Origin of the sequence: Massilia scottii (genome assembly GCF_030846495.1) — a bacterium.
GTDB lineage: Bacteria > Pseudomonadota > Gammaproteobacteria > Burkholderiales > Burkholderiaceae_D > Telluria_A > Telluria_A violaceinigra.
In genome coordinates this window covers 1-57,671 of record NZ_JAVCWM010000019.1, presented here as the reverse complement: position 1 = coordinate 57,671, position 57,671 = coordinate 1, and the positions used below count along the sequence as shown (strand labels likewise).

The following is a 57,671-nucleotide window of genomic DNA, read 5'->3' as shown; positions in this document are numbered from 1 at the left end:
CCAATTGGTCAGATCCTGCGGCAAAAATTGATATTAGATTTATGTTTGATGAGCACGGCAAAATGAGAAATTTAACTCTGGAAATTATTGATGCTACTCTATACAAAATAATCAGGGGGTAAAAGCGAATAAATCTAAGCTTGCGACGCGGTCATTAGTCTTCTAATTCGGCGATCCCCGTCAGGCATATTTTTTTGGTTTTGGAAGAACATCTGGGTCTATTGTGGCAGAAAGGGATGTTTGAATTTCGTAGTTTATCAACTAAGTGTACAAACTTGACTGCAGGGCTTGGTCATGAAATCGGCTGTCGGCTGTCGGTTGTCGTTGGTGAGTAGTGTAGGTAAAGCGTGGCTGAGCGAGGTTTTTTGATTGAAGAAATTTCGCTCGCCGTCCTTTGGTAATCTTGCAAACCAAGCAGCAGCTTTATGGTGAAAGCCTTCCGCCGTATTTTGAAGGGGGAAGCGGCAAATCAAAGTCTGAATATGGATATTGGTAAATTGGTAAATTGGGAACGTGGAAATATTTGCAAATAATGTTTTTGCAAAATTTTAAATAATAGAATTGGGAGTTGAATTTTAATGAGATGTAATTTGTTAACACTATTTTTCTTGCTTCCACCATTGTTAATTTTTGCAGGCTGCGTAACAGAATATGCGCCCAAAAAGACACATCCTAATCTTGATACTGCGGTCTCTATTTTTAAGGATCGTTGTCGACTGGCCGGAGAGAAAATATATAAAACCGTTGATGACGTCGAGGGTGTGTTTATTCTTAAGATCCGCCCTGTGAAGACGGATTTATCCGATCAATTTGAGCTGCACGATCCTTATGGGCGAGATTTTCGCGGAGATTTTTATGTGCGAAGTTTTCTTCATGGCGCGTATGCTGTTGAAAACAACCGGCTGGAGAAATTGCCTGCGGATTTTCCGCCCCATATTGCGTACGCATTTGCTGAGGCCATCGATGCAGTGGATGGAAAGCGATATCGATATACTGGAAAGGTTGAAGAGCCATGGCTTACAGATAAGAGCTATTTAAAAGGCCATAAGCGCTTCGTGTTTGAACGGTCCTTGGCTACGGGGCCTGCGCCGCGATATGGCGTTACATATGACGACATTTCGACACGGTTTGAGCGTGAACATTGGATAGCGGGAAGTTCACTCAAGGTAATTGATTTGCATACAAATGAGGTGATAGCAGAGAGGATTGGTTACTTATTTGATTCTGGACAAGGTTCTAAAATTGGTGGCCGGGTTCCATGGCTTTGGGCGGCAAATAATTCTTGTCCAAGTTTCGGGTCCGAACATGCTTTTACAGCCCAATTGGACCAAGCTGCGATTTTTGTTGAAAAAGTTCTTCGCCCCCATCGATGAACGTGGAATTTTTCGCGGTGGGGCAGAGCGCGAAAGTAATAGAGCCATTTTTTAATAGTGAAAACTATACCACTGACAATGAAGATATGTCGAAAGGCTATTCACGTACAGAGCGGATATTGCATTTATTGGTATATAAAGTGACATGATTTGTGTGAATAATTTAATGGAAATCGAAATGAAAAATAATGCTTTAAGATTGATTGTCTCGCTGTTTATTCCCACGTTTTTCGCAGGTTGCGCTTCAGAGCAGTCTTTGAAGAAAGATCGATTGGATCCGGCAACTGTTAGATTTGAGGCGCGATGCAAAACGGCTGGAGAGTTTATCCATAGGACTGTAGAAAATGTAGAAGGAGTCTACCTTCTCAAAGTGCGTCCTGAAAAAATTAACCGCTCTGAACAATATACGTATGACGACCCCTATGGGCGAGATCACGGGGGCGAGACCTATATTCGCAGTTTTCTTCGCGGTGCCTACACGACCGAAGTAACGCTTCCGAAAGTTCTTCCGCCTGATTTTCCTCCGCACATTGCATATGCATTTGTCGATGCGGTAGATGGAACAGACGGGAAACGTTACCGCTATACTGGGCGAATTGAAGAGCCAGCGTTAACAAAAAAAGGGTTTTTGCCAGGGCACAAAATTTTCGTCCATTCTAAGTCATTGGCGAATAGTCCTGCACCTCGTTACGGGGTTACTTATGATGATATATCTACTAAAGAGGATCGTGATTATTGGATTGCGGGGAGTTCGTTGAAGGTTATCGATCTGGAAAAGAACGAGGTAATAGCGGAGCGAATTGGTTATTTTTACGATTCTGCTCAGGGAGATACATCAGGTGGGCGCGCTCCTTGGCTGTGGGCAACTAGTAACGCATGTCCTAGTTTTGGTAGTGCGCCGGCATTTGGGAGTCAGCCAAATCAAACAGCGGTTTTTGTTGAAAAAGTTCTTCGTCCACACGTAGCGAAATAATGAAAAATTTAAAAATTAATGAGTATTTGAAATACGCGGAACTGCAAATGGCAGCGGAAGCATTTATCGCTGATCGAGTAACGGGGGCCCTCAGTGGGTCTGGTGGCGAGTTAATTTCGGTCTTAAAGGTAGGCAATGGCCGTAATAGTGTATTTTCTGAGGCGCAAGCAAAACAGTTCGCTAAGCACTGGAAAGCATTAGACCAAATTAAGAATACAGGGACTGGCTTTTCTGGAACCCTCTTTGTTTGCGTTGCAGATGATGTCGCCACGGGAGCAAAAGCGGGTGAACAGGTTATTTCGTTACGAAGTACGGAATTTGTCGATGACGCGGTCCGCGACAGTGTTTCCACCAATACAATGGAAATCCAGGAGACTGGCTGGGCTTGGGGACAAATTGCGGACATGGAAGCATGGTACGCAAAGTTAAAAAAAGATGGTACATTATCTGGTCCATTAGCAATTACTGGCTACAGCCTCGGTGGTCATCTTGCCACGGCTTTCAACATGTTACACGGTGGAGATGCCAAAGAAGTTGTAACTTTCAACGGTGCCGGAGTTGGAAAAATCGTACAAGGAGATCTCGCTGGTGCGTTGACGTTGTTTACAGAATTACGTCAAAGTCCCGTTGTCGTAGGAGAGCGATTGCAGGCGTTTAAGGTCTCGGCGGAGTACATCACGTTACACGATCAATTAAAGGCCAAGACACTTACTGTTGGTGCGGCCATTTCCAAATTAAATGCTTCCATCGTTGCGGCAACCGGGGGGGGCAACCAAGAACTACCTCCTGGGGAAAATTTGGAGGGTCTCAAGCTAATGATGGTGGCGCTTCAGCAAATACAGCGTCTCCAGACCGAAGTTGATCGGACAGGTAAACTGGAATCCGGTGGTAAGGGGAAAAAGCCGTGGGAGGTTCCTAACGAATTAGTCGCTGCCGAAGATTTTAACTACCGCATGGCCATGCTACTTACATCAAAGCTAAGCAAAGCAGCGTCGCTTCTAGATGGATTTAATCAGGCCTCCGGGCAAAAGGCATTGCTGACATCTGCCGATCTACATGGCGTAGCGCCAAGTCCTCAGTATGACCTCGTCGGCGATACCAAATGGTCTGCTGTGTCCAATAGTCAGTGGCATCTTGGGAAGCATGTACCAGTTTTCATCGAAGATCAGCCAGAATTTCGCGGCGGTTTTCCGTGGGATGCATTCAAGGCCTCGTTTCTAGATGGCTACTTACAGCTGCTGCAGAGTAACTACGACACGCAATCGTTCGGTGACACGCACAGCCTCGTACTGTTGGTAGACTCGCTAAACGTGCAGTCCTCATTGCTCAACTTGGTGACAACGGCTGATGGTACTCGCGATAAAGCGGCCCTACTAGTGCGTGATATATTGATTGCAGCCTCCAATCTATCGGTGGCAGCCGGGGGCGCTATCGGTAGTGGCCAAGGAGCGGCGGAAGGCGATGTACTGGAAAACGTTGTAAATGCGCTCGCCGGCATGTTCCTCGGAAAGGACAAGTACCGACAGCTCGTGGGCAGCCCAAGCGGCGGTACATGGGCCTTGCTGGATTTCGCCGACAAAGACAACGAAGGAGGATATACCGGGCGCACAAAGTTTTATGAGGTCCTTACCGCCGTTACGGATAGTGCCGCTTACAAAGGATTGCTGGGCAAGATGCAGCTTTCCGGAGCGGAAACGACAGGTTCGGACGCCAGGAAGGATTTCGGCGCTTTGCTCAGCGTGGTGTATTTGACTCCGTTTGCCTTGTCCATCGGCGCCGACATGGCATTAGCACAACTGCAAGCGGTTAATCCCGAGCTTGCGGAAAAGTTTAACAAGGATCTTCAGCTCGGAAGCAAAGATTTTCTTCATGGCGATGCCAACTTGAGCAACGAGTATCTCAACACGCGTGCTGATCTGGCTAAAAGAAAGCTGTATTACAGTATCAAAAATGGGCGCTACGATTTAACCGTTGGTGCAGAAAATGCTGCTGATAAGTCGGCAACCAGTTACGACAGCGACGATATAGTCTGGACCGACCGAGCAAGCAAATTGATCATCAGGCGCGAGGAAGATATCACTTCCGCCAAATTAGTTGTATTCGGCAGCGATCAGGGTGAATCGGATATCAAGGGCGGCAGTCGAAACGACAGCCTGTTCGGCGGCGGCGGGGCCGACATTGTCGACGGCGGCGCGGGTGACGACCATCTCGAAGGCAATGACGGCGCGGACGCCCTCACCGGTGGTGCCGGCAAGGACAAGCTACTGGGCGGCAGCGGTGACGATAAACTCGACGGTGGCGTCGGCAACGACCTGTTAAACGCCGGCGAAGGTAACGATACCTACGTCTTCAGCGGCGACTACGGCAACGACACCATCTACGATCTCGGCGGCATGGGCCGTGTGCAGATCGATGGCGTCACCATCGGCAAAGGCACCGGCAATGGCAAGCGCGACCAATGGCGCTTCGACATGGGCGGCGGCGCGTCGGCCACCCTGTCGTTACTGGACGACCCGGAAAGCAGCACAGGCAAGAAGCTGGTCATCGCCAAGGGCGATGATGGCAAGAACAGCGTTACCATCGGCAATTTCGATTTCGCCAGGGCGCAGGCCGGCGGCTATCTGGGCATTCAGCTCGATGGCACGGTCAAGGCAGCAATCAAGGTCGGTGGTGGCACTAACCTCTGGAGCCAACCCGGATTCGATCCGGGCAGCTTATCCGGTGCCAGCGTCAATGTGGTGGAAGGCACCGGGCGCACCTTCACCGTCTACCTCAACCACGCAGCCAAGGCAGGGCAGAGCGTCACCTTGAATATCGGGGGCGCGGGTGGAACCTTGAAAGCCATTCTCGGCGACATTACGGTTCCCGCCAGCGGTGCGGTCATCCCGTTGGTGGACGGACAAACCCAGGTTTCGTTTGCACTGGTCCAGGATGGTCCGTTGAGTGCCAGCGCCAGCGCGACTGTGGCGGCTACGGTTTCCGGTAAGGATGGCGCTGCAACGACGAATACTTTTACCCTTGCCTTGAAAGACGTTGGCGAAATCACGCGTCTCTACAAGGGCGATCAAAGCCCGGCGCTGAGCAATCCAGACGCTCGGTATAACTGGGCGACTTCCCAGTGGCAGGCCGACGGCTCGCTGACCAATGCGGTCGCGCAGGCAAACTTTTTCGATGTAATTTACGGCAGCATCGTGAACGACAAACTATTCGGCTTTGGCGGTAACGACGCGCTTAGCGGCGACATGGGGGCCGACTACATCGATGGGGGCGATGGGGACGACATGATCGGTGGCGGTGAGGGTAGTGACTACATTCTGGGAGGGAAAGGAAACGACTACATATATAGCTCATCAATCTTGAGCGTGCCTGTAAGGAGGGATGCGAAAGACAGCTACACGCCGCGTGCGGGTGAGCAACTCCTGACCACTGGCGCCAATTGGGGCGTCACGATTAAGACTTTTGGGGAGGGTGACACCAGCCTCATGACCTATGGTGCTAACCCGCCTTACGGTGACGATCCGGATTACATCGACGGTGGCGAGGGTAATGACCGACTCACTGGTGGCAATGGCGCGGATCATATTCTTGGTGGCAAGGGTGTCGATGGCATTGGTGGCCTTGGCGGCGACGACGTACTCGAAGGTAACGAGGGCGACGACAACATTGAGGGGGATGGTAATACCTCTCAGGATAATTACAACTTCGTGCCCGCAGCCCTGCAAGGTAACGATTTTATCGATGGCGGTGCCGGTAACGACATGTTGGAGGGCGACGGCGGGTCTGATGCTCTTTTTGGCGGCGCGGACAACGATCGTTTGGTGGGGGACTCAAGCGGAAAAACCCATGGCAAAGACAACGACAATCTTGAATATCACGGCGAAGACTACCTCGACGGCGAAGATGGCGACGACTATCTCGAGGGCGGTGGCAAGAACGACACGCTGTACGGCGGCTCTGGCGCTGACAATTTAATGGGCGATACCAGCGCAGACAACCTCAGCTCACCTGCGGACAATGCCCTGATGTGGGGCGACGACTACCTCGATGGGGAGGAAGGCAATGATTTCCTGACCGGTGGCGGCGGCGATGACGCCTTGTTCGGCGGCATTGGCAACGATAACCTGTATGGCGACTCTTACGGCGCCACCGCCGCTGCGAGCCACGTCAAGGTCGAGTTCCAAGGTAGCGACTATCTTGACGGCGAGGATGGCGACGACAATCTGATTGGCGGTGCAAGGAGCGATACTTTGTATGGTGGCTCAGGCAACGACAACCTGATCGGCGATATTCTCGCCGCTGACGTGGGAGGTGGCGAAGGCACGGTCGTATGGGGAAATGATTATCTAGTCGGCGAAGATGGCGACGACTATGGCCAAGGCGGCGGCGGAGATGACACGCTAAGCGGCGGCAGTGGCAAAGACGTTCTGTTCGGTGACGAGCGAAGCGCGGTTCTCGAAGGCAGCTTTCAGGGCGATGACATGATCGACGGCGGCGACGGCGACGATCAGCTGATCGGTGGCGGCGGCAAGGATAATCTGATTGGCGGCGCCGGTGATGACCTTTTGCTCGGCGACGATGACGCCGCCACACTGGCGGTCGAATTCCATGGCAATGATTTCCTTGACGGCGGCGACGGTAACGATCAGCTCAGCGGCGGGGGCGGTGACGATGTGCTGCAGGGCGGTGCCGGAAATGACACGCTCGATGGCGGTACCGGTGCCGACGTGCTCGACGGCGGCGACGGTGACGATGTGTACAACGTCGACAACGAGGGCGATATCATCCGCGAAACAGCGCCGTCGGCAACAGGCGCTGCTGGCAAAAAATCGTCATCGGGCAGCGGCTTTGATCCCATCGGCGGTACATTGATGATGGCGAGTGGCCCGTCTGCAGCAGTTGTAGCCGGTACGAGTGTGGACAATGTCAATAGCAGCGTCAGCTACCAACTTGGTGACAATCTCGAAAACCTGACGCTGATCGGCGATGGCAACATTGATGGCACTGGAAATGAGCTTGCCAATGCCATTTTCGGCAATGATAAAGACAATAAGCTCGATGGCGGCATCGGGGTCGACTTCCTGAGTGCCGGTGGCGGTGCGGACCAACTAACTGGTGGCATCGGTGATGATATGCTCATGGGTGGTGCCGGCAACGATGTCTATCTGTTTAAGCGTGGCGACGGTAGAGACACCATCGACAATGTCGATCTGCTGCGCAATACCGGCAATCTGGCGATCCCCCAGGCAGTGGACGTCCTGCGTTTTAGTGCAGACATTACGGACACGGATATCATCGTTTCACGTAACGGGGATCATCTGGCCTTGATGATCAAGGACAGTAATGAGCAAGTCTTCCTAAACAATTATTTCGCTGCCGATACGGTGGCGGGAACAATCGTGTCCGACAGCAAGGTCGACCGCATCGAATTCGCGAACGGCGTGGTTTGGACCCCGGAGAAAATCGCGGCAATCGTTCATCGGCAGGAAAATAATCAATCTCCGGTTGCCGGTCCTGGCGTGCCGCTTCTGAAAGCGCGCGCGGGCGATTCGTTCAGCTACACCCTCGCTTCGGCGAACCTGACCGATCCGGATGCAGACGACACGCTCCACTACTCAGTTACGCTGCAAGACGGCTCGCCCGCACCCGCATGGGTCAAATTCGATGCCGCGACACGCACACTGTCCGGCGTGCCCGACGGCGCCAGCGTCGGACAGTTGGTGCTGATGGTGCTGGCGACCGACAATTACGGCGCAGGTGCCGGGATCGGCATTGCCGTGGACATCGGTGCGGCCAACCGCAAGCCGGTGTTGAGTGCTGCCCCGGCCGATGCCAAGGCCCTGCGCGGTACGCAGTTCAGCTACACCGTGCCGGCCGCCTTGTTTGCCGACCCCGACAAGGATGCGCTGACCTACAGCGTGACCCTGGACAAGGGCGCAAGCCTGCCATCGTGGTTGAACTTTAATGCCAAGACAGGTGTACTGAGCGGTACCCCGAGTGCACTCGAACGCCTCGTGCTGGCCATTACGGCCACCGACGCGCACGGCCTGAGCGCCCAAACGCTGATGAAACTCGATGTTGAAAACCGCGTGCCAACGTTCGGTTCGTGGTCTCAGGTGCCAGGCGGGGCGGCGAACGATCCGTGGAAATTTACCGTGCCCCAAGGGAGTTTTACGGACGGGGATGTGGGCGACGTGCTGACGTACACCGCCACCGCGGCCGATGGCAGCGCGTTGCCGGCGTGGCTGAAGTTCGACACGACCACCCGCACGTTTTCCGGTACGCCGCCAGCAGCGGGCGAGTACAAGGTGCTGGTCAAGGCAAGTGACGTCAACGGCGGAGTTGGTTCTGCCTTACTCCCGATCATGATCGATCCGAACCAGATGGTCACCGGCACGGAGGCAGCCGATGCGAAAGAAGGCGGCTGGGGCCACGATACCCTCAAGGGTCTCGGCGGCAACGACACCCTGCTCGGCTCCTTCGGCAACGACCGCCTCGACGGCGGCGCCGGCAACGATGTCCTCAAGGGCGGTGGCGGTGCCGACACCTATGTCTTCGGCAAAGGCTACGGCAACGACACCATCGACAACCAGGACCTGCCGTCGCAAGCAGGCATCGACACCATCGAGTTCCTGCCGGGCGTCGCGGTGGGCGACGTCAAGCCGACCCGCTTCGACAACGATCTGATACTGAGTCTGCCGGCGACAGGCGACAGCTTGCGCGTGTTGAACTACTTCAAGGCGGACGAGCTCGCGCTGTCGCAGGTCGAGTTCATCAAATTTGCCGACGGAACAAGTTGGACCCTGGCCCAGATCCTGCCATATTTGCTGGTTGGCTCTGCCGGTAACGACAAGCTGTACGGCACCGATGCGAACGACCTGCTCGACGGCGGCGCCGGCAACGACCGGCTCGACGCCGGTGCCGGCAACGATACCCTCGCAGGCGGGACCGGCAGCGATGACCTTATCGGCGGCGCCGGCGCGGACACTTACCGCTTCAACAAGGGCGACGGTAAAGATACGATCTCGGACGTCAGCCCGGCCGTCACCATGCCGGACGTGGACCGGCTCGAATTTGGTGCCGGTCTCGCCCCGGGCGATGTCGAGGCCGTACGCGACGGTCCCACCTTGCGCCTCAATTTCGGCAACAGCGGTGACGGGGTCACCATCTGGAGCTATTTCAGCGGAAGGACCGACCTGAATCTGGCGGTCGAGCAGATCGCCTTTGCCGATGGCACCTTGTGGACTCCGTCTCTGGTCCAGCAGGCGGTGTTCAGAGGCACCGACCTGGACGACAAGATCGACGGCTCCGCGGGCAACGATGTCATCAGCGGCCGCAAAGGCCAGGATACGCTGCTCGGTCTGCAGGGCAACGACACCTTGTCCGGTGGCGCAGGCAACGACACGCTCGACGGCGGCGCCGGCGACGACGTGCTCGACGGTGGTGCAGGGCGCGACCGCATGGTGGGCGGCGCGGGTAACGATATCTTCCTGTTCGGCCATGGCGACGGCCCGGATGCCATCGTCACCGGCGACACGGCGGCCGGCAAGGTCGACATCATCCGCTTCGCGGAAGACGTGGTGGCCAGCGATGTGCTGGTCGAGCGCTGGGAAAACAAGCTGGTGCTGACCATCCGCAGTTCCAAGGACACCTTGTTTGTAGAGGACTATTTCCTGGAAACCAACGGTGTACGCACTGGCAAGATCGAACAGGTGCAATTTGCCGAGGGCGTCAGCTGGAGTACGGCGGCCATCGATCAGATGGCGGTTCCCCACAAAAACACGAAACCGTTTATATCCGACTGGGCATTCGACATGAACGGCAACGTCAACAGTACGTTCAGCGTTGTGCTGCCTACTGACCGCATCATCGACCCGGATTATTATGACGTATTGTCGTTTGCTGTCGGCGTATTGCCCGGCTACCCTGCGGTGCCTGCGTGGCTGAAATTCGATCCCCTCACGATGAAGTTGTGGGGTACTCCGGGCGCCAATGACCAGGGCCAGGTGGCGTTCCACCTCTTCGGCACGGATTTGTACGGCCAAACCACCGCGCGTCAGTTTTTTATTAACATTGGTCCGGTGAGCATCGCCCCCACGGTCCAGTTGGCCATACCCGACCTCGTCACGTCGCAAGGAACAGCATTCCAGTTCACCCTGGGCGACGTGTTCAACGACGTCGACAAAGGCGACGTGGTTGCGTACAGCGCTACCCTGAGCACAGGCGGCGTCTTGCCGGCATGGCTGACCTTCGATCCGGTCACGCGTCAGTTCAGCGGCTTGTCCAACGCTGCGGGGACCGTGAGCGTGAAAGTCACCGGCACTGATCTGGGCGGCAAAACGGCATCGGATGTGTTCGATATTGTCGTCAGCGCCAACAACACCGTGACTGGCACTGCCGGCAACGATACCCTGAAGGGCGGGGCTGGCAACGACCTGATCAAGGGACTCGGTGGCAACGATGAACTCGAAAGCGGATCCGGACGCGATACCCTGGAAGGCGGCACGGGCGACGATACCTACCTGATTAATGACGCCGACGATAGCGTGATCGAAAACCTCAACGAGGGCATCGACACGGTGCGGACAGCGCTGCCTAACTACACGCTGCCGGCCAATGTCGAGAACCTCGTATTCAGCGGTGCGGGAAGCGGGGACGTGCTCACTGGTAATAACCTCAATAATCAGATCAGCGCGGGGCCGGGCGACCAGACGCTCGATGGCGGCTTGGGCGCCGACACCATGTCCGGCGGTGCCGGCAATGACGCTTACGTGGTCGACAGCGCGCTCGATAGCGTCGTCGAACTGCCTGGCGGCGGGCACGACAGGATCACTTCCAGCGCGAGCGTTACCTTGCCCGCCAATGTGGAATCGTTGGAATTGCTGGGAACGGCAAACATGGATGCCACTGGCAATGCGACAGGCAATACGATCCAGGGAAATGCGGGCAATAATCGCCTCGACGGCGGGGGCGGCAACGATTATTTCTACGGCCTCGGTGGTGACGATACCTACGTCATCGACAGCATCGACGACATGGTTTTCGAGGAAAGCGGTAACGATACGGTTGAAACAAGTATCAGCTCCCAATACGCTCTGTACGACGGCATCGAGAACCTGACGCTGACCGGCGCCGCCCTCTCACGTTTCGGCAACGCGCTGGACAATGTCATCAAGGGCAATGCAATGAAAAACACCCTGTCCGGCCTTGCAGGCAACGATCAGCTGCTCGGCGCTGCCGGCGACGATACCCTGTCCGGCGGCGCGGGCAACGATGTGTATGTCGTCGAACGTGGCGATGGCAAGGATGCGATCATCAACGACGATGTGCTCGGTGCCGTCGATACGCTGCGCTTCGGCAAAGACATCGCCGAAACAGACGTCATTGCGCAACGCAGTGGCGACAATCTGCTTCTGCTCATCAAGGGCACCACGGATCAAGTGACCTTCTCCAAGTACTTCATCGCCGACGTGAGCAAGGATGGCGCGATCGTTAACAACAAGATCGAGCGCGTCGAGTTCGTCAGCGGTGCCGTATGGGATCAGGCCAAGATACAGAGCCTGGTGGATATCTCCACCGCCAACAAGGTGCCTGTACGCGGCCCGGTGACCGTAGCGCCGTTCAAGGCGGAGGTGGGCAAGCTGCTCACCTTCACTCTCGCAGCCAATACCCTGGTCGATCCGGACCCCCTGGATACCTTCGCCTACAGCGCCTCGTTGGCCAACGATGTGCCATTGCCGGCATGGCTGAAGTTCGACGCAGCCTCGCGTACCTTCACCGGCACGCCCACCGCCACCGACGTGGGATCGGTTCCGGTCAAGCTGTGGGGAACGGACAACCATGGCGGCCGAGGGTATATCGACCTGCCGCTGGTTGTCAGCCCGGCGAACCGCACGCCGGTCCTGGCGGCCGCGCTTGCCGACCAGGCCAATGCCCTGGGCACGGCATTCAGTTATGTGGTGCCGGCTGGCGCATTCACCGATCCGGATGCGGGAACGGTACTCAGCTACAGCGCCACCATGGCCGACGGCACGCCTTTGCCTGGCTGGCTCTCGTTCAACGCCACTACCCGGGCGTTTGGCGGCACCCCGCCGGCTGCCGGAACGTTTAGTGTGAAAGTGACCGCCCGGGATACCGGCAATTTGAGCGCAAGCGATGTCTTCGATCTCGTCGTCAGTGTCAAGAACCTGACATTGACGGGCACTGCCGCTGCCGATCAGCTCAATGGTGGCGCAGGTAACGATATCCTCAATGGCCTGGACGGCAACGACAAGCTCAATGGCGGTGCCGGCAACGATACCATGGACGGTGGCCTCGGTGCCGACACCATGACCGGCGGCGCGGGCGACGATGTGTATGTGTTCGATCAGGCATCGGACCTGGCAGTGGAAGCCGCAGACGAAGGCAACGATACGCTCAAGTCGGGCGTGAGCGCTGTCCTGGGCAACTACATCGAGGCGCTGACCCTGACCGGCACGGCGCCGATCAACGCCACCGGCAACGCCTTGAACAATGTCCTGACCGGTAACTCAGGCGACAACACGCTCGACGGTGGTAGCGGGGCCGATATCCTCAACGGCGGCTCCGGCAACGATCTCTACATTGTGGACAATGCTGGCGATATCGTGAACGAAGGCAACTACGTTGGTGTCGACACCGTGCAGACGGGCTTGAGTTACGACCTGGGCGCCTACCTCGACAACCTGACCCTGACCGGTAGCCTGGCGGTCGATGGCAAGGGCAATGCCGGCAACAACGTACTCAAGGGAAATTCCAACAACAACGTGCTCGATGGTGGCGCCGGCTTGGATGCACTCACCGGTGGTGCAGGTAACGACACCTATGTCGTCGATAATGCCGGCGATACCGTGGTCGAGCTGGCTAACGAAGGCATCGATACCGTCAAATCCGGCGTGAGCATCACATTGAGCGCGAATATCGAAGCGCTGTTCCTGACAGGCGCGAACCCGATTGGCGGCACCGGTAACGCAATCAACAACCTGCTCGTCGGAAATGGTGCCAACAACGTGCTGAACGGCGACGCGGGCAACGACCTGCTTCAGGGCGGTGCCGGCATCGACGCGCTCACGGATACCTTGGGCAATAATCTGCTCGATGGTGGGGCCGGTAACGACACGCTCACCGGTGGTGTTGGCAAGGAGATGTTCATCGGCGGTGCCGGCAACGACCTGATCGTCACTGGCAACGGGGCCGACATCATCGCCTTCAACCGCGGAGACGGGCAGGATGTGGTCCATGCCAGCGCCGGCAAGGACGATACCGTCTCATTGGGCAAGGGCGTGCTGTACGCGGATTTGCTGTTCAAGAAAACCGCGAACGACCTGGTGCTGGTGACCGGCGTGGCCGAACAGATCACCTTCAAGGACTGGTACGCGGCGCCTGCCAATCGCAGCGTTGCCAATCTGCAGATGATCATCGAAGGCGGCAGTGACTACAACGCTGCGTCGGCCAACAAGCTGAACAACAAGAAAGTAGAGCAGTTCAACTTCGACGGTCTGGTCGGGGCTTTTGATGCTGCCCGGACTGCGAATCCGGCATTGACGAGTTGGGCACTGTCGTCCTCCTTGCTCAATTTTTACCTGAGCGGCAGCGATACGGCGGCGATGGGCGGCGACCTTTCCTATCAATACGCCAGGAACGGCAACCTGTCTTCGATGTCGCTGGTGCCAGCCGGCGCTCTGTTGTCGAGTCCGGCGTTCGGTGTCACTGCGCAGCCCTTGCAGGCGGGTTCGGCATTACGGGACCTGTCGCCGCAGCTTGTGTAATTAACTGCTCCGGAGTGGTGGAGCACCCGCTCTGACTTTTCGCAAGCCGCCCGGGTCACATCGGGCGGCTTTTTGCTTGCGCAGGGCAATTCATTCGTGTCGCATCGCGTTGAAAAACTCGGTCCGGTCTTGAGAAGACAACCGCGGCGGAACATGCCCAGGCTAGAGTGCACCTTGCGCGTTTGCCAAGGCGAGCCTCAGCTCGGCAAGCGATTTCGCGAACATTAGCACCGCCTGAGCAGTGACCATATTGTAATCATGGTAGAGGTGGTTTCTTAGTGCGACGACCTCGTCCCATGAAAAACTTCTGGGTGCGTTTTTGGCGAAGACGGTTGGCGCAAATGTCTTTGCATAGCTGATCGCTTCCCCGATCACGCCAATCCGGTATGCGCATGCGTCAAGCAGAATGCTCTCGCCAGCTAATGTAGATTGGGATACATTTTTCAATCGCTGTTCGACCAAATCCACCGCGTTGAGAGCGTCCGCGATCCGTGATTTCGCTTTGAGCACGGGGCTGCTCACAACAAGAATCCTTCACGCATTGCAGCGTTGAGAATCTCCGGCCGGGCCATGATGTTCGTGACCGCGTCAATGGCAACACCAGGAAATCTGCGTTGCGCTTCCAGAATGAATCCCATCGCAGGAAACAAAGTACCAGCTGCATCGACCGTTAACAGAAGGTCAAGATCGCTATCTTCCCGGTCCTCGCCTCTCGCGGTTGAACCGAACACGCGCACCTCCACCAAGCCTCGCTCCAGCGCAAGGGCGCGAAGGTCTTCGCGGTAAAGACAGAGAGCCTGGGAAGGTTTCATGGGTCGATACTAGCATGGACATGCCGGCACACGCGACCAACCGCGCCCTCAACGACGGGGAAAATACGATTTCCACCCGTTCACTGGCCCCTGCCAAACAAAATTCCCAATGACCCTCATTAATACAAACAATGAGGTGCTCAGCCCATCTTGTCGTATCATAATAACCAATGAGAGCTTCTCATTCGATAGTTTTTCTTAACCCACAAAATTCACGCACGAGGATACCCATGTCGCTGATCAATACGCAAATTCCGGTTTTCAAAACCCAAGCTTTCCACAACGGCAAATTTGTTGAAGTCTCGAACGAGTCGATGAAGGGCAAGTGGTCGGTCGTGATTTTCATGCCTGCCGCGTTCACCTTCAACTGCCCAACCGAAGTCGAAGATGCGGCCCAGAACTACGCCGAATTCCAGAAAGCTAACTCGGAAGTGTACATCGTCACCACCGACACCCACTTCTCGCACAAAGTCTGGCACGAAACCTCGCCTGCCGTCGGCCAGGCCAAGTTCCCGCTGGTTGGCGATCCAACCCACACGCTGACCCGCGCGTTCGGCGTGCACATCGAAGAAGAAGGCCTGGCGTTGCGCGGCACCTTCATCATCAATCCGGAAGGCGTCATCAAGACCCTGGAAATCCATGACAACGCCATCGCCCGCGATGTCAAGGAAACCCTGCGCAAGCTCAAGGCTGCCCAGTTCGTTGCCGCCAACCCAGGCCAGGTGTGCCCGGCCAAGTGGAACGAAGGCGCGAAGACCCTGACCCCATCGCTGGACCTGGTCGGCAAGATCTAAGTTGTTGTAAACAGGGAAGGAGCGGCGCCTTGCGCTTCCTTCCCTGCACCGGGAACCAGCCCGACGGTTCCCGGATTTAATTCAAGGCACTTTCTTACGGATATCAACATGCTTGACGCCACCCTCAAAACTCAGTTGCAAGGCTATTTGCACAACCTGCGCGCGCCGATTCGTCTCATCGCAACGCTCGATCACAGCGAAAAAAGTGCCGAGCTGCGTGAACTGCTGGCCGAGATCAGCAGCCTGTCCGATAAAGTCAGTGTCGACGAGTCGGGCACCGATAGCCGCAAGCCCTCGTTTGTGATCGCCCGCGAAGGCGAGACCCACGGCGTGCGCTTCGCCGCCATTCCGCTCGGCCATGAATTCACCTCGCTGGTGCTGGCCCTGCTGTGGACCGGCGGCCATCCGCCGAAAGTCGAACCCGAAGTGATCGAGGCCATCAAGGCGCTCGACGAAGCCATGGATTTCGACGTCTATATGTCCCTGTCCTGCCACAATTGCCCCGACGTGGTGCAGGCAGCGACGCTGATGGCGGTCTTCAATCCGAAGATCCGCACCGTGATCATCGACGGTGGTTTGTTCCCGTCGGAAGTCGAGACGCGCCAGGTGATGGCGGTCCCGATGGTCTTCAAGAATGACAGCATGTTTACTTCCGGTCATATGACCGTGGAAGAACTCGTCGCCAGGCTCGACGTGAACTCGGCTGAACGCGAAGCCAAAAAGCTCAATCAAAAATCCGCCTTCGACATGCTGATCGTCGGCGGCGGCCCGGCCGGCGCGGCGGCAGCGGTGTACGCGGCACGCAAAGGCATCCGTGTCGGCGTGGCGGCGGAGCGCTTCGGCGGCCAGGTCAACGACACCATGGCCATCGAAAACTATATCTCGGTGCTGGAAACGGACGGCCCCACATTCGCCGCCGCCCTCGAGGCGCAGGTCCGGCACTATGAAGTCGACATCATGAACCTGCAGCGGGCCGAGCGCATCGTTCCCGCCGCCACGCCGGGTGGCCTGGTCGAAGTGCACATGCAAAACGGCGGCGTGCTCAAGGCCCGCAGCGTGATCGTCTCGACCGGCGCGCGCTGGCGCAATGTGAACGTGCCCGGCGAAGCCGAGTACAAGAACAAGGGCGTGGCGTACTGCCCGCATTGCGACGGCCCCTTGTTCAAAGGCAAGCGCGTGGCGGTGATTGGCGGCGGCAACTCGGGCGTGGAAGCGGCCATCGACCTGGCCGGCATCGTCCAGCACGTGACCCTGGTCGAGTTTGCCGATGCGCTCAAGGCTGACGCGGTCCTGGTCAACAAGCTCAAGAGCCTCTCCAACGTCACCATCCACGTGAATGCCCAGACCACCGAGATTACCGGTGACGGCCAAAAGGTCAATGGCCTGGGCTACAAGGACCGTGCCACCGATACGGCGCATCACGTGGCGCTGGAAGGCGTGTTCGTGCAAATCGGCCTGGTGCCGAATACCGAATTCCTGAAAGGGACTTTGGAGCTGAGCAAGTACGGCGAGATCGTCGTCGATGCCAAATGCCACACCAGTGTGCCGGGCGTGTTTGCCGCCGGCGATGTGACCACGGTGCCGTACAAGCAAATTGTCGTCGCCGCCGGCGAAGGATCGAAAGCCGCGCTCAGTGCGTTCGACTACCTGATTCGCCAACCGGTGGTGAGCAGTGTTGCCAATGAAGAGGAAGTAGCGCTGGCAGCCTGATCTCAGTCGCGCCTCGCTTCCCCTAAAAACCGCCCGGCTTGAAACCGGGCGGTTTTTTTGCGCCTGCGAACGGGGCCGTCCCTCGCCAATGAACTTTTGCTCAGGAAATGCAACTGCCCGCCGTACCGGTTTTTCCGCAAGCGAGACGGCATGTTCGTGCCGCCGCTGCGTGACGTGGCGCAGACGCGCGTGCATTCACCGGCCTATTCTTGAAGCGGGCCATGCGCACGCCACTTTGCGATCGCCCGGGCCGGGTTCGTGGTCATCGAACCCATCCGATTTCCGTCAAGGAGTCTTCCATGTTCATCCCCTGGCATTGCTTCAGACTGGTCCTGATCGCCGCCCTCACGCTGCCGCTGGCAGCCCCGGCAGCCCCGGCGGCGCCGCGCTACAGCGTCACCACGGTCGGCGTCGCCGGCAGCAGCGCGCGCGACATCAACCTGAGCGGTCACGTGCTCGGCGCCTATACCGACAGCAGCGGTGCCATGCGTGGCTTCCTCAACACCGGCGGCGCACCGCTCGATCTGGGTTCCCTCGGGGGCGATACCTTCGCCAGCGCCCTCAGCGACAGCGCCATGGTGGTGGGTTTCTCGGCCAACCGCGCCGGCGAGGATCGCGCGTTCAGCTACGCCAATGGCGCCATGCGCGATCTCGGTACGCTGGGCGGCATGTACAGCAGAGGCTACGGCGTCAATAACCAGGGCGATATCGTCGGCAGCGCCAGCACCGGCAATCCGGACGAATGGAACCTGGAGCGGGCATTCGTGATGTCCGGCGGCGTGATGCGCAACATCGGCACCTTGCCCAACGGCGATATGAGCCGCGCGCGGGACATCAACAATGCCGGCCAGGTCACCGGGCTGTCCTCGGTCAGCACCGATGGCGGTCCCGAACATCCCTACCACGCCATTCTGTACAGCGGCGGGAAGATGACCGATCTGGGAACCCTGGGTGGGCTGTACAGCGAGGGTCATGCTATCAACGACCACGGCGCAGTCGTGGGCGGCGCCGGCAGCATGGAGGAGTATCCATCCGGCCACGCGATCCGGCATGCCTTCCTGTATGTCAACGGTGTGATGACCGACCTCGGCACCCTGGGCGGCAAGGAAGCCGGCAGCACGGCTTTCGACATCAATAACCTTGGCCAGATCGTTGGCGAAGGCAACAGCGACAGCGTGCAGCGCGCTTTTCTGTACGAAAACGGCGCCCTGCGCGACCTGAACACGCTGATCGATCCCGCCGCCGGCTGGGTGTTGCAGGAGGCGCGCGCCATCAACGACCTGCAGCAGATCGCCGCCACCGGCTGCAAGGATGGCCAGTGCTACGCCTTGCGGCTCGATCCGACCAGCGCCGTGCCCGAGCCCGACACCTATGCGGTGCTGCTCCTTGGCCTGTGCATGGTCGGCTTTGCCGCGCACCGCGCCACTGGCGTGGGCGCCAACCGCACGGTGTCGAGCAGCGGGCCGCACGGCACGGCCGCACTGCCGTTTGCCCGGTAAGCAATGCCCGTCACGGCGGCCAGGCCGCGCGCAAGGGCAGCGCAGAAGCTTGTTACACGCCGCAGTAAGCGGTCTTGACCGTGGTAAAGAACTCGGCCGCGTAAGTGCCCTGTTCGCGCGAGCCGTAGCTCGACCCTTTGCGTCCGCCGAACGGCACGTGGTAGTCGACGCCGGCGGTCGGCACGTTGACCATCACCATGCCCGCTTCGGCGTGGCGCTTGAAGTGGGTTGCGTACTTGAGCGAGGTGGTGACGATGCCGCTGGCCAGGCCGAACTCGGTATCGTTGGCCATCGCCAGCGCGTGCTCGTAGCTGTCGGCCGGAATCACCATGCCGACCGGGCCAAAGATTTCTTCGCGGCTGATGCGCATGTCGTTGCTGCAGTCGGTAAACAGGGCAGGGCGCAGGAAGAAGCCCGGCGTCGCGCATTCCACGCGCTCGCCGCCGAAGGCCAGGGTCGCGCCTTCCTCGCGGCCGATGCCGATGTATTCCATGTCCTGGTCGAGCTGGCTCTGGTCGACCACCGGGCCGATGTCGACGCCGGCGCCGAGCGCGTCGCCCACCGTCAACGTGGCCAGCTTCTCGCGCATGGCGGCCACGAAGGCCGGGTAGATGCCTTTTTCGACGATCAGGCGGCTCGACGCCGTGCAGCGCTGGCCGGTCGAGAAGAACGAGCCCTGCACCGCGCAGTTGACGGCGGTGGCCAGGTCGGCGTCGTTGAGGACGATCAGCGGATTCTTGCCGCCCATTTCGATCTGCACCTTGGCCATGCGGCCGATGGCGGCGGATGCCACCTTGGCGCCGGTTGCGGCCGAGCCGGTGAAGCTGATGGCGTTGACCCTGCGGTCATGCAGGAAAGCCTGGCCGACCACGCTGCCGCGGCCCATCACCAGGTTGAACACGCCCGGCGGCAGGCCGGCGCGGCTGATGATGTCGGTCAGGGCCCAGACGCTGGCCGGCACCAGTTCGGCCGGCTTGATCAGCACGCAGTTGCCGTAGGCCAGCGCCGGTGCGATTTTCCAGGACGGGATGGCGATCGGGAAGTTCCACGGCGCGATGATCCCGACCACGCCGACCGGCTCGCGCGTGACTTCCACATCGAGGTTCGGGCGCACGGACGGCAGCTTGTCGCCGCGCAGGCGCAGGCATTCCTGGGCGAAGAATTTGAAGATGGCGCCGGCGCGGGCGACTTCGCCGATGCCTTCCGGACGGGTCTTGCCTTCTTCGCGCGAGAGCAGGGTGCCGAGCTCTTCTTTGCGGGCCAGGATTTCGCTGCCGATCTTGTCGAGCGCATCGGCGCGTATCTGGATGTTGGACAGTGCCCAGCCGGGCGCGGCGGCAGCGGCGGCGGCGATCGCCAGCTCGGCCTGCTGCGCGTCGGCCTGGGCGTAGTGGCCGATGATGTCGTTCGTGTTCGAGGGATTGATGTTGGCGGACGACGAAGCGCCGTCGACCCAGGCGCCGTTGATATAGTTCTGTTTCATGGAAGCTTTCTGCGTGGCTCGCAAGGGACCGCGATGCGTGTTTATCAAAAAACAAGAGCTTACCATTGCGGGAGGAATGCTGCCCGAGGGAGCCGCTGGATGATAGGGGATTGTGCCGATTGCGGCGTGGTTGGTGGCTGCCAAAACCCATCAAACCGTCGTTCCCGCGCCAAGGCGGGAACGACGGGGGAGCAAAGCTTAGTACTTGTAATGCAGCGCCAAGCCCACCGCCCGGTCGTAACGGCGTGTATCGCGCACCAGGCCCGGGTCCTTGTTGAAGTAATCGTGATACGGCTGGTCCAGCAGATTATTCCCATCCAGCGTCACGGTCAGCTGCTTGCTGATCCGGTACGACAGCGACCCGTCGAGCGAGCGCAGCGGCGCCACATACAAGTCCAGCTTGTCGTTGCCCCGATAGCGTTCCTCGGCCGTAAACTTCGAGCGCCAGTTGTACGCCAGGCGCGCCGACCACGCCTCCTTCTCATACAGCCCCACCAGGTTATACGAGGTCTTCGACATCCCCAGGAAGGCCGACTCGCGCCCGTCCGGATTGGTCTGCTTGCCGGTGATGTAAGTGAAGTTCGCCTCCAGCCCCAGTCCGCCCAGCATCCCCGGCAGGAAGTCGTAGAACTGCCGGTAACTCATCTCGGCGCCTTCCAGGTTGGCCTTGGCCAGGTTGTAGCGGCGCGTCACATCGTACTCGCGGCCGTTGACGATTTCGCGCGCCGCCTTTTCCACCGAACGGTCGGTGAACTTGTGCTGGAAAATCGTTCCGGTCAAGGAACCGGTTGGCGCGAAGTACCACTCCAGCGCCACGTCGATATTGTCCGACCTGGTCGGCCGCAGATTCGGATTGCCCGCCACGCCGGTGCCGACGATGCCCGACGTGGTCGGCGTCGCCGCCACCCCTTCGGTCAGCCGCAGCGCCGGATTGTAATCGACAAACGCCGGCCGCTCGACCGCGCGGCCGCTGATCAGGCGCGCCACCAGGGTTGGCGTCAGATCCGCGCGCAGCGCCAGGCTCGGCAGCACATCGGTGCGGCTGGTATCGACCGACACCGGCGCGATCACGCCGACGATGGACGAATTGCCCTTGAGCGTCTGCTCGGTGCGCACCACGCGTGCACCCACCACGCCGCTGATCGGCACGCCCATATGGAAACCGAACTTGGCCTTCGCGTACAAGGCCGAGGTACGCTCCACGTCGCTGTAGTACGACAGCGGATTGTCTTCCAGCTGCGTGGGCGAGCCGGTCAGGATGGTGCGCACGACGTCGGTGTTGTCGAGGATGTAGTTATGGTCGGCCACCACGTAGCGGTTCACGCCATAATTGCCGCCGGTCGGCGCCGACAGCGTCCACAGGCCCGGAAAGCGGCTCGCCGCCACCCCGTTTTGCGGACTGTTGGCGTACCACATGTCGCGGATGCCGCGCGACGACGCCTTGCGCTCGGCCAGGCGCACGCCGCCGGACAGTTCCTTCACAAAACCGAGCACGCCGTTCTCGCTGGCGTCGTAGACCACATCGCCGCGCCAGTCGTTCGACGTGCCCTGGCGCGCGTTGGCGATGTCGGTGCCGCCGCGCACACGGAATTTCGCGTCGTCCGGGTCTTCCATGTTCGTGCCCGGGAAGTCCAGGTAGCCGCCGCCCGAGCGCACCGCGCCCACGAAGCCGCGCGCCGTGTAATCGAAGTCGAAAATCACGCGCCGCTCCTTGAAGTAGCTGGCGGTGCGCGCCACTTCCGTGGTCAAGCGCAGATTGGGCGTGGCATCCCAGCGCGCACCGACGGCCACCTGTTCGTTCGTTACATCGTGCTGGTAAGCCTGGGTCGACGAGAAGCCCGGCGCATCCTGGTTCAGGCGCGTGATGGTGTCGAGATTGTTCGTGCCCGGCTTGGTCGTGATGGTCGCGCCGGCGAAGTGCGGCGGGAAGCCGATCATGAAATTGTTCTGGAAGCGGTGGTCGATATTCGTGCGAAAGCCTTCGGCAAACACTTCCACGGCCGGGCCCGGACGCCATTGCAGTGCGAAGTTACCCGCTTCGCGCTTGCGGTCGCCGTTGCCCATGAAGCGGCCGAAGTTTTCGGCGCCGGTCACGCCATTGTCGATCGGGATCGGAAAGCCGGCGAATGCCACTTCATCGTGGTAGCGCCCGCGCTGGTACGACAAGCCAAGCAGCGCACCGACTTCGCCGATGCCGGTTTTCCAGCGGTCGCTGAGCATCGCGCTCACGTCGGGATTATTGGTCCTGGCCTTGTCGCGGTTCTCCACGCGCGCGTTCAGGTTGACCTGCCGACCCTTGAAGTCGAAAGGGCGGTTGGTGCGCACGTCGATCACGCCGGCGGTGCCGCCTTCGGGCAGGTCGCCACCCTGGGTCTTGTAGACATCGATCCGCTGCAGCATGGAGGCCGGCACATCGGACAGGTACAGGCTGCGGCTGGTGTCGGAGAAAAATTCGCGGCCGTTGAGGAGGGCGACCACGCCGCCCAGGCCGCGGATGATCACCGTGCCGGCTTCGCCGCCGCCGCGCGTGACCTGCACGCCGGGGACGCGCTGCAGGATTTCGGCCACGTTCTTGTCGGGGAACTTGCCGATATCGTCGGCGACGATGGAATCGACTACCTGGTCGGCGTTCTTCTTGATCGTTTGCGCGCTTTGAGCGGCCTTGCGCACGCCGCTGACGGTGACGACGGCGGTATCGGCGGCAACGGGCAGGGCTTCTTGGGCGGCGACCGAGACGTGACTGAGCATGCCGGCACCAAGCAGGGACGCGACCAGGGATTTGAGGACGATTGGACGGGCCGTGCGGGCACGGCCGCTGGCGGGGGCGGGATTATTCATGGGTCTCCGATGATTGTTATTGAGCTAAATGCTCTTATTTGCCCGAATCATAGGGGACACGCAGAAATTGCTCCAATCATGTTTTTGCGGTGGCCGATACCGATCTTGGTATCGGCGGGTTTTTTCGGCGCATGTGTTTCCTAACCGGGGTCAGACCTCCGATTCGAAACAAAAAACATTTCTAGTCGGAGGTCTGACCCCGGTTAGGCATTATTTGCCCGAATCATAGGGGACACGCAGAAATTGCTCCAATCATGTTTTTGCCGTGGCCGATACCGATCTTGGTATCGGCGGGGTTTTTCGGCGCATGTGTTTCCTAACCGGGGTCAGACCTCCGATTCGAAACAAAAAACATTTCTAGTCGGAGGTCTGACCCCGGTTAGGCAACACTGCCAGCCGGCTCAGTCGTCGTTTTGCCAGAACGCCCCATTCTCCACGAACACCACCGTCGTGCGTGGCGGGATGCTGAAGGTGCCGCTGGTGCGCTCGTACGTTGCCGTCCTGGCGAGCCGGTCGTTGTCGGACTTGCGCTGCACCTTGTGCACTGCCAGCCTGCGCCCCTTGAGTTCATCGATCGTGATGGTCTTCGCGACCTTGTCGACGTTAAAGAAGGTCACCACGCTGCCGTATTTGGCGCCCGGATAACGGCGCCCGTCGATGCTCATCGCGATCAAGCCGGCACTCTGCTGCGGCCCCACGTTGTGGAACCTGAGCCGCTCGCTCACATCCCTGGCGCTGCGCAGGCGGAACAGGGTAGTGTCGTTGCGTATCTCCAGCAGGTCGAGGAAGGTGTCGCGCGCCGATACTATCGCCGCCGTATCGGGCTTGATCAGCGCATTGGCCAGGATCGGGGACATCAGTTCCCAGTTGGCCTTGTTCACGCCCGCCATCGGCAAACCGACGCCGAAGTTATTCGACTGGTATGAAAAGTCGAGGCGGTTGAACCAGTCGCCCGCGTTGTAGCTGTCGCGGTCGAGCGACTTCGACCTCAGGATTTCCTGCCCCGCGTGGAAGAAGGGCACGCCCTGCGACAGCATGTTGATCGCCGCGCCCAGGTTCTGCACGCGCACCCGCTCGGCCAGGGTGGTCGCCTGCGGCAGCTTGAAGGCGTTCAGGTCGAACAGGGTCTGGTTGTCGTGCGCTTCGACGTAGTTGATGGTCTCGGCCGGGCTGGCCGCAAACCCCGCCTTCTGCCCGAAATAATCGATGTCCGCATTCTTGCGCACGACACCCGTGCGGTCGGTAAAGCTGTAGTCGCGCAGGGTGCCCGACAAGCCCACCTTGATCAAGTCGCCCAGGCGCAGCAGGTCGTCCCTGGTTTGGGTGCTGGTCGCATTCGGGTCATAAAAGGCGCCATTGATGAAGCCTTGCTGGCTGATCAGATCGGCCCCGCCATCGCAGCAGCCGCCGCCACGCACGGCATCGCGCAGGCGGTCGTTGAACGAGCCGATGCCGCTGCCGAACATATTGGCCTGGCGCGCCTGCACGAAGCGCGCGTCGTTGCCGACCACGCCGAAGTTCCAGGCTTCGCCGTACAGGTAGATCTCGCGCTTGGCGGCGCGGTCGACCGTCGCCTTCAGCTTCGTGAGGACCGACAGCGGCGCCATGCCCATGATATCGAAGCGGAAGCTGTCGACCTTGTAGTCGGTGGCCCAGGTGACGACCGAATCGATCATCAGCTTGGCCATCATCGCGTTTTCGGCGGCGGTGTCGGCGCAGCAGCTGTCGTTGATGATGCCGCCGCTCGGGTTGAGGCGGTAGTAGTACGCCGGCACGATCTTGTCGAGCACCGACAGCGGGCCTTGCTGCGAGCCGCTGGTGTGGTTGTAGACCACGTCCATCGTCACGCGCAAGCCTTGTTCGTGGAGCGACTTGACCATCGCGCGGAACTCGCGCACGCGCACCGCGCCGTCGTTGGCATCGGTCGCGAAGCTGCCATCGGGCGCGCTGTAATGGACCGGATCGTAGCCCCAGTTGAAGCAGTCGCTGTCGCCGGCGGCCGCCACCGCGGCCTGCTGCGCCTCGGCGTTGGCGGCGGCGTTGGGAATGGCCGGCGTGGCGCAGCCGGTTTCGTTGACGCTGGCGATGTCGAAACTTGGCAGCAGGTGGATGTGGCTCATGCCGGCGCGCTGCAGCGCGCGCAGGTGGCGCATGCCGTTCGAGTGCACGTCGGTGAAGGCGAGGAATTTGCCGCGATGGTGGGCCGGCACCGTCATGTCGCTGGCGCTGAAATCGCGCACCTGCAGTTCGTACAGGGAGATATCGGTCGGATGCTCCAGGCGCGGAATCGGATGATAATCCCAGCCGAACGGTTTGAGCGCGGCGCTGTCGAGGTTTGCGATGAAGCTGCGCTGGCCGTTGGCGTTCAGGCTCAGTGAGTACGGATCGGTGACCACGTTGCTCACCACCGTGTTATTGGCCCAGCGCGACAGCACATTGACCGTGTAGGTGTAGTAAGCGCGGTTGGTCCAGGCGGCGTTGGGGGCGGTGTAGTGCCACACGCCGCTGGCGCCGTCGCGCGTCATCGGCACGGTCGTTGCGCTGGCCGTGCCGGCGTTCGCGTACACATTGAGCGCGACCGATTTGGCGGTCGGCGCCCACACGCGGAAGGTCGGCACGCCGGCCCGGCTGAATGTGGCGCCGAGCGCGCTGTTGGCGGCGGCCGGGGCGAACAGGGCGTCGAGCAGGCCGCTCGTTTGCAGGGACGTGACCTGTACCAGCTTGCCCGCCGCGTCGAACTGGGCGATGGCGAACTGGCCGCTGACCTTGGCGGGCAGGCCGGCCACGTCGGCGCTCGATACCGTCAGCGCGGTGGACGCGGCCAGGTGCGGATACTTCGCTTGCAGCGCCGGCGTCAGGGCGCCGGCCACGCGCAGGTCGATGCTGCCATCGGCGCCGGTAACGCCGCCTGGTGCGGAACCGAGGCCGCCGTTGGCCGCGTAGAACAGCTTGTAGCTGCCCCCGGCGGGCGTGCCCGGCCACACCAAAGTATCGGGCGAGAGCCAGTGCGCGGCGGCGCTGGCCAGGTTGCCGAAGCTGATTGCCGGAGCGCTGCTGTAGACCTTGCAGTCGCCTTCGAGCAGCCAGGCTTCCTGGCCGCGGGCGGCGATGTCCGGCGCGAAATCGCCGGCCTGGTCGCTGGCGCAGTTCTTGTTGCCGCTGCCGTCGGTGAGCAGGAAGTCGATTCTGGTTTTGGTGGCGTCGACCGCGATGTCGACATAGCCGCCGTAGCTGTCGCTGGCGGCCAGCATGAAGCGGTCCTTGATCCATTCCACGCTGGGCTTGGCCGGGCCGGACCAGGAATACACGCCCCACTGCGCTTCGTCGCGCTGGGCGCGCCGGTAGTGCATGCGGATGGTGCCGGGTGCCACGGCCGCCACCGAGACCGAGGCACGCTGGACCGACTCGGTCGTCATTGCCGGGGTTGCGGGGGCGCTGGTGGTGTCGGAACCGCCGCAGGCGGCCAGCAGGCTGGCGCACAAACTGGCGCCGAGCAGGCGCTGATAAGGCGATGTGAGGCGTGAAGTAATACTACCTAGAGAATGCATGTGCAACTCCTGAAGAGGGGGATGTGCGGCGGCGCCCTTGTCCTGGATACGTCGTTTTTGTGACGCCGCTGTCGATGGGCTGAGAGCCGATGTAATATTACTACACATCTTTTCAGAAATTATAAGAAAATCAAGGCGAACGCCGGCCTCCGCCGGCGAGGGCGGGACGGGGATGGACGGCGCAGGAAAATAAAGGCGGGGACGTACTTGGGCTACGGGCTGGGGTTAGCCTTGGGCGATGCGGCCGGCGATGTGGGCCAGCGCTTCGTCGACCTGGTCGATCAGGATCAGGCACAGGTCGCCTTCCCCGAGACGCGCCAGCGCCGTGTCGATCGCCACGAACTCGCCGTTGATTTCGTCCACGTGCGTGGTGCGCACGGCGCCCGTCAGGCCCTGGCGCAGCAGCGCAACGACTTCGCCGTCGGCCCGCCCGCGCTGGCACTGGTCCTGGTACAGCAGCACGTCGTCGAACGCGGCGCCCAGAATCTCGGTCTGCTGGCGGATGTCTTCGTCGCGCCGGTCGCCCGCGCCGCTGATCACCACCGAACGCCGCTTGGCCGGCATGCTTTCCACCGCACCGACCAGCGCCAGGATGGCGTCCGGGTTGTGGCCGTAGTCGGCAATCACGGTCGCGCCGCGGTAGCTGAAGACGTTGAAGCGCCCCGGCGCGTTGTCGCTCTCGTTGGCGAACGATGTGAGTCCGGCGCGGATGTCGTCCCACGCCGTGCCGACCGCCCATGCCGCGGCGACCGAGGCCATGACGTTATCGACCTGGAAGCCGATGCTGCCGCCACGCGTGATCGGCACGTCGGCCAGCGCGATGCGGTGTTCAATCTTGCCTTGCGCGGCGACCAGCATGCCGCCGTCCACGTAGACCACGCGCTGACCCTGGGCGCGGTGGGTCGACATGACCGGATGCCCGGCGTCGGCGGTGAAGAAGGTGACGCTGCCGCGGCAGTTGTTGGCCATGCCGACCACCACCGGGTCGTTGGCGTTCAACACCGCCACGCCGCTGTCGGCGACGTTCTGCACGATCACGCGCTTGAGTACCGCCAGGTCTTCGACCGTGGTGATGTAGTTCAGGCCCAGGTGGTCGCCCGCGCCGATGTTGGTGACCACGGCCACCTGGCAGCGGTCGAACGCGAGTCCTTCGCGCAGCATGCCGCCACGCGCGGTCTCGAACACGGCGGCGTCGACGTCGGGATGGAGCAGCACGTTGCGCGCGCTGCGCGGGCCGCTGCAGTCGCCGCTGTCGATGCGCCGGCCTTCGATGTAGACGCCGTCGGTGTTGGTCATGCCGGTGCGCAGGCCGCCGGCGGTGAGCAGGTGGGCGATCAGGCGCACCGTGGTGGTCTTGCCGTTGGTGCCGGTGACGGCCACCACGGGAATGCGGCCGTCGTCGCCGTCGGCGAACAGGGAGGAGATGATCGCTTCGCCCACCGCACGGCCCTTGCCGAACGATGGCGAGAGGTGCATGCGCAAGCCCGGGGCGGCGTTGACTTCGACGATGCCGCCGTTCTGCTCTTCGATCGGTTTGAGCACGCTGTCGCACACCAGGTCGACGCCGCAGATGTCCAGCCCCACCATGTGGGCGGCGGCAATCGCGCGCGCGGCCACTTCGGGATGGACGTCGTCGGTGACGTCGCTGGCGGCGCCCCCGGTCGAGAGGTTGGCGTTATTGCGCAGGATGACGCGCTGGCCCTTGGGTGCGACCGATTCGGCCACCAGTCCTTGCTTGGCCAGGCTGGCCAGCGCGATGTCGTCGAAGCGGATCTTGGTCAGCGAGGTCGAATGTCCATTGCCGCGGCGCGGGTCGAGGTTGACCTGGTCGACCAGTTCGCGCACGGTGTGCTTGCCGTCGCCGACGACAATCGGCGGGTCGCGCCGCGCGGCGGCAATCAGTTTGTTGCCGATGACGAGCAGGCGGAAGTCGTGGCCGGGCAGGTAGCGCTCGACCAGGATATCGTCGCGAAATTCGGCGGCGGCGTGGTAGCCGGCCACCAGCTGCTCGCGCGTGGTGACGTTGACCGTCACGCCCTTGCCCTGGTTGCCGTCCTTCGGTTTGATCACGACCGGCAGGCCGATTTCCAGCGCGGCGGCCCAGGCGTCGTCCGGGTCGGCGGCCACGCGGCCGAGCGGCACCGGCACGCCGGCCGCGTGCAGCAGTTTCTTGGTCAGTTCCTTGTCTTGCGCGATCGATTCGGCAATCGCGCCGGTGCTGTCGATTTCAGCGGCCTGGATCTTGCGCTGGCGGCTGCCCCAGCCGAACATGACCAGGCTGCCGTCGGTCAGGCGCCGGAACGGGATGTTGCGCGCCACGGCGGCCTGCACGATGGCGCCGGTGCTCGGGCCCAGGCGCACGTCTTCATCGAGGTCGCGCAGTTGCCCGAGGGCGGCGCCGAGGTCGAACGCGGTATCGTCGGCGGCGGCGGCGCACAGCTGCGCGGCCAGGTCCATGGCCAGGCGGCCGACCGCTTCTTCGGAGTACTCGACCACGACCTGGTAGATGCCCTTTTCGGGCGTGGCGGTGGTGCGGCTGAAGGTGACCGGGCAGCCGGCTTGCGCCTGCAGCGACAGCGCCGCCAGTTCCAGCACCTGGGCCATGGCGATGGGGTCGTAGTGGCCGAGCGTTTGCAGGGAGCTCATTTGCGGGAACAGCGCGCGCAGGCGCTTTTCGAAGCCGGGCAGGGCGTCGATATCCTGTTCGGCAATGGTGCAGGCAACGATCGCTTCGACCGAGGTGTGGTGGCTCCAGAGGTTGGGACCACGCAGGGCCCGTACGCGAGATACTTCCATAAACCGTTTCATCCTAAGTGTTGCGCTGGTGCGTCGCTGCGCCCTCGGGCGTTGACACTGCCGGCAGCCCGGCCGTTTCCGGCCGGGCGCTGTGTTGTTAAAGTTTGCCTTTGGTGGCTTTGTCCGCAGCCGTGTCGAAGGTGCGCAAGCCGGCGCCGATCAGGGCCGCCGGTACGTCGAGCGCCCATGCCGCCGCCACCGCCGCCAGCACCGTTTCGGGATACCTGGCGGTGCCCGGCTTGAGCGTGGACATCTGGAACAGCACCGTTTCCTGCGCGCCGTCGCCGAGCACCACGTCCTGGCCGCGCATGAAGACCGCGCGTTCGCCGGCGCCGCGGTGCGCCACGATCACCGGCAGTGCGGGGTCGAGCGCGTAGAAGATCACGCGGCCGTCGCACAGCTCGGCCAGCGCCGCGACACGTTCGTCGGCGCCGTTGAGCACCGCCGCGCCGTGGGGCAGGATCACGTCGACCTGGGTGCGCATCACGTTGGCCATGCTGTCGGCATCCATGATGTGGAAGTCGGCCAGCGCTTCGTGGCCATCCATGTCGGTCACCACGCCCACCGTGCATTTGTCGTAGGCCAGGCCTTCGGACAGGATCGTGCGTGCGTTGCTTTCAAAAACAGCCGCTTCGACGGTGCGGTTGATCAGCAGGCGCTGGCCGGCCTCGAACGTCATGGCGTTGTCGCCGGTGACCTGGCGCTGGTCGAGGAACAGGCCCTGGCCGCTGGCCACGCCGGTGTGCTTGCCGGTCAGGTGCACCAGGCAGCCGATCAGGCGCGCAATCAGGCTGGTGCCCCTGGTGCCGGTCACGCCGACCACCGGAATGCGCCCGCTTTCGCCCGCGGCGAACAGGTGCTCGATGATGGCCGTGCCGACCGGGCGCGCTTGGCCCTGGCCGGGTTTGAGGTGGGCCAGCAGGCCGGGACTGGCGTTGACTTCGATGATGGCGCCGCGCTGGGTGTCGAGCGGGCGGGTGATGTCTTCGGCCACCAGGTCGATCCCGGCGATGTCCAGGCCGACGATGCGCGCGGCCAGTGCGGCGGCGTGGGCGATCGATGGGTGCACCTTATCGGTGACGTCGATGGCGACGTTGCCGTTCGGCTGGATCAGCACTTTTTGCCCGGCCAGCGGGACCGAGCGCGCGCTCATGCCCTGGCGTTCGAGTTCGAGGATGATTTCGGCGGAGACGTCCGGCGCCACGAGGTTGAGCGGCGATTCTTCGCCGACGCCGCGGCGCGGGTCGGTGTTGATCTGGCTGTCGACCAGGGCGACGATGTCACCCACGCCGTCGCCGGTGACCCAGAGCGACTCGCCCTTGGCGGCGGCGACCATGCGCGTGCCCACCACCAGCAGGCGGTGTTCGTCGCCGGGGATGAAGCGCTCGACGATGACGCTGGCGCTCTCGCCCTTGCGCGCGGCCAGGCGGTAGGCTTTTTCAACGTCGGCCTGGGTCATCAGGTTGAGCGAGACGCCGCGCCCGTGGTTGCCGTCGTAGGGCTTGACGACCACCGGCAGTCCGATGTCCTGCGCTTCTTCCCAGGCTTGCTCGGCGCTGCGTACCAGGCTGCCCTCGGGCACCGGCACGCCGCACGATTTGAGCAGGGTCTTGGTCAGGTCCTTGTCGCTGGCGATGCTTTCGGCAATCGCGCTGGTGCGGTCGGTTTCGGCGGTCCAGATGCGGCGCTGGGCGGCGCCATGGCCAAGCTGCACCAGGTTGCCGTCGGTGAGGCGGATGAACGGGATCTTGCGCTCGGTGGCCGCTTCGACGATGTGGGCCGTGCTCGGGCCCAGGCACTGGCGGTCGACGATATCCTTGAGCGTGGCGACGGCGGCGTCCAGGTCGAACGCGGTGTCGTCGATGGCGGCCATCAGCAGGGCACGCCCGGTGTCGAGCGCGGCCAGGCCAACTTCTTCCTGGCGCGTGCGGAAGGCCATCTTGTAGACCCCCAGCTGGCCGGTGGAGCGGGTCTTGCCGAAGCCGGTGCGCATGCCGGCCAGGTTTTGCAGTTCGAGAACGACATGTTCGAGGATGTGGCCGGACCAGGTGCCTTCGCGCAGGCGCTCCAGGAAGCCGCCGCGCTCGCCCACGCCGCAGCGGTGTTCGATCAGGCCGGGCAGCCAGGCGGTCAGGCGTTCGTACAGGCCGGGCAGCAGGTTCGAGGGAAAATCTTCGAGTGCGCCGATATCCAGCCACGCCTCGATCACCGGGCGATAGGTCCAGATGTTGGGTCCGCGCAGGTGACTTACCCGCAGAACGCTGATTTCTTTCTTCTTTGTCATGTCGTTATTTCTTGATAACAGGCCTGGCGACGTTCACGCCCCAAGACCTCGTAAGGCTTTTCAAAGCGCATCATGTTGTATACTTGCTAGAGACGAAGCTTACCGTGCTGAACCGATTTCTGCCAGTCTGGATTCCCGAACGCGTCGCGCGGGCATGCCCTGCGGCACGCTGGTACTGCATCCCAGGGAGCCCCTGCCGACGGCGCCCACGTTGAACAATTTCCGCCCGTAAATTCGTGGCCCAGAGCCGGAACCGCACTACGATGACTATAGATCCATCTGTTTCTCCTATGACGACGCCCAACGGGCCGCTTTCCCTGCCTGAACACTGGCAGGCTGACGTCGCCAATAAACTTGCACCTGGGGAAAACGTTTTAAGTGGCGTCGAGGTTGACCTCGATGCCAGATTGCGCTTCAAAAAAGGCCTGGTGCTGGTCACCAGCCGCCGCCTGCTGGCGCGCGCGCCGGGCGAAACCGAGTGGCGCGAGTGGGCTTTCCGTCCCGGATTGTCGCTCACGCACCACGATCACGCCGGTGTCGGCCATCTGCAATTGTTCGACGAGCAAGGTTTGCTGAGCTCCTGGCGCTTCACCCTGGGGCAGAACCTGCACGCGATCCGCGTGCTCGACCATTTCAGCGAACAGCGCGACAGTTTTGTCAGCGGCTTGCCGGTGCAACTGTCCGAGCAGAACGTGTGCCCGAGTTGCAAGGCGCCGCTCGAACCGGGCCAGGACGAGTGCCCGATCTGCACCAAGGTGCTGTACACGCCGCCGTCGACCTGGACCCTGTTCCGCCTGTGGCGCTTCGCCAAGCCGTACAGCGGGCAGCTCGGGCTGGGCTTTTTCCTGATGCTGGCCAGCACCGCGGCGCATATGATACCGCCGTATCTGACCATGCCGCTGATGGATAACGTGCTGATCCCGTTCCAGAACGGGCAGCCGGTCGACCAGAACCTGGTGTGGCTGTACATGGCCGGCCTGTTCGGTTCGGCCGTGCTGGCGTGGCTGCTGGGCTGGGGCAAGACCTATGTGCTGGCGCTGGTGTCGGAACGGATGGGCGCCGACCTGCGCTCGGCCACCTATGAACATTTGATGAAGCTGTCGCTCGAGTATTTCGGCGGCAAGCGCACGGGCGACCTGATGTCGCGCATTGGCAGCGGCAGCGACCGCATCTGCGTGTTTTTATCCCTGCACCTGCTCGACTTCGCGTCCGATGTGCTGATGATTATCATGACCGGCGTGATCCTGTGCTCGATCAATCCGATGCTTGCCGTGATTACCCTGGTGCCGCTGCCGTTTATCGCATGGATGATCCATATCGTGCGCGACCGCCTGCGCACCGGCTTCGAGAAAATCGACCGGGTCTGGGGCGAAGTGACCAATGTGCTGGCCGATACCATTCCGGGCGTGCGCGTGGTGAAAGCCTTTGCCCAGGAACAGCGCGAAGCGACCCGGTTCCGCGATGCGAATAAACATAACCTGGCCGTCAACGATAAACTCAACCGGGTCTGGTCGCTGTTTTCGCCGACCGTCTCGTTCCTGACCGAACTCGGTTTGCTGGTGGTGTGGGTATTCGGCATCTGGCTGGTATCGAACAAAAATATCACGGTCGGCGTGCTGACCCTGTTCATTACCTACAGCAGCCGGTTTTACGGCCGTCTCGATTCGATGAGCCGGATCGTGTCGGTAACCCAGAAATCGGCATCGGCCGCCAAGCGGATTTTCGATATCCTGGACCATGTATCGAGCGTTCCGGAACCGGCCAATCCCGTCAAGCTCGACAAGATCGAAGGGCGCATCGATTTGCGCGAAGTGGGTTTCCGTTACGGCAACCGGGCGGTCAACCGCGGCATTTCGCTGAATATCAAGGCGGGCGAATTCGTCGGGCTGGTGGGGCATAGCGGATCGGGCAAGAGTACCCTGGTCAATCTGATCTGCCGCTTCTACGATGTGTCGGAAGGGGCAATTTTGCTCGATGGCGTCGATATCCGTTCGTTCGCGGTATCCGACTACCGGCAAAACATCGGGCTGGTGCTGCAGGAGCCGTTCCTGTTTTTCGGCACCATCGCCGAAAATATCGCGTACGGCAAGCCGCACGCGACGCGCGAGGAAATCATCGCCTCGGCGCGCGCGGCGCACGCGCACGAATTCATCCTGCGCCTGCCGCAGGGCTACGATTCGATGGTCGGCGAGCGCGGGCAGGGCTTGTCGGGCGGCGAACGCCAGCGCATTTCGATCGCGCGCGCGCTGCTGATCGATCCGCGCATCCTGATCATGGATGAAGCGACCTCCTCGGTCGATTCGGAAACCGAAAAGGAAATCCAGAAAGCGCTCGATAACCTGGTGCAGGGCCGCACCACGATCGCCATCGCGCACCGCCTGTCGACCTTGCACCGGGCCGACCGCCTGGTGGTGCTGGACCGCGGCGTGGTGATGGAAGAGGGTAGCCACGACGAACTGATGGCGCGCGAAGGCGCCTATTTCCGGCTGTACGAAGCGCAGGCGCGCAACGTCGATACGGATATGGACGACAAGGACGGGGATTAAGACATGGCAAGCGCAGCAAGCTCGGTATTTACATTAAGCCGCGACAGTTTCGGCAAGCTGACACTGACGGCGGAAGACGGCGAAGTCCATTATGGCGTCTCGCCGGTGCGGGCGTTCCCGATTCAGGCGCCGGACCAGGGTATTTCGATGGTGCTGACCAATGGCAAGGAAGTCGGCTGGATCGACAATCTGGGGGCACTGCCAGCGGCAATCCGCGAATTGGTGCAAGATGAGCTCGATGGACGCGAATTCATGCCGGTGATTCACCATATTGTCAGTGTCAGCAGTTTTGCCACGCCATGCACATGGGAAGTCAAGACCGACCGGGGCGATACCGCGTTTACGCTCAAGGGCGAAGAGGATATTCGCCGGATCGGCGATGCGTCGCTGCTGGTGGCCGATAACCACGGCATCCAGTTCCTGATCCGCGATATGTTCACCATCGACAAGCACAGCCGGAAGATTCTTGACCGGTTTTTATGATGGCGTTTTGACGGAGATTGCATGCACTATTTGTTGTGTTACGACCTGGCCCCGGATTATCTCGAACGTCGCGGCCAGTACCGCAATGAGCACCTGAAACTGGCATGGGAAGCGCAGGAGCGCGGTGAACTGATCATGGGCGGCGCGTTTTCCGATCCGGCCGATATGTCGGTACTGATGTTCCAGAGCGATTCGCCGGCGGTGGTGGAGGCGTTTGCCAAGGCCGATCCGTATCTGCTTCATGGCGTGGTGACCGGATATAAAGTCAGACAGTGGAACACGGTGGTCGGCAAGGATGCCTTTACACCCCTGCGGCCAGAGTAGTCCCTGTCGTTCCCGCGCCAAGGCGGCACTCGGCGGGAACGACGGGGTGCTTGTCGTTCGCCGTTCAACTCAACCTGTCAAGCCATGCGCGCCTTCTCCGCCTCCGTCCTCCTCTTCCTCGCCGTCTTCCACTCCTCCGTCCTCGCCGCCGACCCTCCCCAGCGCCCCAAAATCGGCCTGGTGCTTTCCGGCGGCGGTGCGCGCGGCGTGGCCCATATCGGCGTGCTCAAGGTATTGGAAGAGATGCGCATCCCGGTCGATTACGTGGTCGGCACCAGCATGGGGTCGATCGTGGCCGGGGCCTACGCGATGGGTAACCGTCCGGACGATCTGGAAAAACGCATCGCCGGCGTCGAATGGAACAAGGTCCTTACCGACAGCCCACCGCGCCTTGAACGCTCGACCTACGCCAAGGCGACCGAGCGCAAGAACATCGTCAGCGGTGAGATCGGCTTTTCCGACGCCGAAATGCGCCTGCCGCGCGGCCTCAATTACGGCCAGCAGATCGAATTCTTCTTTCATACCCTGGCCGCCAACACCGGCGACGTCGCGCATTTCGATGAACTCGATATTCCTTTCCGCGCCGTGGCCACCGACATCGAAAACGGCAAGATGGTGGTGCTCGAACGCGGCGGCATTGCGCGCGCGATGCGGGCCAGCATGTCGGTGCCTGGCGTGTTCGCCCCGGTCGAGATCGACGACCGCGCGCTGCTCGACGGTGGTCTGGTGCGCAACCTGCCGGTCGATGTGGTGCGCGCCATGGGCGCCGATATCGTCATTGCCGTCAATCTCGGCACGCCCTTGCTCAAGCGCGACCAGATCGTCTCGGCCTTCGGCGTGGGCCAGCAAATGCTCAACATCCTCACCGAGCAGAATGTCGAGACGTCGCTGCGCGAACTGACGCCGCGCGACGTATTGATCTTGCCGCAGCTGGGCGACTTCAGCGCGGCCGATTTTGAAAACTCCGCCAAGACCATCGACATGGGCGCCGCCGCCGCGCGCGTGGCAGCGGAGCGCCTGGCGCCGCTCGCCCTGTCGGAAGCCGACTTCCAGGCGCACCTGGCCGCGCGCGCGGCGCGCCATCCGGCCGTGGTCAAGGTCAATTCGGTGCGCATCGATACCAGGCAGCTGAAACATGTCAGCGAACGATTCATCAACCGCAAGTTCTCGATCAAGCCGGGCCAGCAATTCAGTACGGCGGAACTGCACGCCAACATGAACAGCCTGTATTCGACGGGCGACTTTGAAAACGTCACGCACCGTTTCGAGCATGGTCCGGACGGACGCACCCTGGTGATTGAACCGGTCGAAAAACAATGGGGCCCGAATTATCTGCAGGCCGGCGTGAGATTATCGACCGACCTGGCCGGGGACAGCGACTTTACGATCCTGCTGGCGCATCGCGGCAAATGGCTGACGCGTTCCGGCCTGGAATGGCGCAATACCGTGTCGCTGGGCCAGTTCAATTCCTTCACCTCCCAGCTATATCAGCCGCTCGGAGGAGAAAGCCGCTGGTACATTGCGCCGACAGTGCGTTTTTCGCAGAACAAGGATAACCTGATCATCAACGACAAGGCGGTGGCGACCTACAGCGCCAAGCATGCGTCTGTCGGGATCGATCTGGTCAATCACGTCGATGACGACAGCACCTTCAAAGTGGGCCTGGAACGCGGCACCGAGCGCTCCGATCCGAGCATCGGCGTATCGCAATTGACCAGCGAGAGAAACCAGATCGGCGTCATCAAACTCGAATACGTGCAGGACAGGCTCGACGATTGGGTGTTTCCATCGTCGGGAAATTTCACCTTTGTGAATGCGCGTATCGCCCCGACCTCGGTGCGCAGCACGCTCGCCTACAAGCGCCTCGACATGGGCCACGAAAGGGCGTGGAACAGTGGCGCGCACCGTTTCAGCGTGGCGGGACGCGCGGGCAAGCTGTGGGGCGACGATTTACCGTTGATGGAATTGTTTTCGCTGGGCGGATTCCTGAACCTGTCAGGTTACCAGGCGCGCCAGTTCCTCGGTGGCGATTATCTGTTCGGGCGCGGCGTGTATACGCTCAAGACGAGCTTGCTGGGCACCCGCAACGTGTATCTGGGCGCCTCGGTCGAAATAGGCAAGATGACGCGGCGCTTGAATGGCGACCCGATGGAACGGGTCCAGTTTGCCAATTCCTTGTTCGGGGCGGTGAATACGGCCCTGGGGCCGTTCACCGTGGCGGTGGGGATCGGGGAACGAGGCAACCAGACGTTTTATCTGTTCTTCGGCAAGCCATGAACACGATACGTGTCGCGTCGGACGAGGTTTCACTCCTCGGTGCTCGACACGCGACTGGGGACCTCTTTCAACTCGCAGGCGTGTGCTACAAGGGTTCCAGGGCGAAGTACGCTTCAATCCCCGACGACTGCTCGCCCGGCGCCCTGCGGGGGATCACGCACTCGAAGTAGATACGATATCCGGCACCACCACCGCTCACCCCCGCCGACGCAAGGCTCTGTGGTCCCCCACGGCCCGAGCTCTCAATGCGAGGAGCAGCATCGTAGGCGCGCGCAGCTGAGCTACGGCTGATCAGAATACAGTTAACGTTGGAAGCCGCACTGTAGTCAAGGAATCGTACACCCGCCCTTTCCAGTCCGCGGATGCCGTCCGTGATCACGGGACAATTCACCCTCAGCCCACTCGTGGTGGACACATTCCGTACCATGCCGTCGACATACACTGGCGTGCCGTTAACCGCGACACAGTTCGCGCCGCTATAGAAATTGGCGGCGGATGCCGAAGCAGGCAAGATCACGGCGCAGCAGGTAATTCCGAGCTGAAAAGCCAGAGGCCGCAGCAGTTTGGTGGGACGCAGGTTCTTCATAATCAGTTCCTTCCGGTTCGGTTTCCGATCAATTGATGTAAATAGTTTATATTTCATCAAAAACCTGCCTTGGATATCGAACAAGGTTCGACTTGATCGCACCGAAGCCCGCCATGAGACCGAGTCCATGCAGCGATGCAATCATCATCGTTGCGGACGCCCCTGCGTCGAGCGCTTCCATCCAGCAACCCGTTCTGTTTTTTTGGAATGATTACTATGAAAAACTCTCGTTCCCGCGAGAGAGCCGTCGCCCGTTGCCGGCCGGTCAGCGGCGCAGGCGCGCTTCCCCGAAAACGTAGGGCAGCAGGCGCGCGATATTGCGGGCGTCGTCGATGCCGCGATGGTGCGCGCCGGCGAAGGTCATGCCGGCCATCCGGATGGCTTCCCCCAGCCCCGGTTTTTTTGGCAGCTTCTGGCGTTCCGCCATCAGGCGCTTGACGTTCATGTGCGATGCACTGATCGGATAGGGCACGTTGTGGAATGCGCAGTCCTGGCGCAGCTGTTTCAGGTCGTAGTCGCCCCAGGAACAGAACAGGAAATCGCTGTATTGATACAGCCAGGTTTTGAAGTGGTCGATCGCTTCTCCGAACAGCGGCGCACTGTCGACGTCCGTCTGCTGAATCGAGGTGAGCGTGGTGCAGAACGGCGTGAGCACCGGGTGCCGCACCGGGCGGATGAAGCTCTGGAACTCGTCGACCACGGCGAGGCTGGCGCCGTCGACCATCACGGCGCCAATTTCAATGATTTCCATATGGTCGCGCGCCACCGTGCCCTTGTCGCAGCAGGTGGCTTCAAAATCGATAACGAGGTAACGCTCAGCTTGCATTCAGAATATCCTTTTTTTTAGTGAAAACATCGTAGGTCTTTTCGACACCTATTTCGCCGACGCGATCCAGCGATCCACGCGCGCTTCGAGCAGCGGCAGCGGCAAGGTGCCGTCGCCGATCACCACTTCGTGAAACTTGGGCAGGCTGAATTTGTCGCCCATCGCCTTGCGCGCGCGTTCGCGCAATTCCAGGATCTTGAGCGCGCCGATCTTGTAGCTCAGCGCCTGCGCCGGCCACACCATGTAGCGCTCGATCTGGTTCTTGGCGCGCGCTTCGCTATAACCGAGCGTCTCGCGCGCGTACGCAATGGCCTGCTCGCGGGTCCAGCCTTTGGCGTGCATGCCGGTATCGACCACCAGCCTGACGGCGCGCAGCAATTCATCGTTCAGATGGCCGAAGTACGCTTCCGGATCGTCGTACAGGCCGAACTCGTGGCCCAGGGTTTCCGCATACAGCGCCCAGCCTTCGGTAAATGCGCCGATATTCGGATTCTCGGTATTGAATTTGCGGAAATCCGGTACGTCGAGTTCCTTCAGCAGCCCCGCATGGAAATGGTGGCCGGGCTGGCCTTCATGCAGATACAAGGTGACCATGCCGGTGCGGCTGTATTGTTTGGGGTCGTTCACGACCGCCCAGAACACGCCCGGATGCGAGCCGTCGGCCGCCGCCGGCGTGTAATGGTCGGATGCCGTCGCGCGGCTCAATTCCGGTTCGAGCTGCAGTTCGAGCGGCGCTTTCGGCAGCAGCGAAAACAGCGGCGCGAGTTTGCCCCTGACCTTGCTGTCGATCTGGCGATAGGCGTCGAGCACTTCCGCTTCGGTCTTGAATGGCTTGAATTTTTCCTGCGCTACGACCCATTGCGGCAGCGCCGCCGGTGGGCCGCTGTAACCGAGCTTGGGACCGAGCACCGCCCATTGCTGCCCGATGCGCGCCACTTCCTTCAATCCCAGCTGGTGAATCTCTTCGGGATTCATCGACACCGTGGTGCGGTCCTTGATCTGCGCCTGGTACCACGCCGCGCCATCGGGCAGGGCGCTCCAGCCATCGGTATTGCGGCTGGCGGGCAGGTATTCTTTTTCCAGGTAAGTCGCCAGCCGGTCCAGGGCAGGGGAGAGTTTGCCGGCAATCGTGCCGCGGTAGGCCGCGCTCAGACGGTCTTTATCCGCTTGCGAAAAAGCCGCCGGCAGATTCTTGACCGGCGTATAGAAGATATTCGCTTCCGGAGTGGCGCTGCGCAGTTGCTGGAACTGGGGCAGCATCGCCACCGTAATCGCTGTCGGCTGCACGATGCCGCGCTTGACGCCTTCGCGCATGTTGGCGATGGCCTGGTCGATCCACGCCGGGAGCTGGTTCAGCCGGCTCAGGTAATCCTGATACTGGGCCACGGTATTGAGGGGCTGGGAGCCGGTGCCGCTGGCGTAATTGGCCAGCGTGCCGGGAACATGATCGAAGTGGTTCAGCGGGAGCAGATGCTCGGGGAATTTCTCCAGGCTGAGGCCACTTTCCAGCTCGAATGCGAGCAGGTCGTAGTTCAATTGTTCCTTGTCGCTCAGGCGCGCGCGCGGAATGGCTTTTAACTGTGTCTGCATGCGGCGGTACAGGGCAAACTGGCGGCTGCGGCTTTTTGGCGAGATGCTCAGTCCCAGCTGGCCGTTATAGCGGCTGTCGCCATTGGCGGTAATGAGCAGCGGATCGAAGCGGGCACGGGCCTGATAAAAAGCATCGGCCAGCTTGTGCAGCTGGTTCGTCGCGCGCGCGGGCGCGGTGGCCGCAGCCGGATTGGCCGATGGGGCGGCGGTCGCGGGGGAGAGCGGGGACATCAGCACGGCCAGCAATGCCGTGGTGCCGAGCAGCGGGCGGGAAAGACGCAAACGCATGAGGGTTCCTTGGACTTTGAATGTGGAGAACTGAAATAGCATAGCGTAAATGGCCGGGGCTGGGCAGCGCCGGTACGCTGTATGATGAGCGGCGCTTCGCGCCCGTCGGCGCCAGCGCGGTTCATCTCATTATGGAAGCGCCATGTCTGATTATTCGACCGTTTTGCCGCATATTATCGTGGTTACGACCGGCACGGCCGGCGACCTGTTTCCATTCCTGAGGCTGGCGCTCGGCCTGCGCGAGCGCGGCCATGCCGTCACGTTCCTCGCACCCGCCATGCACGAAGCGCTGGTGCATCAGGCCGGCCTGGCGTTTCATCCCATGCCGGCCGATCCGGCCGTCCTGAACGATCCCGACCTGTGGCATCCCCGGCGCGGCTTCGGCGTCGTCTGGCGCGCCATGCAGTCCGGCATGGACGAGATGCGCGCATTCATGGCAGCACTGCCGCCGGAAGAGCCGTGCACGATGCTGGTCCATCCGCTGGTGGTGGCGCATGCCGATCTGTGCCGGGCGGAGCGGCCCGGCATCCGCATCGTGGCCGGCTTCCTGGCCCCGTCCAATCTGCGCACGGTCCACGATCTGCCGATGCTGGGACCGTTCGCGGTGCCGCGCTGGCTGCCATTGACCCTGCGGCGCTGGCTATGGCGCGGGGTCGAGGCTTCTGCAGTGAATCCGGTGGCCCTGCCCGACCTGAATGCGGCGCGCCGGCTGCAAGGGCGGGCACCCATATCGAGCTATATGGACACGATGTATGGCGCGCCGAACTTGTCGGTGACCTTGTTTCCCGAGTGGTTAGCCGCGCGCCAGCCGGACTGGCCTTCGCCGCTGCTGTGCGGCGACTTTCCGCTGTACGACCCGCACCCGGGCGCGTCGATGGCGCCGGGTCTGGTGGAGTTCATGCGCGCGGGCAGCGCCCCGCTCATCGTGACCCATGGCACCGGCAATCTGCAGGCGGCCGCGTTTTTCGCCAGCGCGCTCGAAGCGGCGCAAAAGCTGGGACGGCGCATCGTGTTCCTCACGCCGCACCGGGCGCAGGTGCCGGCGGCGCTGCCGGCATCGGCCTTCTGGCAGGATTACTGCCCGCTGTCGGCCTTGCTGCCGGGCGCGGCGGCGCTGGTGCACCACGGCGGCATCGGCACCACGGCCGAAGCGATGCGTGCGGGTACGCCCCAGCTGATCGTGCCGATGGCCTACGACCAGTTCGACAACGCGGCGCGCGTCACGGCCCTCCACGCCGGCATGACGCTCAAGGCCGGCAAAGCCAGCGCCCGCGCGCTCGCCAATGCCCTGCAACAATTGCTGCAGTCGCCAGAGGTGCATATAGGTTGCTCAGCAGTAAAAGCGCGCCTGGCGGCCGGGAGCGACCTCGATGGCGTGCTGGAATCCATATCAAAAACGGTATCGAAAACCGGAAAAATATGATTGGATTGATTCTTTGCGTTTCCTTACTATCCGGTTCAAGGGATAAAAATACCCAAGAATCATATAACTAGAATGCCAAGGAGACGTATGACATCGCACGCACAAGGCCCCGTCGCGGCCATTTCCCGCCCCCCCTTGACCTTGAAAATGACCGTGGCGGCGCTGGCCGGCGCCGGCATGTTGAGCGGCGCCTCGGTATGGGCGCAGGATGCGGTTCCGGCCGACAGCACCAGCGTGGTCACCGTCTCGGGCGTGCGCAAGGCCGCCCAGAGCGCCCAGACCATCAAGCGCAATGCCGATGAAGTGCTCGATTCCATCGTCGCCGAGGAAGCCGGCAAGTTCCCGGACAAGAACGTCGCCGAAATGCTGGGCCGCATCACCGGCGTGCAGATCCGCCGTGAAAACGGCGAAGCGCGCGAAGTCGTCATCCGCGGCTTGCCCGGCCTGGTGACCCTGCTCAATGGCCGTGAGATGTTCACCGCCGGCAAGGAAGGACGCAGCCTGTACCTGGCCGACATTCCAGCCGCCATGCTGCAGCGGGTGGATGTGTACAAGACCCAGGGCGCCGAGATGGTCGAGGGCGGCACCGCCGGGGTGATCGATGTGCGCACCGCGCGCCCGTTCGACGCCAAGGGCTTCACGTCGAGCATCATGGCGCGCGTGGAAAACCGCGACAAGTCGAAAACCAACGATCCCAACCTGTCCGGGATGATCTCGAACCGCTGGAAAACCGGCTACGGCGACATCGGCGCGCTGCTCGGCCTGTCGTACCAGGATGGCAATTATCACGATGAGGTCACCTGGAACTCGCCGCCGAAGGACCGTGCCGCCGACCTCGGCGCCGGCATCTCCGCGCCGGACGAGCTGGGACATGTGCTGTACCAGGGCCAGCGCAAGCGCGTGGCCGGCAACTTTGCCGTGCAGTGGCGCCCGAACGCGGATCTGGAATTGTTTGCCGAAGGCATCTCCACCCAAATCCATCACGACGCCGAACGCCAGTTTTACGTCGGCGCGCTCGGCCTGAACAAGAATTCGAGCTACACCCTCATTCCCGGCACCAACCAGGTGCAGACGGCGACCTCGCCCAACTCCAATCCGTTCGCGCTGGGCTCGACCCAGGCGCCGCACGACTACTCGCTGGGCAGCCAGGGCGCCATCGGCGCGCGCTGGAACGTCTCGCCGGGCTGGCGCGTCACGACCGAACTGGCGCGCACCTTGAGCAAAGTGCGCCAGGAATATCCGATCGTCGACCTGGTGGCGGCCCCGCCCACGATCACGGGCAATACCTACGTCAATGGCGGAGCGCAATTTTCCTATCCCGGTTACGACATGACCAACCCGAACAATTATCGGGTCGCCACCTTCTTCGATAACCACAGCCATGCCGAAGGCCGCTCGACCGACTGGCGTGCCGACGCCACCTGGAGCCCGGAAAACGACGGCTTCATCAAGGAAGTATCCACCGGCGTGCGCGTCGCCAAACGCAACGCGGCGTATGTGCACGAGCTGGACGGTTTCCAGCCGGCGCCAGGCAACATCCCTCTGAGCTCGGTGCCCGGCCTGGCTTGCAATTCGATGCCGATGGCGGGCGACTACGGCATGGCGTCGTGGGTGACGCCGTGTGCTGCCTACATGCACGACAACATCGGTTCGCTGCGCAAGCTGTTCAACGGCACCGGCGCCAGGACCGAGGAAGACAGGCTGTCGCAGTTCAATAACCAGGAAACCACCTACGCCATCTATACCAAGGCCAAGTACGGTTTCCGCGCCGGCGATATTCCCGTGGACGGCACCATCGGGGTGCGCGTGGTGCAGACCAAGGGCGTGCTGAGCGGTTATTCGCAGGCCAACGACGTGATTCTGCCGGTCTCCAGTACGCCATCGTCGACCGACGTGCTGCCCAACGCCACGCTCAAGGCGATGATCCTGCCGGACGTGCAGGCACGCCTGACCGCAGGCAAGTCCATGCAGCGCGCCAACTTCGACCAGTTCAATCCGGGCGTGTCCTACAACGTGCCGAGCACCACCGTGCAAGCGGTGGGCACGGGCGGCAATCCCGACCTGAAACCGATCGAAGGCAATAACTTCGACGCCGCCGCGGAATGGTATTTCGCGCCGACCGGCTCGCTCACGGCCACCCTGTTCCGCCACGACTTCAAGAATTACATCCTGACCAGTTCGACCAAGGAAACCTATAACGGCATCGTGTACGACGTGAACCGGCCGCGCAATATGTCCAAGGGCACGCTGCAGGGCGCCGAATTGTCCTACCAGCAGTTCTACGATAAATTGCCGGGCTGGCTGGGCGGCTTCGGCCTGCAGGCCAACATCACCTACATGAAGGGCGACCTGACCGATACCGGCGGCGTGCTCAAACCATTCGTGGGCATGTCCAAACTGTCGTACAACATCGTCGGCCTGTACGAGCGCGATGGCTGGTCCGGCCGCCTGGCCTACAACTGGCGCGACAAGTATGTCGACACCTTCAACTACCGGGGCCTGGGCTTCGATCTGATCGTCGATCCGATCAAGACCATGGATGCCTCGCTGTCCTACAAGATCAGCGAGGCGATGAGCCTGACCGTGGACGTGGAGAACCTGCTTGACCGCAAGTACCACGATTACCATGGCGTCGCCAGCAACCCGCGCGATATCCGCCGCTACGACCGCGTGGTGGGCCTGTCGCTGCGCTACAAGATGTAAGCCGCGCCCCGAGCGATCATCCCGGAAGCGTTGCGTGGAAATTGCACGCAGCGCTTTCTGTCCTTGTATGGCTGAGAAAGTTTGAATGAATACGCTAGCTAAGAATTCCCAGAAATTATCGACCCTCGAAAAAGTCGGTTTCGGCACCGGCGACATGGCGCTCAACGTGGTGATCTCGTCGATGATGCTGCTCATCACCTTCTTCTACACCGATATCTACGGCTTGCGCACCGAGCACCTGGCGCTGCTGTTCGTGGTGGTGAAAGTCATCGGCGCGGTGGCCGACCTGGCCATGGGGCAGGTCACCGACCGCTTCACTTCGCGCCTGGGCCGCTATCGCCCGTGGCTGCTGTGGCTGTGCGTTCCCTACGGCGTCAGCGTGTTTTTCGTGTTTACTACGCCAGCCTGGGGTTATGACGCCAAGCTGGTGTGGGCGTACGGCACCTACATCCTGATGACCCTGATGACGGCCGGGGTCGGCATTCCCTATATTTCCCTGATCAGCGGACTGACCAGCGACCCGCAGGAGCGCCTCTCGGCCAACGGCTATCGCCTGTTCTTCGCCAAGATCGGCGCCTTCATGGTGACCATCATCGTGCCGCTGCTGGCCGAAGAATGGGGCAAGGGCAGTGCGGCGGCCGGTTACCAGGCGGCGATGGCGGTCATGGCGGTGATGGGCGTGGCGCTGTTCCTGTTCTGCGTGTTTACCACCACCGAAAGAGTGATTCACGTGGTCGAGCGGCAATCGCTGCTCGAGCAGTTCACGCTGCTGATGCGCAACGACCAGTGGCTGATCCTGTGCGGCGTGTGCGTGACCGGCACCATCGGCTATGTGGTGCGCGGCTCGGTCGCCATTTACTACGCCACCTATTACCTGGGCCTGGGGCCGAAGATGGTATCGGCCTTCCTGTCGACCGGCGTGGCGGCGGCGATCCTGTCGATGGTCGCCTCGACCTGGATCACCAAGTCGTACTGCAAGGTCAAGCTGTTCCGCTACACCCAGCTCGGCGTGGCCCTGATCAGCGTGCTGATGTACGTGGCCATCAAGCCGGGCGACGCCGTGCTCGCCTTTATCCTGTATTTCGCGCTCTCCTTCGTGGTCGACCTGCATGCGCCGGTGTTCTGGTCGGCCATTGCCGAAACCATCGATTACGGCCAGGTCAAGACCGGCAAGCGCGTCTCCGGCTTTGCCTTCGGCGGCATTTCGGTGTGCCAGAAAGCCGGCATGGCGGTGGCCGGCGGCATGGTCGGCCTGTTGCTGACCTATTTCCAGTACGTACCCAACCAGGCGCAGACCCCGCTGGCGCTGAGCGGCATCGCGCTGATGCTGACCGTGATCCCGGGTTTCTTCCACTTCCTGATGGGCGCGCTGATGTTCAAATACCGCATCACCGACAGCTACTACGGCGACGTCAAGAACGACATGCGCAAGCTCGGCTTCGCCGCTACCTGAATTCCATGACCAACGCCACGACCATGCAAACCCTGACACCCCTGATCGAACAACGCGCCGACCCGTTCATCTACAAGCACAGCGACGGCTATTACTATTTCACCGCCTCGGTGCCGGAATACGACCGCATCGAAGTGCGGCGCGCGCCGACCATTGCGGAACTAGCGCACGCGCCTGCGGTCGATGTCTGGCGCAAGCCGGATTCCGGACCGTACAGCGAACTGCTGTGGGCGCCCGAGATTCATTTCAACCAGGGCGCATGGTACGTCTACTTCGCCGCCGCGCCCAGCCGCGAGATCAAACACAAGCTGTTCCAGCACCGCATGTATGCCGTACGCAATACCAACCCCAATCCGCTCGAGGGCGAATGGGAATTCATGGGCCAGATCAACACCGGCATCGATACCTTTTGCCTCGACGCCACCACCTTCACCCATGACGGCGTGCTGTACTACCTGTGGGCGCAAAAGGACGAGGTGATCGAAGGCAACTCCAACCTCTACATCGCGCCGATGGCCACGCCGTGGCAGTTAGGCGGGCCGCCGGTCATGCTGAGCAAGCCCGAATTCAGCTGGGAAATCCGCGGCTTCCGGGTCAACGAAGGGCCGTCCGTGCTCAAGCGCAACGGCAAGATCTTCATCAGCTACTCGGCCAGCGCCACCGACGAAAATTATGCGATGGGCTTGCTGTGGGCCGTCCAGGACGCCGACCTGCTCGACCCGGCCTCGTGGACCAAGCTGGCCGAGCCGGTGCTGCAAACCTGCTACGAACACGGCATCTACGGTCCAGGCCACAACAGTTTTACCTATGGCGAGGATGGCGACACGGTGATGCTGGTGTACCATGCTCGTACCTATACCGAGATCGTCGGCGACCCGCTGTGGAACCCCGACCGCCACACATTCGTCAAGCCATTGCGCTGGGACGAGCAGGGCATGCCCGTGTTCGGACGCCCGTCGCTCGCCTGAGGAACCTTAACGAGGAGCACCGTGCAAGCCAGTATCACGCAAACCGCATTCGGCCACCTGCCCGACGGCAGGGCGGCCACGCTGACCACCTTGACCAACCCGAACGGGCTGGTTGTCAAGATCACCGATTTCGGCGGCATCATCACCGAAATCCACGCGCCCGACCGCAACGGCGCCCTGGCCGACATCACGCTCGGCTTCGACACGGTCGCGCCCTACGTGAAGGACTCGCCGTACTTCGGCGCCCTGATCGGGCGCTACGGCAACCGCCTGCGCGATGGCCGCTTCACGCTCGACGGCCAGGTGGTGCAACTGCCCACCAACAACGGCCCCAACCACCTGCACGGCGGCGAGCTGGGCTTCCACCGCGTGCTGTGGCGCGCCATTCCCTTCCAGGAAGGCGACTCGGTCGGCGTCACCCTGATCTACCGCAGCCCTGACGGCGAGCAGGGCTATCCCGGCACGCTCGACGTGACGGTGGTGTACGAACTGACCGCCGCCGACGAACTGGTGGTGGCCTTCGACGCGGTGACCGACAAGGCCACGCCGGTCAACCTGACCCAGCATGCGTACTTCAACCTGGCCGGCGGCGGCGACATCCTCGGCCACATGCTGCAGATCGACGCCGATGGCACCACGCCGATCGACCATACCCTGATTCCGACCGGCGAACTGGCGCCGGTGGCCGGCACCGCCTTCGACTTCCGCACGCCGCACGCGATCGGCGAGCGCATCGGCAACGATGAAGAACAATTGCGCCACGCCGGCGGCTACGACCATAACTTCGTGCTCAACAAACCGGCGCCCAGGGCGATGACCCTGGCTGCGCGCGTGCACGAGCCGGTATCCGGGCGGGTGCTCGAACTGTTCACGGAAGAACCGGGCGTGCAGTTTTACAGCGGTAATTTCCTCGATGGGACGCTGAGCGGCAAGGGCCGGACCTACGGCTTTCGCAGCGGCTTCTGCCTGGAACCGCAGCACTTTCCCGACTCGCCCAACCAGCGCGCGTTTCCGAACACCATCTTGCGCCCCGGCGAGGAATATGCGACCGTATCCAAGTACAAATTTTCGGTGGAGAAATGATGCTTGAGCTAATGGTCGACGCCAACAATGCGCTGGGCGAATGTGTGCTGTGGTGCGAGCGCAGCGGGCGGGTGTTCTGGACCGATATTCTCGGTTCGACCCTGTGGGCGCACCATCCGGCCAGCGGCGCCACGCGCAGCTGGGCCATGCCCGAGCGGCTGGCATCGTTTGCCTTCACCGACCACGACAATCGCCTGCTGGTGGGCCTGGCGACGCGGCTGGCGTACGTCGAGCTGGACAGCGGCGCGCTCACGCCGATTTGCGAGGTCGAGGCCGGGCTGACCACGCGCCTGAACGATGGTCGCTGCGACCGCCAGGGGCGCTTCGTGTTCGGCACCTTCAATGAAGTCGAGCCGCACCTGCCGATCGGCGGCTTTTACCGGCTCAACCGCGACCTGAGCCTGGAGCGCCTGCCGCTGCCGCACGTGGCGATTGCCAACAGCATCTGTTTCAGTCCCGACGGCGCGACCATGTATTACTGCGATTCGCCGGACCGGGTGATCCGCTGCTGCGACTACGACCTGGTCAGCGGCGCGCTGTCGAACCAGCGCGTGTTTGCGCAGGTGGAAGGCGAGGGCGAGCCGGACGGGTCGTGCGTCGACGCGCGCGGCTACCTGTGGAACGCGCAGTGGGGCGCGGGCAAGCTGGTGCGTTATGCGCCGGACGGCAGCATCGACCGCACCGTGGCGCTGGCGGCCAGCCAGCCGAGCTGCGTGGCGTTCGGCGGCGCGCTGCTCGACCAGTTGTATGCAACCAGCGCCAGGGTCGGGCTGGCCAATCCGGTGCAAGCTGATGGCGGGCTATTCAGGGGGACGGTGCCGGGTGTGCGCGGCTTGCCGGAGAGCCGGTTTATTTGCTGATCGTGCCCCTGGGGTTATTCCAGCAAGGTATTGATTGCTGCGAGGTCGTCAACGGTCAAGCGTCCGCCAGCCTGCTTGAGCAGCAGCAGTGCGACGACATGGCGATGGCGCGCCTGGGTCAGTTGCAGTTGTGCCTGGCCATTGGTCTGGATCGCGTTGAGCACATCGGTGAGGGTGCGGGTGCCGATTTGCTGGCCCGAGCGTATGGCGGCAAGCGCGCGCTCGGCCGCTGCCGCCCCCGCTTCGATGATCTTGATTTGCGTAATACTTCCTTGTGCTGCCTCCCATTGTGCCTTCATGTTGCGCGTAATGTCGCGCCGGGTCATTTCGACTTGCGCGATTTCAATGTCTCGCCTTGCCACGGCTTGCCTTTCTTGTGCCAGGGTGGCGCCACCCATCATGAGCGGGATCGACAGCTGCAGGCCCACGGCCGAATGCGTCGACGTCCTTGGGGCCTGATAGTCACGCGGAGCCCGTTCCGAGGTGACGGTGAGCGCTAATGTGGGAAGATGACCGGCCTGCGCCGCATGAATGCGTTCTTTTGCCGCGCTAATGCTTGCGTCGCCAGCTTGAAGTTGCGGGTGGTCGGCCAGGGTATCGGCTTGCGGGTCGGGCTGAAGCACGGCAGGCTGCCATTTTTTCTTCAGGTGTTTGAGTTGTTCCGGTGCACGGCCGACGAGTTGCTGGAGTGCCTGGCGGGCGTCGGCCAGCGCTTCCTTTGCCTGTTGGGTAATCGCCTGTGCCAGGCCGAGAGCGGCGCGGGCTTGATCGACGTCCGCGGCTGCCGACAGCCCCTCGGCCACGCGCACTTCGCTCTGCCGTACCAATTCGGCAAATGCGGCTTCGTTGGCGGTGTACGTGGCAAGCTGGCTCTCCGCGGTCAGCATGTCGAAGTAGCGAATGGCGAGCTCGGCCAGCAGAGCCTGCTTGGCTACATGGAAATTGGCGTCTTGTGCATTCGCCTCGGCGCGCGCGGCGTTCAAATTGGCGCGGGCGGCGACATCCACCACCGACTGCGTGATTTTACTGCTTGTCGTATTGTAGGATGGGGCTCCGCCCGCGCGCTGCTGCGACACGTTCAGCTGCCATTGCGGCAGCAATGGCGCACGGGCGGCATCGACATCCGCGCTGGCCAGGCGGGTTTGAGCGGCGGCTCTTTGCAGCGTCGGGTAGTTGGCGCGAGCATGCGTGTATAGCGTGAGCAAGTCGTCGACTGGCGCTGCCGCCACATGAGGCCCGATGCCAAGTAACGCGATCCAGGCCCACTGCTTCACGCACTGCCTCCCTTGGCAGTGAAGGCACTCGCAAGGCGAGTAACTTCGGTTGCGTGGCCATCCTTGACCCGGACGATCCGTTGGGCGCGCTCGGCCAAGGGCAAATCGTGCGTTACCATGACGATGGTTGCGCCGCCAGCGTGGAGCTCTTCCAATAGTTCCATGACGCCGCGCGCCATTTCGCTGTCGAGATTACCGGTGGGCTCGTCGGCCAGCAGGAGTGCCGGCGAGCCAGCCAGGGCCCGGGCGATTGCCACCCGCTGTTGCTGACCACCCGACAGTTGACCAGGATAGTGTTTTGCACGGGAGCCGAGACCGACCCGTTTTAGTGCGGCATCAGCCAGTTCCAGACGCTCGGAGGCTTTGATGCCCCGGTAAGCCAAAGGGACTTCAATATTGTTGATCAGGTTGAGATCAGGAATCAAATTGAAGGCTTGAAAGATGAAACCGATCTTGCGATTGCGGAAGCGGCTGCGTGCGCTATCGTTCATCGTGCTCACGTCGGTTCCATCGAGCGAATAGGTGCCGCCGGTGGGCGTATCGACCAATCCGGCGATCCCCAGGAAGGTACTTTTTCCCGATCCGGACGGCCCGGTGACTGCGACGAATTCGCCTTGGTTGACGCTGAGGTTAAAGTCACGCAAGGCGTTTGTTTCGACGCTCTCGGTACGGTAGACCTTGGCAATATGTTGCATCAGAAGCATAGATAACCCTACTTGATTAGTTGAACGCGTTCGGCGTTTTTGAATATGCCGCTACCTGAAATAATGATTTCTTCGCCGGTCTTCATGCCATCCAGGATCTCCACTTGCGACATGCCCTGTGCACCGAGGCGTATCGGGCGGCGGATGGCCTCATCGCCCGTGACCACGTAAGCCCAGCGCCCGCCGCCTTCTTCCACAAACGAGCCGCGCGCGATGCGCAGTATCTTGGCGCGGTTGTCGAGTAATACGCGGACGGAAAGCCGTTGATTCTGGCGCAGTGCCTCAGGTTGCGCCCCATCAAAACGCAGTCTTGCAGAAACTTCCCCATTGACTACTTCAGGCGACACGCTGCTGACGCGGCCGCGCCACTGTCCGCCATTACCGCTGATTTCCCCGGGCATGCCAGCGGTCAGCTCGCGCGCCTGGCTTTCCGCGACTTGAACCTGGACCTCAAGTTTGCTCAGATCGACGACTGCCAGCAGTTTTGCATCCTTGGCAACCGTGGAGCGGTCGTTGACGAAAATCTGGCCCACTTGCCCGTCGACCGGTGAGCGCACCGACAGTTCTTCTTGTTGCCGCTCCAAATCGGCTACCTGTAATTGAGCGCGTTCGTAAGCATGGCGGCGCGCGGCAAGCTCGAAGCGGGTCGCGTCATTTTTCAGGGTCGATGCCTTTTTCGCTTGCTCATACGCAATTTTGGCGCGCGCCACGGCATCCCGCGATTGTTCGACTGTCAGGCCGGAAGTAGCGCCGACGTCGAATGCACGCGTCTGGCGAGCAAGTTCGTTGCTGGCAGAGGCAAGTCCCAATTCGGTCGTTTGCACCGCAGCCTCGGCGCTCGCATACGCCAGGCGCGTATCAGCCTGGGCAAGCAGCCAGGCGCTCTTGACCGCGTCGGCGGCACTTCGGGCTTGTGCCAGATTGGCTAATAATTCAGGGCTGGTGATCGTTGCCAGGACCTGGCCTGCTTTCACAGGGTTGCCAGGTTCGACGCTCAACGTGATCGATCCGCCCGAACCCGCATACAAGGTCGGCGCCGAAGCGGCCACCACTTTGCCTTCGGCCGAGACATCGCGGGTCAGATCGCCGATCTCGGCAGTTGCCGTGGTCAGACGCGAACGGCTGTAGCTTGCTCCCCCGTTGACGGTATGTTTGAACTGGAACCCGATGCCGGTTGCCACGGCGATGGCGAGTATCCCGGCGAACAGCAAGCGTTTTTTACGCGGTCCGGAGGTCGGAAGCGCAGAGTCCTGGGCAGAGGTATCGGGTATCATTTTCCGGGAAAAATTATGCGTGCTGGGTTGTCAGGCGGACTTGATTGCGGTCATCGGTGAAATGCTGGAGGCGCTCAGGGCCGGCGCCAGGACAGCCAGCTGGCCCAGAATCCATAGCACAACCGCTCCGATCGGCATGTAGACAAGTGGTAGTTTGGGCAATTCGTAATAACGCATCAATCCGAGATTCATTTCGTAGGCGAATAGCATTCCCAAAGCGATCCCGAGCGTAACGATGATAAAGTTCTCGATTTGAAAGTAACGCAGGATGTCGCCTTTGGTGGCGCCGAGGGCACGCCGAATCCCGATCTGCTTGCCGCGCTGGGCGACCCAGAAGTTGGCCAATCCGATAATTCCCAATGCGGTGGTGCCCAGCAAACCCGCGATCAGGCACAGCAGCAATCCCAGCATGATGTTCGATTTTTCAAAATATTCGGCGCGCAGGTCTTGCAGGCTCTGGCTCGCGTCCAGGTCCAATATCAGATTGGGCGCGGTTTTTTGCGCGATTTTCCTGGCGTCGGCGACGATGCGCGCCATCTCGTTCGGATTGCCGCGAATGAGGTATTTACCATCCAAACCTGCCCCACTGGCGGTCGGAACGAATACCGTCCAATCGGGATCGTCATCGGCGCCGATACTCGGATAGACCGCCGAAAAGTGCTCCATCACACCGATCACCCGGAATACCGTGTTGGTCACCCAGAATTGTTGTCCTATCGGGTCCTTCCCGGGCCAGAATTTCGCTGCGAGCTTCCTGGTGATCAGGACGGGTGGATTGGCGGGAAACAGTTGGGTGAGCGGTGTGTACTCGTCCTTCGATGGCATGCGCCCGCTGATGAGCCGCAAGCCGAACGATTCGATGGCGGCACTATCGCCGAGATAGAAGTCGATCACGCCGGCGGACTGTTTTTGTTCGGGGTCGAGATGCACCCCGGCCCTCAGGCCGCCACCGCCGAACGGGACCGCGCTGACCACGCTGACGTTCCGGACCCCGGCCACGCCACGCAAGGCGGCGACCATGCGGGCGTTCAAGTCGGGCGCCTGCTGTTGATCGTAGCCGACGATTTTGATCAGCGCCAGGGACGGTTCCTCAATACCGCTGTCAATGCGCATCGACTCGATACGCTGCATGACGAGAAAGCTGGCATTGCAAAGAACGGCGCAGGAGAGCGAAATTTGCAGGGTAATCAGAAATGTCACCAAGCGATGCTTGCGTAACGCGGCCAGCACATATCGAATCTGCATAAACTCCTCTCTATAACTGGTTTAATTGTACTGCGGGTTGAATCAGCGTGGCACGCAATGCCGGTATGATTCCAGCCAATAAGCTGACCGCCACGGACAGCGCGAACGTCATGAAGAACATTGGCACGTCCAGGTAAGCAAGGTCGACATAAGACACGGGCTGCTGACGCACCAGATACAGGCCGAACAGGGTTAACAACAAGCCTGTTACGCCACCCAGCAAACCGATGCAAGCGGCTTCGGCAAGGCACTGCGCAAAGATCGCGCCGCGCGTGGCGCCGAGCGCGCGGCGCAAGCCAATCTCGGGGCTATGGCGCAGGAATTTTGCCAGCAGGAGCGCCACCACATTGATCAGGCAAATGGCCAGGAAGGCGAATGCGAGCACGGTTTGAAGTTTTACATCGGCGGGCACCACGAGGTTAAAGTCCAGCCATTCGCCCAGGGTTCGCAGGCGCGTATTTTCAGCATATTTGACGCGCCCCTGCTCTTTGAGTTGCGACGCGCTGTTGTCCAGGAAGCGCTTATATGCGGCAACCTTGGCCGGGTCATCCAATCGAACCCACAAGCCGATCCAGGTGCAAGGCGCGCGTTCCAGATTTTCCAGTGGATCGCGTTTCGCCCAGCAGTTGAAAGGTTGAAAATTTCCGCCGTTGACTTCCAGGCTGGTAAAAAAAGGCATGAATACATCATCGGGCTGCCTGTAAAACGACGATGTGTCGCCGCCACTGAAGCGGCCGCCGCGGACGGCATAAAACAATGGCGCCGGTCGCCACGCTGCGAGTACACCGACGATCTTGACATCGGCGTTCGCTACGCGAATGACCTTGCCGACGCTATTCGCGCCGCCGAACAGTTTTTCATTGAGCGATGCCGAAATGACCGCCACGCGCGTCCGTCCAGTGTCGTCAGCGGCGCTCCATGCTTGTCCAAAGTGAAAAGGGACATCGAACATGGAAAAGAAATCGGCAGTCGTGGCGCGCAGCGACAGCATTTGCGCAGGGAGCGACGCATCGGCCGGACGCACTTTGGCCTTGCTGCCTGCGACCAGGATTTGCTGATCCGCCTGGCCGGCCTTCCACAGGTCGACCGCCGTTTGGTAATCAAGTACGTCGGGCGGCTCCTTGCCCTTGGACTGCGGGTTGACATCGATTTGAGCATAGTAAATGTTCTGACTTCGACCGGGCAGGGGATCGCCTGACAATAGACGCATCACGGTGAGCGTGGTCATGCTTGCGCCGATCCCGACCGCGATCGCCAGCACCATCAAGGCAGTCAGTACCTTGTTGCGCTGCGTATTATGCCGAACTACTTTTAGAATATAACTGAACATAAGCCGACCAATTAAAAAGACCCAGTGGGGGATGTCGCCGGCCCCCGTGTTGCCGGGCAGGCGCTGAAGAATTCATTTCCAGGCGCAATTGAAGTCAGGTTTCCCGGCGCAGCATTGCGATTTCCTCATCCGCCGTATCGGGGAGCGAACCCTGAATGTGAACGCGGCCCGGCAAAGCGTTTCGGCACTTCAATCGGCACTTTTTTAACCGGGCTGGGCTTCTTCGGTCTCGACCGCCTCAACCACTTGCCTGGATGGCACACTGGCACTGGTGCCTAGCGTATGGACCTTATCGAACATCGCATAGTATTCTTCCGAGGCATGCATGATCATCACTAAAATCTTTCCCTTTGTATGTTCCCAGACGGCTGCCATCGCGATCTGACGGCTGTTGATATCGAGATTGGCCAACGGTTCGTCGAGTACATACAGGTCCGCCTCTTTCGAAAGAGCCAGTGCCAGCGAGACTTTCTGCTGCTGCCCGGCCGACAGTTGATCGGGATATGCATCAAGGATGTCCGGCTTATCGATCATGAAGCGCTTAAATAGTTCCGTCTTGATTTCCAGGTCGCGCACGCGAAGCGGCGGGAATAATACCGGCAAGGTCGCGGCGCTGATTTCCCGGGGCAGTTCCAGCTGGCCGCTGGACGGCGACAGGTAACCGGCCAGCATGTTCGCCAGCGTGGTTTTTCCCGAACCGTTATTGCCGACAATCAGAAGGCGCGTGCCCGGCTCGACATGGATTGAAAAATCGGAGATGACCTCGTTATCGGCATAGCTGTAGCTGATGCCGCTTGCCGCCACGGCACTGCCGCTCTTGTGGTACGGCACGGCATTCTGGTCGTCGATAAACGATTTCAAGCGATTGACGATAGCGCCGAGCGCATGCAGCTCAGCCGACAGGCTGAAGATCTGGATCAAGGTGGTGGCCGATCGCCAGAATGCGTTCATGAAGGAAAAGTATGCGCCGATGGTCATCTGTTTTTTTAATACCAAAAGCGAGCCGATGAAAATCGAACAGGCATCGGACACGCTCATCGTCAGATCACTCGCAGTTTGCAGGCGGCGAATGACGCGCTGCTTTTGGTAGCCGGATTCCAGCGTCTCATCCATGGTTCGATTGAACTTGTCGAGGGTCTGCGGCACCATCATGTAGGTACGGACCATTTTGAACGCGTCCACCGATTTGGTAAGAACCCCCATCAACGACGCTTCGTTATCGCGCTCGACCAGCGCCAGGTGGCGAATCTTCTTGCTGACTTTGACGCTGACCCAGGTGGCAACCGGGATCAGCGCGGCCAGGATCAGGAACGCTTGCCAGGAAAGAATGATGAGAACCGAGATAAGCCCGACAAACATGACGGCACAAATGGTGGCCCGGCGTACCAGGATCAGCATCGGTACCAGTCCATCCTTGACGTCGGACCGGATTCTGGCGAGATAGTAACCACTACCATCCCGCAATACGTCGCCGTATTCCTTGCCATAATAGGCATGCAGGACCCGGCCGCTGATATCCGCCACAATCTTGTTGTCTATTCTCATTTGCCAGAGCGACAGATAGTAGCCGATGACATTGAGAACAACCCCGAGCAATAAATAGAAGAACACGAGCATCACAAACCGGCTAAGCTCGGTTCCCTGATTGACGCCGTCAAAAATCTCCTTGACCAGCAAGGGATGGATGATCGTTTCCGAGCCGGCGGCCACGCAATTACAAAACAAGGCGGTCCAGTATTGGCGTCTTGCCGCGCCAAGCATGCTGAAAAAATTCCGGAATGTCGATGAATCGTCCAGCTTTCGGCTTGATCCGGGATTGTCTTTACTTTGTGTGTTCATCTGCTGGGACTCGATATCAGGATTGGCTTGCGGGCGCTGTCATCACTGCATCACGCTGAAAGTTGATCAAGTTCATCCAGACAAAATTCGTCCTCCGCCGGGTTGGCCCGCCGATGGAATGTCCGCATGACGCCGGCGACGCCAGTAGCGTAATCGCACGTAATTCGGAACAAGTTTTCGCCTGGCGTCGCGTAGCCATCATCAAATTTCAGCAGATAAAGATCGATGATCCCCTGGAGAGACGAGTCCGCCATCGTCAGGTATTTTTTATCGTTGGAATATCGGTAGGCATCGATCAATACGTCAGCGAAGCCCGCCAGGCCGAAAATGACGCCCGCGAAACTGGCATATTTGCGATCGATATCCCCCATGAATCCGTCCAGTTCACTGCCCCACAGGCCGTAGCGAATGGCTACTTTTACAATTCCGGCGCTACCTTCTTCAATGTAGTGTTCGTAGGTGCTCGTGTCCTCAGGGTTCGCCGCGACAGTCAGGTTGCCGGGTTCCAGTTCACGGCCCCAGGACATGTCGTACAGTACGGCTTTCTTGCCCATGGCCCGCCATTTTTCCTCGCCGGTAACCTGGGACAAGCGCAGTAAAAATAGCGCGACGCCACTTTGCCCATAACCGAAACCGATCCACACCTGGCCATCTTCCTCCCAGTACACGCCGCGTTCATTCTCTTTCGATTGTTTCTCCAAT

General features: G+C 61.0%; 34 protein-coding genes (1 of these 34 running past the window's edge). 17 read left to right on the top strand and 17 right to left on the bottom strand.

Annotated elements, in window-relative coordinates; translation table 11 throughout:
* The 4 genes from RBA41_RS23260 to RBA41_RS23245 form a co-directional block, all read left to right on the top strand.
* Positions 1 to 122 carry the 3' portion of a hypothetical protein gene (locus RBA41_RS23260; protein ID WP_306626619.1) on the top strand. It extends 31 nt beyond the left edge of the window, so only the last 122 of its 153 coding nucleotides appear in the window; the start codon falls outside the window, past its left edge; its stop codon occupies positions 120 to 122.
* Positions 123 to 590: 468 nt separating this feature from the next.
* A complete protein-coding gene (locus RBA41_RS23255) occupies positions 591 to 1,373 on the top strand; it encodes a hypothetical protein (RefSeq protein ID WP_306626618.1) in 783 nt (260 codons plus the stop codon).
* 166 nt (positions 1,374 to 1,539) lie between these two features.
* Positions 1,540 to 2,346 carry a hypothetical protein gene (locus RBA41_RS23250; RefSeq protein ID WP_306626617.1) on the top strand — a complete coding sequence of 269 codons (807 nt, stop codon included), beginning with the start codon at positions 1,540 to 1,542 and terminating at the stop codon, positions 2,344 to 2,346.
* Entirely contained in the window at positions 2,346 to 14,129 is an 11,784-nt protein-coding gene (locus RBA41_RS23245; RefSeq protein ID WP_306626616.1) for a putative Ig domain-containing protein, read from the top strand. The genes RBA41_RS23250 and RBA41_RS23245 overlap by 1 nt, the downstream gene beginning before the upstream one ends.
* 162 nt (positions 14,130 to 14,291) lie before the next feature.
* Here the strand turns inward: RBA41_RS23245 and RBA41_RS23240 are convergent, their stop codons facing one another.
* Together RBA41_RS23240 and RBA41_RS23235 are read right to left on the bottom strand one after the other, a co-directional pair.
* Positions 14,292 to 14,651: a ribonuclease HepT family protein gene (locus tag RBA41_RS23240; protein WP_306626615.1), complete on the bottom strand. Its 360-nt coding sequence runs from the start codon at positions 14,649 to 14,651 to the stop codon at positions 14,292 to 14,294.
* Entirely contained in the window at positions 14,648 to 14,941 is a 294-nt protein-coding gene (locus RBA41_RS23235; RefSeq protein ID WP_306626614.1) for a nucleotidyltransferase family protein, read from the bottom strand. The genes RBA41_RS23240 and RBA41_RS23235 overlap by 4 nt, the downstream gene beginning before the upstream one ends.
* A 230-nt stretch (positions 14,942 to 15,171) precedes the next feature.
* Between RBA41_RS23235 and ahpC the strand changes: the two genes are divergently transcribed.
* The 3 genes from ahpC (at position 15,172) to RBA41_RS23220 (ending at position 18,944) form a co-directional block, all read left to right on the top strand.
* Positions 15,172 to 15,735 carry an alkyl hydroperoxide reductase subunit C gene (ahpC, locus tag RBA41_RS23230; protein WP_306626613.1) on the top strand — a complete coding sequence of 188 codons (564 nt, stop codon included), beginning with the start codon at positions 15,172 to 15,174 and terminating at the stop codon, positions 15,733 to 15,735.
* A 108-nt stretch (positions 15,736 to 15,843) separates the two neighbouring features.
* Positions 15,844 to 17,445: an alkyl hydroperoxide reductase subunit F gene (gene ahpF, locus RBA41_RS23225; RefSeq protein ID WP_306626612.1), complete on the top strand. Its 1,602-nt coding sequence runs from the start codon at positions 15,844 to 15,846 to the stop codon at positions 17,443 to 17,445.
* 299 nt (positions 17,446 to 17,744) lie between these two features.
* Complete coding sequence (locus tag RBA41_RS23220; RefSeq protein ID WP_306626611.1) at positions 17,745 to 18,944, top strand: DUF3466 family protein; 1,200 nt, start codon at positions 17,745 to 17,747, stop codon at positions 18,942 to 18,944.
* A gap of 52 nt (positions 18,945 to 18,996) precedes the next feature.
* On the opposite strand, the gene RBA41_RS23215 is transcribed toward RBA41_RS23220, so the two are convergent.
* The 5 genes from RBA41_RS23215 to RBA41_RS23195 form a co-directional block, all read right to left on the bottom strand.
* On the bottom strand, positions 18,997 to 20,427 hold the full coding sequence (locus RBA41_RS23215) for an aldehyde dehydrogenase family protein (protein ID WP_306626610.1): 1,431 nt from the start codon (positions 20,425 to 20,427) through the stop codon (positions 18,997 to 18,999).
* A gap of 198 nt (positions 20,428 to 20,625) precedes the next feature.
* Positions 20,626 to 23,265, bottom strand: a complete 2,640-nt coding sequence (locus RBA41_RS23210; RefSeq protein ID WP_306626609.1) for a TonB-dependent receptor — start codon at positions 23,263 to 23,265, stop codon at positions 20,626 to 20,628.
* 401 nt (positions 23,266 to 23,666) lie between these two features.
* The gene (locus RBA41_RS23205) at positions 23,667 to 26,813 is read right to left on the bottom strand and encodes an alpha-1,6-glucosidase domain-containing protein (protein WP_306626608.1); all 3,147 of its coding nucleotides are present in this window, start codon (positions 26,811 to 26,813) and stop codon (positions 23,667 to 23,669) included.
* Between the two features lie 225 nt (positions 26,814 to 27,038).
* Positions 27,039 to 29,609, bottom strand: a complete 2,571-nt coding sequence (gene cphA, locus RBA41_RS23200) for a cyanophycin synthetase (RefSeq protein WP_306626607.1) — start codon at positions 29,607 to 29,609, stop codon at positions 27,039 to 27,041.
* Between the two features lie 97 nt (positions 29,610 to 29,706).
* Complete coding sequence (locus tag RBA41_RS23195) at positions 29,707 to 31,893, bottom strand: cyanophycin synthetase (RefSeq protein WP_306626606.1); 2,187 nt, start codon at positions 31,891 to 31,893, stop codon at positions 29,707 to 29,709.
* Between the two features lie 290 nt (positions 31,894 to 32,183).
* On the opposite strand from RBA41_RS23195, the gene RBA41_RS23190 reads away from it, so the two are divergent.
* From RBA41_RS23190 to RBA41_RS23175, 4 genes are all read left to right on the top strand, one after another.
* Positions 32,184 to 34,439 carry a cyanophycin metabolism-associated ABC transporter gene (locus RBA41_RS23190; RefSeq protein WP_306626605.1) on the top strand — a complete coding sequence of 752 codons (2,256 nt, stop codon included), beginning with the start codon at positions 32,184 to 32,186 and terminating at the stop codon, positions 34,437 to 34,439.
* Positions 34,440 to 34,442: 3 nt separating this feature from the next.
* Entirely contained in the window at positions 34,443 to 34,922 is a 480-nt protein-coding gene (locus RBA41_RS23185; protein ID WP_099875995.1) for a cyanophycin metabolism-associated DUF1854 family protein, read from the top strand.
* Between the two features lie 21 nt (positions 34,923 to 34,943).
* Positions 34,944 to 35,246 carry a YciI-like protein gene (locus tag RBA41_RS23180; protein WP_099875997.1) on the top strand — a complete coding sequence of 101 codons (303 nt, stop codon included), beginning with the start codon at positions 34,944 to 34,946 and terminating at the stop codon, positions 35,244 to 35,246.
* An 84-nt stretch (positions 35,247 to 35,330) separates the two neighbouring features.
* Entirely contained in the window at positions 35,331 to 37,523 is a 2,193-nt protein-coding gene (locus RBA41_RS23175; RefSeq protein WP_306626604.1) for a patatin-like phospholipase family protein, read from the top strand.
* Between the two features lie 85 nt (positions 37,524 to 37,608).
* On the opposite strand, the gene RBA41_RS23170 is transcribed toward RBA41_RS23175, so the two are convergent.
* The 3 genes from RBA41_RS23170 to RBA41_RS23160 form a co-directional block, all read right to left on the bottom strand.
* On the bottom strand, positions 37,609 to 38,193 hold the full coding sequence (locus RBA41_RS23170) for a hypothetical protein (protein WP_306626603.1): 585 nt from the start codon (positions 38,191 to 38,193) through the stop codon (positions 37,609 to 37,611).
* Between the two features lie 181 nt (positions 38,194 to 38,374).
* Positions 38,375 to 38,935 (bottom strand): 3'-5' exonuclease, encoded by a 561-nt coding sequence (locus RBA41_RS23165; RefSeq protein ID WP_306626602.1) that lies wholly within the window; start codon positions 38,933 to 38,935, stop codon positions 38,375 to 38,377.
* Positions 38,936 to 38,983: 48 nt separating this feature from the next.
* Positions 38,984 to 40,813: a DUF885 domain-containing protein gene (locus RBA41_RS23160; protein WP_306626601.1), complete on the bottom strand. Its 1,830-nt coding sequence runs from the start codon at positions 40,811 to 40,813 to the stop codon at positions 38,984 to 38,986.
* Between the two features lie 142 nt (positions 40,814 to 40,955).
* Between RBA41_RS23160 and RBA41_RS23155 the strand changes: the two genes are divergently transcribed.
* The 6 genes from RBA41_RS23155 (at position 40,956) to RBA41_RS23130 (ending at position 49,303) form a co-directional block, all read left to right on the top strand.
* Positions 40,956 to 42,236, top strand: a complete 1,281-nt coding sequence (locus tag RBA41_RS23155) for a glycosyltransferase (RefSeq protein WP_306626600.1) — start codon at positions 40,956 to 40,958, stop codon at positions 42,234 to 42,236.
* Between the two features lie 87 nt (positions 42,237 to 42,323).
* A complete protein-coding gene (locus RBA41_RS23150; protein WP_306626599.1) occupies positions 42,324 to 44,939 on the top strand; it encodes a TonB-dependent receptor in 2,616 nt (871 codons plus the stop codon).
* Between the two features lie 85 nt (positions 44,940 to 45,024).
* Positions 45,025 to 46,392 carry an MFS transporter gene (locus RBA41_RS23145; RefSeq protein ID WP_306626598.1) on the top strand — a complete coding sequence of 456 codons (1,368 nt, stop codon included), beginning with the start codon at positions 45,025 to 45,027 and terminating at the stop codon, positions 46,390 to 46,392.
* A gap of 5 nt (positions 46,393 to 46,397) precedes the next feature.
* Entirely contained in the window at positions 46,398 to 47,360 is a 963-nt protein-coding gene (locus RBA41_RS23140) for a glycoside hydrolase family 43 protein (protein ID WP_374709594.1), read from the top strand.
* A gap of 21 nt (positions 47,361 to 47,381) precedes the next feature.
* Positions 47,382 to 48,443 carry an aldose epimerase family protein gene (locus tag RBA41_RS23135; protein WP_306626597.1) on the top strand — a complete coding sequence of 354 codons (1,062 nt, stop codon included), beginning with the start codon at positions 47,382 to 47,384 and terminating at the stop codon, positions 48,441 to 48,443.
* Positions 48,440 to 49,303: an SMP-30/gluconolactonase/LRE family protein gene (locus RBA41_RS23130; protein WP_306626596.1), complete on the top strand. Its 864-nt coding sequence runs from the start codon at positions 48,440 to 48,442 to the stop codon at positions 49,301 to 49,303. Before RBA41_RS23135 ends, RBA41_RS23130 begins: the two co-directional genes overlap by 4 nt.
* A 14-nt stretch (positions 49,304 to 49,317) precedes the next feature.
* On the opposite strand, the gene RBA41_RS23125 is transcribed toward RBA41_RS23130, so the two are convergent.
* The 7 genes from RBA41_RS23125 to RBA41_RS23095 all read right to left on the bottom strand — a co-directional run.
* Positions 49,318 to 50,577, bottom strand: a complete 1,260-nt coding sequence (locus RBA41_RS23125; protein ID WP_306626595.1) for a TolC family outer membrane protein — start codon at positions 50,575 to 50,577, stop codon at positions 49,318 to 49,320.
* Entirely contained in the window at positions 50,574 to 51,281 is a 708-nt protein-coding gene (locus tag RBA41_RS23120) for an ABC transporter ATP-binding protein (RefSeq protein ID WP_306626594.1), read from the bottom strand. The genes RBA41_RS23125 and RBA41_RS23120 overlap by 4 nt, the downstream gene beginning before the upstream one ends.
* An 8-nt stretch (positions 51,282 to 51,289) precedes the next feature.
* On the bottom strand, positions 51,290 to 52,555 hold the full coding sequence (locus RBA41_RS23115) for an efflux RND transporter periplasmic adaptor subunit (RefSeq protein ID WP_306626593.1): 1,266 nt from the start codon (positions 52,553 to 52,555) through the stop codon (positions 51,290 to 51,292).
* Between the two features lie 30 nt (positions 52,556 to 52,585).
* The gene (locus RBA41_RS23110; RefSeq protein ID WP_306626592.1) at positions 52,586 to 53,800 is read right to left on the bottom strand and encodes an ABC transporter permease; all 1,215 of its coding nucleotides are present in this window, start codon (positions 53,798 to 53,800) and stop codon (positions 52,586 to 52,588) included.
* Between the two features lie 10 nt (positions 53,801 to 53,810).
* Entirely contained in the window at positions 53,811 to 55,130 is a 1,320-nt protein-coding gene (locus RBA41_RS23105; protein ID WP_306626591.1) for an ABC transporter permease, read from the bottom strand.
* Between the two features lie 204 nt (positions 55,131 to 55,334).
* Positions 55,335 to 56,969, bottom strand: a complete 1,635-nt coding sequence (locus RBA41_RS23100) for an ABC transporter transmembrane domain-containing protein (RefSeq protein ID WP_306626590.1) — start codon at positions 56,967 to 56,969, stop codon at positions 55,335 to 55,337.
* 50 nt (positions 56,970 to 57,019) lie between these two features.
* On the bottom strand, positions 57,020 to 57,671 hold a 652-nt coding region (locus tag RBA41_RS23095), incomplete at its 5' end, for a glycoside hydrolase family protein (RefSeq protein WP_306626589.1).

Excerpts from the sequence above, each read along its gene's own strand:
- RBA41_RS23250 (WP_306626617.1), top strand. The coding sequence starts at position 1,540 with ATGGAAATCGAAATGAAAAATAATGCTTTAAGATTGATTGTCTCGCTG.
- ahpF (WP_306626612.1), top strand. The coding sequence starts at position 15,844 with ATGCTTGACGCCACCCTCAAAACTCAGTTGCAAGGCTATTTGCACAAC.
- RBA41_RS23190 (WP_306626605.1), top strand. The coding sequence starts at position 32,184 with ATGACGACGCCCAACGGGCCGCTTTCCCTGCCTGAACACTGGCAGGCT.
- RBA41_RS23115 (WP_306626593.1), bottom strand. The coding sequence starts at position 52,555 with ATGATACCCGATACCTCTGCCCAGGACTCTGCGCTTCCGACCTCCGGA.
- RBA41_RS23235 (WP_306626614.1), bottom strand. The coding sequence starts at position 14,941 with ATGAAACCTTCCCAGGCTCTCTGTCTTTACCGCGAAGACCTTCGCGCC.
- RBA41_RS23195 (WP_306626606.1), bottom strand. The coding sequence starts at position 31,893 with ATGACAAAGAAGAAAGAAATCAGCGTTCTGCGGGTAAGTCACCTGCGC.
- RBA41_RS23210 (WP_306626609.1), bottom strand. The coding sequence starts at position 23,265 with ATGAATAATCCCGCCCCCGCCAGCGGCCGTGCCCGCACGGCCCGTCCA.
- RBA41_RS23100 (WP_306626590.1), bottom strand. The coding sequence starts at position 56,969 with ATGAACACACAAAGTAAAGACAATCCCGGATCAAGCCGAAAGCTGGAC.
- RBA41_RS23140 (WP_374709594.1), top strand. The coding sequence starts at position 46,398 with ATGACCAACGCCACGACCATGCAAACCCTGACACCCCTGATCGAACAA.
- RBA41_RS23205 (WP_306626608.1), bottom strand. The coding sequence starts at position 26,813 with ATGCATTCTCTAGGTAGTATTACTTCACGCCTCACATCGCCTTATCAG.
- RBA41_RS23185 (WP_099875995.1), top strand. The coding sequence starts at position 34,443 with ATGGCAAGCGCAGCAAGCTCGGTATTTACATTAAGCCGCGACAGTTTC.
- RBA41_RS23245 (WP_306626616.1), top strand. The coding sequence starts at position 2,346 with ATGAAAAATTTAAAAATTAATGAGTATTTGAAATACGCGGAACTGCAA.
- RBA41_RS23120 (WP_306626594.1), bottom strand. The coding sequence starts at position 51,281 with ATGCTTCTGATGCAACATATTGCCAAGGTCTACCGTACCGAGAGCGTC.
- RBA41_RS23150 (WP_306626599.1), top strand. The coding sequence starts at position 42,324 with ATGACATCGCACGCACAAGGCCCCGTCGCGGCCATTTCCCGCCCCCCC.
- RBA41_RS23155 (WP_306626600.1), top strand. The coding sequence starts at position 40,956 with ATGTCTGATTATTCGACCGTTTTGCCGCATATTATCGTGGTTACGACC.
- RBA41_RS23145 (WP_306626598.1), top strand. The coding sequence starts at position 45,025 with ATGAATACGCTAGCTAAGAATTCCCAGAAATTATCGACCCTCGAAAAA.
- RBA41_RS23215 (WP_306626610.1), bottom strand. The coding sequence starts at position 20,427 with ATGAAACAGAACTATATCAACGGCGCCTGGGTCGACGGCGCTTCGTCG.
- RBA41_RS23220 (WP_306626611.1), top strand. The coding sequence starts at position 17,745 with ATGTTCATCCCCTGGCATTGCTTCAGACTGGTCCTGATCGCCGCCCTC.
- RBA41_RS23110 (WP_306626592.1), bottom strand. The coding sequence starts at position 53,800 with ATGCAGATTCGATATGTGCTGGCCGCGTTACGCAAGCATCGCTTGGTG.
- RBA41_RS23175 (WP_306626604.1), top strand. The coding sequence starts at position 35,331 with ATGCGCGCCTTCTCCGCCTCCGTCCTCCTCTTCCTCGCCGTCTTCCAC.
- RBA41_RS23165 (WP_306626602.1), bottom strand. The coding sequence starts at position 38,935 with ATGCAAGCTGAGCGTTACCTCGTTATCGATTTTGAAGCCACCTGCTGC.
- RBA41_RS23130 (WP_306626596.1), top strand. The coding sequence starts at position 48,440 with ATGATGCTTGAGCTAATGGTCGACGCCAACAATGCGCTGGGCGAATGT.
- ahpC (WP_306626613.1), top strand. The coding sequence starts at position 15,172 with ATGTCGCTGATCAATACGCAAATTCCGGTTTTCAAAACCCAAGCTTTC.
- RBA41_RS23180 (WP_099875997.1), top strand. The coding sequence starts at position 34,944 with ATGCACTATTTGTTGTGTTACGACCTGGCCCCGGATTATCTCGAACGT.
- RBA41_RS23105 (WP_306626591.1), bottom strand. The coding sequence starts at position 55,130 with ATGTTCAGTTATATTCTAAAAGTAGTTCGGCATAATACGCAGCGCAAC.
- cphA (WP_306626607.1), bottom strand. The coding sequence starts at position 29,609 with ATGGAAGTATCTCGCGTACGGGCCCTGCGTGGTCCCAACCTCTGGAGC.
- RBA41_RS23160 (WP_306626601.1), bottom strand. The coding sequence starts at position 40,813 with ATGCGTTTGCGTCTTTCCCGCCCGCTGCTCGGCACCACGGCATTGCTG.